The organism is Acidimicrobiales bacterium (assembly GCA_022452145.1).
Lineage (GTDB): Bacteria > Actinomycetota > Acidimicrobiia > Acidimicrobiales > MedAcidi-G1 > UBA9410.
The window spans coordinates 1-54,518 of the sequence record JAKURY010000015.1 but is presented as its reverse complement, the minus strand read 5'-3'; the positions used below and the strand labels follow the sequence as shown (position 1 = coordinate 54,518).

General features: G+C 71.2%; 48 protein-coding genes and 1 pseudogene. 11 read left to right on the top strand and 38 right to left on the bottom strand.

Annotated features, from left to right (window positions below):
• A partial coding sequence (locus tag MK177_07175; protein MCH2427100.1) for a hypothetical protein occupies positions 1–294 on the top strand: 294 nt, incomplete at its 5' end.
• Positions 295–300: 6 nt separating this feature from the next.
• Here MK177_07175 and MK177_07170 read toward each other — a convergent pair.
• From MK177_07170 to MK177_07155, 4 genes are all read right to left on the bottom strand, one after another.
• Positions 301–1,539 carry a hypothetical protein gene (locus tag MK177_07170; protein MCH2427099.1) on the bottom strand — a complete coding sequence of 413 codons (1,239 nt, stop codon included), beginning with the start codon at positions 1,537–1,539 and terminating at the stop codon, positions 301–303.
• An 88-nt stretch (positions 1,540–1,627) separates the two neighbouring features.
• Positions 1,628–2,842, bottom strand: coding sequence for a magnesium transporter (locus MK177_07165; GenBank protein MCH2427098.1), 1,215 nt, complete (start codon positions 2,840–2,842; stop codon positions 1,628–1,630).
• A 75-nt stretch (positions 2,843–2,917) separates the two neighbouring features.
• Positions 2,918–6,292, bottom strand: a complete 3,375-nt coding sequence (locus MK177_07160) for an error-prone DNA polymerase (GenBank protein ID MCH2427097.1) — start codon at positions 6,290–6,292, stop codon at positions 2,918–2,920.
• 75 nt (positions 6,293–6,367) lie between these two features.
• Complete coding sequence (locus MK177_07155) at positions 6,368–7,102, bottom strand: hypothetical protein (GenBank protein MCH2427096.1); 735 nt, start codon at positions 7,100–7,102, stop codon at positions 6,368–6,370.
• A 166-nt stretch (positions 7,103–7,268) separates the two neighbouring features.
• On the opposite strand from MK177_07155, the gene MK177_07150 reads away from it, so the two are divergent.
• A complete protein-coding gene (locus MK177_07150) occupies positions 7,269–8,831 on the top strand; it encodes a pyridoxal-phosphate dependent enzyme (GenBank protein ID MCH2427095.1) in 1,563 nt (520 codons plus the stop codon).
• A gap of 15 nt (positions 8,832–8,846) precedes the next feature.
• Positions 8,847–10,097, top strand: a complete 1,251-nt coding sequence (locus tag MK177_07145; GenBank protein ID MCH2427094.1) for a pyridoxal-phosphate dependent enzyme — start codon at positions 8,847–8,849, stop codon at positions 10,095–10,097.
• A 73-nt stretch (positions 10,098–10,170) separates the two neighbouring features.
• Here MK177_07145 and MK177_07140 read toward each other — a convergent pair whose 3' ends face one another.
• The 14 genes from MK177_07140 to MK177_07075 form a co-directional block, all read right to left on the bottom strand.
• Positions 10,171–11,103 (bottom strand): ABC transporter permease, encoded by a 933-nt coding sequence (locus MK177_07140; protein ID MCH2427093.1) that lies wholly within the window; start codon positions 11,101–11,103, stop codon positions 10,171–10,173.
• Complete coding sequence (locus MK177_07135; protein MCH2427092.1) at positions 11,100–12,191, bottom strand: ABC transporter permease; 1,092 nt, start codon at positions 12,189–12,191, stop codon at positions 11,100–11,102. Before MK177_07135 ends, MK177_07140 begins: the two co-directional genes overlap by 4 nt.
• Positions 12,188–13,735 carry an ABC transporter ATP-binding protein gene (locus MK177_07130; protein ID MCH2427091.1) on the bottom strand — a complete coding sequence of 516 codons (1,548 nt, stop codon included), beginning with the start codon at positions 13,733–13,735 and terminating at the stop codon, positions 12,188–12,190. The genes MK177_07135 and MK177_07130 overlap by 4 nt, the downstream gene beginning before the upstream one ends.
• 95 nt (positions 13,736–13,830) lie before the next feature.
• Entirely contained in the window at positions 13,831–14,910 is a 1,080-nt protein-coding gene (locus tag MK177_07125; GenBank protein ID MCH2427090.1) for a BMP family ABC transporter substrate-binding protein, read from the bottom strand.
• A 130-nt stretch (positions 14,911–15,040) separates the two neighbouring features.
• Entirely contained in the window at positions 15,041–15,292 is a 252-nt protein-coding gene (locus MK177_07120) for a thiamine-binding protein (protein MCH2427089.1), read from the bottom strand.
• A gap of 24 nt (positions 15,293–15,316) precedes the next feature.
• A complete protein-coding gene (locus MK177_07115) occupies positions 15,317–16,615 on the bottom strand; it encodes an 8-oxoguanine deaminase (GenBank protein ID MCH2427088.1) in 1,299 nt (432 codons plus the stop codon).
• Between the two features lie 63 nt (positions 16,616–16,678).
• Positions 16,679–17,680, bottom strand: coding sequence for an LLM class flavin-dependent oxidoreductase (locus MK177_07110; GenBank protein MCH2427087.1), 1,002 nt, complete (start codon positions 17,678–17,680; stop codon positions 16,679–16,681).
• A 25-nt stretch (positions 17,681–17,705) separates the two neighbouring features.
• Positions 17,706–18,773, bottom strand: a complete 1,068-nt coding sequence (locus MK177_07105; protein MCH2427086.1) for an amidohydrolase family protein — start codon at positions 18,771–18,773, stop codon at positions 17,706–17,708.
• Entirely contained in the window at positions 18,770–21,352 is a 2,583-nt protein-coding gene (locus MK177_07100; protein MCH2427085.1) for a molybdopterin-dependent oxidoreductase, read from the bottom strand. The genes MK177_07105 and MK177_07100 overlap by 4 nt, the downstream gene beginning before the upstream one ends.
• The gene (locus tag MK177_07095; GenBank protein MCH2427084.1) at positions 21,349–22,323 is read right to left on the bottom strand and encodes an N-carbamoyl-D-amino-acid hydrolase; all 975 of its coding nucleotides are present in this window, start codon (positions 22,321–22,323) and stop codon (positions 21,349–21,351) included. Before MK177_07095 ends, MK177_07100 begins: the two co-directional genes overlap by 4 nt.
• A complete protein-coding gene (locus MK177_07090) occupies positions 22,320–23,624 on the bottom strand; it encodes a Zn-dependent hydrolase (GenBank protein ID MCH2427083.1) in 1,305 nt (434 codons plus the stop codon). Before MK177_07090 ends, MK177_07095 begins: the two co-directional genes overlap by 4 nt.
• Entirely contained in the window at positions 23,621–25,927 is a 2,307-nt protein-coding gene (gene pucD, locus MK177_07085) for a xanthine dehydrogenase subunit D (GenBank protein ID MCH2427082.1), read from the bottom strand. Before pucD ends, MK177_07090 begins: the two co-directional genes overlap by 4 nt.
• Entirely contained in the window at positions 25,924–26,421 is a 498-nt protein-coding gene (locus MK177_07080) for a (2Fe-2S)-binding protein (GenBank protein ID MCH2427081.1), read from the bottom strand. The genes pucD and MK177_07080 overlap by 4 nt, the downstream gene beginning before the upstream one ends.
• Positions 26,418–27,281, bottom strand: a complete 864-nt coding sequence (locus MK177_07075) for a xanthine dehydrogenase family protein subunit M (GenBank protein MCH2427080.1) — start codon at positions 27,279–27,281, stop codon at positions 26,418–26,420. Before MK177_07075 ends, MK177_07080 begins: the two co-directional genes overlap by 4 nt.
• A gap of 73 nt (positions 27,282–27,354) precedes the next feature.
• On the opposite strand from MK177_07075, the gene MK177_07070 reads away from it, so the two are divergent.
• Positions 27,355–27,723: a helix-turn-helix domain-containing protein gene (locus tag MK177_07070; GenBank protein ID MCH2427079.1), complete on the top strand. Its 369-nt coding sequence runs from the start codon at positions 27,355–27,357 to the stop codon at positions 27,721–27,723.
• A gap of 76 nt (positions 27,724–27,799) precedes the next feature.
• Complete coding sequence (locus tag MK177_07065; GenBank protein MCH2427078.1) at positions 27,800–29,254, top strand: amidase; 1,455 nt, start codon at positions 27,800–27,802, stop codon at positions 29,252–29,254.
• 42 nt (positions 29,255–29,296) lie between these two features.
• Here the strand turns inward: MK177_07065 and MK177_07060 are convergent, their stop codons facing one another.
• The 10 genes and pseudogenes from MK177_07060 to MK177_07015 form a co-directional block, all read right to left on the bottom strand.
• Entirely contained in the window at positions 29,297–29,812 is a 516-nt protein-coding gene (locus MK177_07060; protein MCH2427077.1) for a phosphoribosyltransferase, read from the bottom strand.
• A gap of 1,479 nt (positions 29,813–31,291) precedes the next feature.
• Positions 31,292–31,504: pseudogene (locus MK177_07055) on the bottom strand (hypothetical protein).
• A 119-nt stretch (positions 31,505–31,623) separates the two neighbouring features.
• Positions 31,624–32,376, bottom strand: a complete 753-nt coding sequence (locus MK177_07050) for a hypothetical protein (GenBank protein ID MCH2427076.1) — start codon at positions 32,374–32,376, stop codon at positions 31,624–31,626.
• Positions 32,377–32,424: 48 nt separating this feature from the next.
• Entirely contained in the window at positions 32,425–33,039 is a 615-nt protein-coding gene (locus MK177_07045; protein MCH2427075.1) for an RNA methyltransferase, read from the bottom strand.
• 2 nt (positions 33,040–33,041) lie between these two features.
• The gene (locus MK177_07040; GenBank protein MCH2427074.1) at positions 33,042–34,274 is read right to left on the bottom strand and encodes a beta-lactamase family protein; all 1,233 of its coding nucleotides are present in this window, start codon (positions 34,272–34,274) and stop codon (positions 33,042–33,044) included.
• Positions 34,275–34,320: 46 nt separating this feature from the next.
• Positions 34,321–34,656 (bottom strand): hypothetical protein, encoded by a 336-nt coding sequence (locus MK177_07035; GenBank protein MCH2427073.1) that lies wholly within the window; start codon positions 34,654–34,656, stop codon positions 34,321–34,323.
• 12 nt (positions 34,657–34,668) lie between these two features.
• Complete coding sequence (locus tag MK177_07030) at positions 34,669–35,088, bottom strand: hypothetical protein (GenBank protein ID MCH2427072.1); 420 nt, start codon at positions 35,086–35,088, stop codon at positions 34,669–34,671.
• 65 nt (positions 35,089–35,153) lie between these two features.
• Positions 35,154–35,849: a ribonuclease HII gene (locus MK177_07025; protein ID MCH2427071.1), complete on the bottom strand. Its 696-nt coding sequence runs from the start codon at positions 35,847–35,849 to the stop codon at positions 35,154–35,156.
• A gap of 9 nt (positions 35,850–35,858) precedes the next feature.
• Positions 35,859–37,304, bottom strand: coding sequence for a hypothetical protein (locus MK177_07020; GenBank protein ID MCH2427070.1), 1,446 nt, complete (start codon positions 37,302–37,304; stop codon positions 35,859–35,861).
• 35 nt (positions 37,305–37,339) lie between these two features.
• A complete protein-coding gene (locus MK177_07015) occupies positions 37,340–38,356 on the bottom strand; it encodes an NAD(P)-dependent glycerol-3-phosphate dehydrogenase (GenBank protein ID MCH2427069.1) in 1,017 nt (338 codons plus the stop codon).
• A gap of 144 nt (positions 38,357–38,500) precedes the next feature.
• Between MK177_07015 and cofC the strand changes: the two genes are divergently transcribed.
• Complete coding sequence (cofC, locus tag MK177_07010; GenBank protein MCH2427068.1) at positions 38,501–39,064, top strand: 2-phospho-L-lactate guanylyltransferase; 564 nt, start codon at positions 38,501–38,503, stop codon at positions 39,062–39,064.
• Positions 39,065–39,111: 47 nt separating this feature from the next.
• On the opposite strand, the gene MK177_07005 is transcribed toward cofC, so the two are convergent.
• Both MK177_07005 and MK177_07000 read right to left on the bottom strand, forming a co-directional pair.
• Positions 39,112–39,939 (bottom strand): ABC transporter permease, encoded by an 828-nt coding sequence (locus MK177_07005; protein ID MCH2427067.1) that lies wholly within the window; start codon positions 39,937–39,939, stop codon positions 39,112–39,114.
• Positions 39,932–40,882: an ABC transporter ATP-binding protein gene (locus MK177_07000; GenBank protein ID MCH2427066.1), complete on the bottom strand. Its 951-nt coding sequence runs from the start codon at positions 40,880–40,882 to the stop codon at positions 39,932–39,934. The genes MK177_07005 and MK177_07000 overlap by 8 nt, the downstream gene beginning before the upstream one ends.
• 83 nt (positions 40,883–40,965) lie before the next feature.
• On the opposite strand from MK177_07000, the gene MK177_06995 reads away from it, so the two are divergent.
• Positions 40,966–41,535: an HD domain-containing protein gene (locus MK177_06995; GenBank protein ID MCH2427065.1), complete on the top strand. Its 570-nt coding sequence runs from the start codon at positions 40,966–40,968 to the stop codon at positions 41,533–41,535.
• A gap of 44 nt (positions 41,536–41,579) precedes the next feature.
• Here the strand turns inward: MK177_06995 and MK177_06990 are convergent, their stop codons facing one another.
• Positions 41,580–42,521: an alcohol dehydrogenase catalytic domain-containing protein gene (locus MK177_06990; protein MCH2427064.1), complete on the bottom strand. Its 942-nt coding sequence runs from the start codon at positions 42,519–42,521 to the stop codon at positions 41,580–41,582.
• A gap of 79 nt (positions 42,522–42,600) precedes the next feature.
• On the opposite strand from MK177_06990, the gene MK177_06985 reads away from it, so the two are divergent.
• A complete protein-coding gene (locus MK177_06985) occupies positions 42,601–43,812 on the top strand; it encodes a cytochrome P450 (GenBank protein MCH2427063.1) in 1,212 nt (403 codons plus the stop codon).
• 14 nt (positions 43,813–43,826) lie between these two features.
• Here the strand turns inward: MK177_06985 and MK177_06980 are convergent, their stop codons facing one another.
• From MK177_06980 to MK177_06965, 4 genes are read right to left on the bottom strand one after another with little or no spacing between them, the layout of a single operon-like run.
• Positions 43,827–44,726 (bottom strand): SDR family oxidoreductase, encoded by a 900-nt coding sequence (locus MK177_06980; protein ID MCH2427062.1) that lies wholly within the window; start codon positions 44,724–44,726, stop codon positions 43,827–43,829.
• A 34-nt stretch (positions 44,727–44,760) separates the two neighbouring features.
• The gene (locus tag MK177_06975) at positions 44,761–45,402 is read right to left on the bottom strand and encodes a DUF3159 domain-containing protein (protein MCH2427061.1); all 642 of its coding nucleotides are present in this window, start codon (positions 45,400–45,402) and stop codon (positions 44,761–44,763) included.
• A gap of 28 nt (positions 45,403–45,430) precedes the next feature.
• A complete protein-coding gene (locus tag MK177_06970; protein MCH2427060.1) occupies positions 45,431–45,955 on the bottom strand; it encodes a hypothetical protein in 525 nt (174 codons plus the stop codon).
• 28 nt (positions 45,956–45,983) lie between these two features.
• Positions 45,984–46,865: a hypothetical protein gene (locus MK177_06965; GenBank protein MCH2427059.1), complete on the bottom strand. Its 882-nt coding sequence runs from the start codon at positions 46,863–46,865 to the stop codon at positions 45,984–45,986.
• 76 nt (positions 46,866–46,941) lie between these two features.
• Between MK177_06965 and MK177_06960 the strand changes: the two genes are divergently transcribed.
• Positions 46,942–48,183 (top strand): SulP family inorganic anion transporter, encoded by a 1,242-nt coding sequence (locus MK177_06960; GenBank protein MCH2427058.1) that lies wholly within the window; start codon positions 46,942–46,944, stop codon positions 48,181–48,183.
• A gap of 31 nt (positions 48,184–48,214) precedes the next feature.
• On the opposite strand, the gene MK177_06955 is transcribed toward MK177_06960, so the two are convergent.
• The 3 genes from MK177_06955 to MK177_06945 all read right to left on the bottom strand — a co-directional run bounded on the left by MK177_06955 (position 48,215) and on the right by MK177_06945 (position 52,506).
• On the bottom strand, positions 48,215–48,838 hold the full coding sequence (locus tag MK177_06955; protein ID MCH2427057.1) for a cysteine hydrolase: 624 nt from the start codon (positions 48,836–48,838) through the stop codon (positions 48,215–48,217).
• Positions 48,839–48,881: 43 nt separating this feature from the next.
• Complete coding sequence (locus tag MK177_06950) at positions 48,882–51,212, bottom strand: arylsulfatase (protein ID MCH2427056.1); 2,331 nt, start codon at positions 51,210–51,212, stop codon at positions 48,882–48,884.
• 73 nt (positions 51,213–51,285) lie between these two features.
• Positions 51,286–52,506: an MFS transporter gene (locus tag MK177_06945; GenBank protein MCH2427055.1), complete on the bottom strand. Its 1,221-nt coding sequence runs from the start codon at positions 52,504–52,506 to the stop codon at positions 51,286–51,288.
• Between the two features lie 135 nt (positions 52,507–52,641).
• Here MK177_06945 and MK177_06940 point away from each other — a divergent pair, with 135 nt between their 5' ends.
• Together MK177_06940 and MK177_06935 are read left to right on the top strand one after the other, a co-directional pair.
• Entirely contained in the window at positions 52,642–53,514 is an 873-nt protein-coding gene (locus tag MK177_06940; GenBank protein MCH2427054.1) for a PAC2 family protein, read from the top strand.
• An 87-nt stretch (positions 53,515–53,601) separates the two neighbouring features.
• Positions 53,602–54,309 carry a maleylpyruvate isomerase family mycothiol-dependent enzyme gene (locus MK177_06935; protein ID MCH2427053.1) on the top strand — a complete coding sequence of 236 codons (708 nt, stop codon included), beginning with the start codon at positions 53,602–53,604 and terminating at the stop codon, positions 54,307–54,309.
• Positions 54,310–54,518: the final 209 nt, after the last annotated feature.

The following is a 54,518-nucleotide window of genomic DNA, read 5'->3' as shown; positions in this document are numbered from 1 at the left end:
GACGCTGAGCGGTACCGCCAGCTGACGGTGGCCGAGGGCGAGGCCGCCGCCGTACGCAGCGTCTACGGCGCCATCCACGACGGCGACCCGACGCCCGACCTGCTGGCCATCAAGTACCTCGAGGCACTGGGCGTGGTCGCCGACGGCAACGCCACCAAGATCTTCCTGCCGACCGACCTCTCGGCGACGCTGGGCTCGCTCGGCGCCATCGCCGAGTTGTTCCGCGGCGGGGACGATGACGGGGCGACGGTCGTGACCGTCCCGCCGGCACCCCAGGAGGAGTCCGCCGACTAGTCGGAGTCAGGCACTCGCAGAACCGGTTCCGGCGGGGACCAGTTCGTCGTCGCCCTCCTCGTCCTCGACGAGGTCCCAGCCGCACATGCGGGCGAGCAGCGACCGGCCCTCGTCGGGGCCGCTAGCGATGAGTTCGTCGCCGGCAGCCAGACGCACGCCGCCCCGCGGCCGGTACACGTAGCGGCCACCCCGCCGGATGGCGAGCACCGTGAAGCCGGGCTCGATGTTCATGCCCAACTCGGAGAGCGACGAGCCGTCGATCGGCGAGCCCTCGGCCACCGGGTAGCGCACCACGACCTCGTCGGCCTCGCCGAGTGCGATGCCGAGGATCGGGTGCAGTTCCTCGTCCTTCTCGATGATCCAGACCATCATCTGGGCCTGGTCGCCGATGTCCTCGGCGGCCTCGGCGAGGTGCAGTAGCCCACGCAGCGCCGACGGCTCCAGGTCAGCGCCGGCCGACCGCAGCACCCACAGTTCGAGGTGGTCCTTCATCTCGTCCAGCCGGTCCTCGAGGTGGCGCACCTCGGCGGCGCGGCCGCGGTCGCCGAAGACGAGGGCACGGTAGGCGAGGCCCACGGCGGGCTCGGAGAGGTGCTTCATCTCGACCAGGACGTCGACCGCCCGATCGAGGTCGGTGACCGCGGCGGTGTCGTCGGCGCGTGGCGGCTCCCAGACCGGTGCGGCGGCGAGCTCGCGCAGCCGGGTGATGCCCTCGGGCGACCCTCGCAGGAACAGCACGTCGTCGGGGACGAGGACGGTGTCCCCACCGATGTCTGTGTCCCATTCACGACCACGACGGATCGACATGACCCGCATGCCGGCCTGCACCGGGAGTTCGAGGGCCGAGAGAGGACGGTGCGCCATGTGCGAGCCCTCGCTCACGAGCACCCGGTGCGACACCTCTTCGGCGTCGGAGAGGTCGGCCACCAGTTGGCGGGGTATGCCCAGGCGGTGGGTGACGATCCGGGCGATGTCCACGGCGTCGTTGGCCATGCGCTCGATCGCAGACACCACCTGGAGCACCGACGACATGCCCTCGGCCTCCCGGGGACTGCGGGCCGCCAGCACGCACACCGCGCGCATGTCATGGACCAGCTCGCTCATCTGCTCCTCGAGCTCGTCGACCTCTTCAGCCATGTCCGGGTCGCCGAAGTAGACCGACGCGTAGGCCAGGTCGACCATCAGCTCCGATGTGTCCTTGGCCTCGGCCAACATGGCCCGCAGGTTGCGGGGTCTTTCGTCCATCAGATCCTCGCTCGATGTAGTGGGTCAATGGTATTCCCGACCGTCGACCGGTCGGAAAGGGTTCCGGGATCAGCACACCTTGGCGTGGTCATGCCACCCCCACGGCCACCATGGCCAGGATCAGGGTGGACGCCCCGACCAGGTCGAGGCTCGACATCACCACCGGGATGCCGTAGGTGTCCGGGTCCAGACCGAACCTGTAGGCGGCCATCGTCGTGTAGTACGCCACGACGACGACCAGCACGGTGGCCACCAGGCCGGCGATCATGACCACGGCCAGCAGGTCTCCGAGCCCGGGCGTGGTCTGGCCGGTGGCCACCGACGCCCACTGGGCGATCACGGCACAACAGGCGAACACCGGTAGGGCTAGCAGGGCAAGTGACCGGAACTCGCGGAGGCTGGATCGGGTCGGCAACGGAGTGGCGTCGTCCAGGCCGAGGTGGAACTGGGTGGAGAGGCGGCTTGAGAGGATCCCGCCGAGGGCTCCCGCGGTACCCAGGAAGGCAGGCAGCAGGACGAGCATCGCCTCGGCGGCCAGCAGGTCGTCGAGGCGCCTCTCGACGGTCACCCCGGCGATCAGGTCGAGCAACCCGGCGGCGACCAGCACCGGGAGCGACTGGCGGACGATTCGCCTGACGTCGACCAGCGGAGAACGCCACGCCACCACCAGGACCACGACCGCCACCAGCCCGAGGCTTCCGCCCAGTGCATCGGTCAGCCCCGATCGTTCGGCCAGCCCGGCGGCCACCACGAGTGCCGGCACGGTGGCCAGGTCCCCGAGGGTGGAGACGAGCGGCGCCAGCACGTTGTCGAGGTCCCAGTCGAAGCGGATGGACCCGGCCGCCAGCCCGAGGGTCACCGCACCGACGAATACCGAGGCCAGCAACCCTCCCAGGGTCGACACCACCACGAAGTCGGCCAGGGTCATCGTCGGGGTGACCCCGAACGCGATAGCGGTCCCGCGGGCCATCAGGCCGAGGACTGCGCTGAGGACCAGGCTCAGGGCAGCGGCTCCCAGCAGGTTCTGCCCGACCACGCCATCGGGTCGGGCCGAGAGTCGGAAGGTGCCGGCATGCACGGCGGTTCCCAGGCGGCTCCCCATGGCGCCGAACACGTTGCCCCGCAGTGCAATGGCACCCGGTACCAGGAGGAGGAGGCCCGGCAGGTCGGCCAGCGTCCCCTCTGCGGTGGCCAGCACCAGGCCACCTGCAGACGCCGCCACCACCCCTATGGCGAGCGCGACGATCCGCTGGCGGACGTCGGCCGATGGGACGGCCGGGATGACGCGCGGGGCGGAACGCATTGCACCAGTGTGCTGGACCGTCAGCCGGACAGCCGGGTTATTCCCGGCCGCGGCCCGGGCCGGTGCCGTGCGGGGTCAGCGGAAGTCCCGGGAACTGGCCGGTGGTCGGACCCCGAGGGGGGCCAGGTGTTCGGCCACCACGTTGACGACCCCCTCGGAGGCCTCCACCCGACCCCGTACCAGCAGTGCCGGGGCCCCAACCGCCACGTCCCGGTAGCGGGCCCAGCAACCCTTCGACACCACCACGTTGACCAGCCCGGTCTCGTCCTCCAGATTCAGGAACGTGACCCCACCGGCGGTGTGGGGACGCTGCCGGTGGGTGACCACGCCAGCCACCCTGACCCGGGCCCCGTCGCCCACCGACCGCAGGTCGACCGCCGTGACCACGCCGTCGGCGGCCAGGCGTCGACGGAGGAACCGGGTGGGATGCCCGTCGGGAGACACCCCGGTGGCCCACAGGTCGGCCCGGGCCACCTCCGAAGCACCCATGGCTGGCAGTGGCGGGGGCTCGGTCCCGGTGACCATCCCGGCGAGACGGTCGGGTCCGGTGGCAGCCAGCGCTCCCGCCGCCCACAGGGCCTCCCTCCGATCCACGTCAAAGGCGGCGAACGCCCCGGCGGTGGCCAGCGCCTCCATGGCCGGACGGCCGGGATCCACCCGCCGCTGGAGGTCCTCGATCGACGTGTACGGTCGGCCGGCGGCGATGGCGTCGGCGAGGTCCCCGCCGATGCTCCGGACCGACCCGATGCCCATCCGGATGGCCGGCCCGCCCCGGCCCGCGGGCCACGGCACTCCCGGTCCCCCGGATCCCCGCTCCCCCGGCGCTCCCGAGACGGCAGATCCCCGCTCCCCCGGCTCAAGGGTGGCGTCGGCCGCGGACCTGTTCAGGTCCGGGGTGCGGACCTCCACGCCGTGGCGTCGGACGTCCTGGACCAGGGTGTGCGGCGAGTAGAAGCCCATGGGCTGGGCATTCAGCAGGCCGGCACAGAACGCCGCCGGGTGGTGGAACTTGAGCCAGCAACTGGCGTACACAAGGTGGGCGAACGACACGGCATGGCTCTCCGGGAAGCCGTAGTCGGCGAAGGCGGCCAACTTCTGCCAGACCTGTTCGGCGACGTCGGACGGGACCCCGCGCTCCCCCGCCCCGTCCAGGAACCGCTGGTGGAGGGCCTCCATGCGGGCGTGGCTGCGCTTGGAGCCCATGGCCTGGCGGAGCCGGTCGGCCTCAGTGGCGGTGAACCCGGCGACGTCGATGGCGAGGCGCATGAGCTGTTCCTGGAACAGCGGGATGCCGAGGGTCCCTGCCAGGGCGTTCTCGCACGACGGGTGGAGGTAGGTGACCTCCTCCTGCCCGTTACGACGCCGGATGTAGGGGTGGACCGATCCGCCCTGGATCGGACCGGGCCGGATGAGGGCGATCTCGACCACCAGGTCGTGGAAGCAGCGGGGCCGCAACCGGGGCAGGGTGGCCATCTGGGCCCGGCTCTCGATCTGGAACACCCCGATGGTGTCGGCAGCGCAGATCATGTCGTAGACGGCCTCGTCCTGGTCCAGGCGTGCCAGGTCGACCTGGGTTCCCTCGTGGGCGGCCACCAGGTCCAGGGTGTGGTGCAGGGCGCTGAGCATGCCCAGGCCCAGCAGATCGAACTTGACCAGCCCAACCGCGGCACAGTCCTCCTTGTCCCACTGCAGGACGCTGCGGTCAGCCATGCGCCCCCACTCCACCGGGCACACCTCGGCCATCGGCCGGTCGCAGATGACCATGCCACCGGAGTGGATGCCGAGGTGCCGGGGGGCGTCGCACAACTCGTCGGCCAGGGTGGCCACGTCGGCCGGGATCCCGGCCGGAACCGCTCCACCGCCGGAGGCCGACCCGCCGTCGGTCGTCGACCCGTCAGGCGACAGCCGACGCTCCAGGCCCTTGGCAAAGGCGTCCTGCTGACCCGGGTCGTACCCCAGTGCCCGGGCCGCGTCGCGCACCGCCGAGCGGGCCCGGTAGGTGATGACGTTGGCCACCTGGGCGGTGTGCCGACGGCCGTAGCGGCCATACACGTACTGGATGACCTCCTCCCGGCGACCGCTCTCGATGTCCAGGTCGATGTCGGGCGGCCCGTCCCGCTCCGGGGAGAGGAACCGCTCGAACAGCAGGCCCAGGCCCACAGCGTCGGCGTTGGTGATGCCCAGCGCGTAGCAGACCGCCGAGTTGGCCGCCGATCCCCGTCCCTGGCAGAGGATCCCCTCCCGCCGGCAGAACTCCACGATGTCCCACACCACGAGGAAGTACCCGGGGAATCCGAGTGTGGCGATGATGTCCAGCTCCCGGTCGACCTGGGCCCATGCCCCCACGACGCGTTCGGAGGTGCGCCCTCCGTAGCGGTCGGTGGCCCCGTCGGCGGCCAGCCGACGCAGGAGGGCCATCTCGTCCAGCCCGTCGGGACACGGGTAGGGCGGCAGGCCGGGGGCCACCAGGCGGAGGTCGAATGCACACCGCCCACCCAGCTCGGCCGCTGCGGACACGGCCGACGGCCATCGGGCGAACCGTCGGGCCTGCTCCACCCCGGAGCGCAGGTGGGCCGTCCCGGCGGCCGGAAGCCAGCCATCCAGTTCGTCCATCGACCGGCGGGCCCGCACCGCGGCCATGGCGGTGGCCAGGCGGCGACGGGCCGGGCGGTGGTAGTGGACGTTGTTGGTGGCCACCACGCCCAGGCCGGCGCCCACGGCGAGGCGGGCCAGGGCGTCGTTGCGCTCGGCGTCCAGCGGGTACCCGTGGTCCCAGAGCTCCACCACCACCCGTTGGCGGCCGAACCGTTCCACCAGGTCGTCCAGGGCCCGTCCTGCCGCCGCCGGACCATCGCGCTGGAGGGCTGCCGGAACGGCGCCCTTCCGGCACCCGGTGAGGACCGTCCAGTGGGGATCCGCTCCGGCCAGGTCGGTGAGCCGATCCAGGGAGAGTCGGGGGTGTCCCTTGCTTCCGGCCAGTTGGGCCTCTGATATGGCGGTGCCCAGCCGGGCATAGCCGGTCGGGTCCTCGGCCAGCACCAGCAGGTGGGTGGCCGATGGGTCACCGACGGCGGTACGGGCAGTTGATGCGTCCAGCGACAGCTCGCTGCCGAACACGGTCGGCAGGCCGTGTTCCCGGGCCGCCTCGGCGAACCGCACCACCCCGTAGAAGCCGTCGTGGTCGGTGAGTGCCAGGGCGGTGAGCCCCAGGCGGACGGCCTCGGCCACCAACTCGTCTGGCGACGAGGCCCCGTCCAGGAAGCTGAAGTGGGAGTGGCAGTGCAGCTCGGCGTAGGGCACCCGGCCTCCCGGCGCTGCGCCGGCCGACGGCCCCACGGGCCGGGGCCTCGCGGCGGCCGCCGGTGCCGGACGGGGCACCGGATCGAACGAACGGTCGGAGAGGCGGCCCTCCAGCTCACGCCACGGCATCCGGGAACTGGACCAGCCCATCTCCGGACCATATCGAACAGGTGTTCGATCCTCAACCGGGGCGGCCTGCTTCCGGTCGGGGACCCGAAGGCAGGCTCAGCCCACGAGCCCCCTCACGAGGGCGTCGACCTCGGGGCCGCAGTCACTCAGGTCACCGTCGGCGATGCACGGCTGGCCCAGCAGTTGGGCCATCAGCTGGGCCCCCAGGTTCCCGAACATCCCCGCAGTGGTGCTGGGCGGCGGCACCGTGGTCGTCGGGACGGCCGTGGTGGTCGACGGAACCGTGGTGGCGGGCGCCGTCGTCGTGGTCGTCGCCACGGTCGTCGTGGCGGTGGGCGCCGTCGTCGTGGTCGTGGTGGGCGCCGTCGCCACGGCGTCGACCGGGAGGCCACGTGCCTCGTTCTCGGCCAGGTGCGCCGCCCGGGTCGCAGGCCCGTACCAGCCATCGGCCTCGACCCCCAGCACCTGCTGGAGCTCAACGGCCTCCGAACTCCGCCCCCAGGAATAGGAGGCTGTCAGCACGGCCACCTCGTCCACAGGAGCCACGGTCGTCGTGGTAGGTGGAACCGTGGTGGCGGGAGCAGGCACCGTGGCAGTCGGTGCAACCGTCGTGGCCACTGGCACGGTCGTCGCACCGGATGCCGGCTCGGCGGCTGGTGCTGAGCCGACGTTCGAATCGGACGAAGCCGAGACCGGAGCGGTAGTCGCCGGCGACGCCGAAACCGGGTACAGGACCGGCCGCACCGACGGTTCGGCCACGCGCGCGGCGAGCACGACCACCACGCCGATCACGCCGATCGTCAACAGGGCACCGAGGGTCCGTCGAATCACGGGGGACAGCCTTGCATCGCGGCAACCGAATTCCGCGGCACCCCGACGTGGCGGGTGACACCCGTCATGACCGGCGCACGACACCAACCTCCCACCCGGTCCGCCTCAGGCCTCCCATGTCAACATTTTGTCAACGCGGATGCAGGCCAGTGGTTAGCCTGCGGGCATGAGCACCCCCCGCGATGCCGGGATTGGCGCGTTCGCTGCTCCCACCTTCGACCCCGCCACCTTCGACACCTCCCGCTTCGGGTTGTCCACCGACCTGGTCGACGAAGATCGCTACCAGCGCAGCGTCGACCGGTTCCGCGAGCAGGGCATCGTGCTCCCCACCTTCGCCCAGTTGGCCGACCCGTCCAGGATCCCCGACGGCGTCCGAACCGCCCTGTCCAGCGTCGACCGCAATGCCGCCGACGCCCGGAACCTGTTCCGGGTCCACTGGTACAACGACCTGCACGGTGGGTTCACCGACCTGCCGGAGCACGTGGTGCTCCCGTCGGAACTGACCGGTGTGGCGTCGCCGATCATCGTGGCGTTCGGCAACCGGTTCCCAATGATCGGAGCCCACAAGGTGCTGGCCGCCTACTCCTGCCTGGTCCCCCGGGTGGTCACCGGCCAGTACGACCCGACGCTGCACCGGGCGATCTGGCCGTCGACCGGCAACTACGCCCGGGGTGGCGTCGCCATCTCGCGCCTCATGGGCTGCCGGGGCGTCGCCGTGCTCCCGGAGAACATGAGCCGAGAACGCTTCGAGTGGCTGGAGGAGTGGATCGCGGAGCCCGACGACGTGATCCGTACCACCGGCTCGGAGAGCAACGTCAAGGAGATCTACGACGCCTGCAACGAGTTGGAGAAGGATCCCGTCAACTTCATCCTCAACCAGTTCACCGAGTTCGCCAACCACGTCGGCCACCACGAGGTGACCGGTCGGGCCCTGGAGCACCTGTACCTGCACCACGCAGCGCTACGCCCCGGCCTGCGTCTGGCCGCCTTCGTGGCCGCCTCCGGCTCGGCGGGCACCCTTGCCGCCGGCGAACGACTCAAGGCCGACCACGGCGCCAGGATCGCAGCGGTCGAGGCCCTGGAGTGTCCGACGATGCTCTACAACGGCTTCGGCGAGCACAACATCCAGGGCATAGGCGACAAGCACATCCCCCTGATCCACAACGTCACCAACACCGACATCGTCGTCGGCGTCTCGGACACGGCATGCGATGAGCTGGGGATGGCCTTCGGCACCGCCGAGGGGCTGGCGCAGCTGGCATCGATGGGAGTGGACACCGCGGTCCTGGACACCCTCTGCCACTTCGGCCTGTCCAGCATCTGCAACGTGGTGGCGTCGATCAAGACGGCCAAGGAGCTGGACCTCGGACCCGACGACGCCATCGTCACGGTGGCCACGGACGGGTCCGAGATGTACGGCAGCGAACGCGAGGCCATGACCGTCGGCCGCTACGCCGCCGGGTTCGGACCCGCCGAGGCCACCGCCGCGGTCGCCACACACCTGCTGGACGCCGACACCTCCCACGTCGAGGTCTTGGACGACACGGGCAGGAACCGCATCTTCAACCTCGCCTACTACACGTGGGTGGAGCAGCAGGGCGTCGAGTTCGCCGACTTCGAGGTCCGCCGGGGACAGGACTTCTGGCGCCACATCCAGACCATGGCCCCGATCTGGGACGCCATGATCGACGAGTTCAACGCCCGCACCGGGGTGCTGGCCGCCGACTGACCGGTCGGCCGACCCATGGACGGCGCCACGACAGGCGGGCCCGACCGCAGGATCGGATGGCTGGGCAGCCCGCCCGGCGCCACCTGGCCCGGGCCCGACGACGGGCCGGCCGAGGGAGCAAACCCGTTCGTCGCATTCCGGACCCTGCTCTGGTCCCACCACGCCGCCCTGGCCGCCGGCTGGTCCGACGACCGGTTCGTGGACCTGGTCCGTCGACTGGACGACGCCGTTGCCGACGTGGACGGTCATGGGTTCGCCACCACCCCGTACCGCCACCTGACAGCCCTGGGCGATGCCATCGGCCAGACGGGCGGGATATGGGCCAAGGACGAGACCGGCAACGTGTCGGGAAGCCACAAGGCCCGGCACCTCTTCGGCCTGGCCCTCCACCTGGCGGTGGACGAGGTCCCGTCGACCACCCCGCTTGCCATCGCCTCGTGTGGAAACGCCGCCATGGGAGCGGCCGTCATCGCCGGGGCAGTCGGACGCCCACTGGTCGTCCACGTCCCGACCTGGGCCGACGACGCCGTGCTGGACCGTCTGGCCGACCTCGGGGCCGACGTCCGGGTCTGTCGACGACGCGACGGCGAGGCCGGTGACCCCTGCATCCTCCGGTTCAGGGAGATGGTGGCCGACGGTGCCGTCCCATTCGGCTGTCAGGGCACCGACAACCTGCTCACCCTCGACGGTGGTCGGACCCTGGGCTTCGAGTTGGCCGCCGAGTGGGCCTCCCACGACCGCTCGCCCACCAGCCTCCTGGTTCAGGTGGGAGGCGGGGCACTGGCCAGCAGCACCGTGCAGGCCCTGACCGACGCCGTAGACCTCGGCGGTCCCACGGCACGACCGGGACTCGTCGCCGTCCAGGCCGAGGGGTGCGCTCCCCTGACCCGGGCGTTCGACCGGGTGGCCGGCGCCGATGACCGCGAGGCTGCACTGGCCGACCCGGATGGAACGGAAGATGACGGCAGCGCCATGTGGCCCTGGGAGGATCCCACCTCTGCGGCCACCGGGCTCCTGGACGACGTCACCTACGACTGGCGGGTGCTGGTCCACGACATGCTCCTGGGGTCGGCCCCGGGCGGGCCGGTGGTGGCCACCGAGGCCGACGTGGTCGAGGCCCACCGGCTGGTGCGGGCCAATACGGACGTGGCCGCCGACCCGACCGGCACCGCCGGCCTGGCTGGCCTGCTGGCCGCCCGGCGGGACGGCTGCATCGACCCCGCCGAGGAGGTCGTGGTCCTCCTGACCGGCGTCGAACGGTCCTGACCCACCGACGGCGGACACGTCCGCCCATGATTCTCCGCTCTGTCGGACCGTGCGGAGAGGCAAGCCCCTCAGGTCAACGCTCTTCGCGCCGGTAGGCAATGCCCAGGGCCGCCGGAGCCGGCGACGGCCGGTTGCGGGCCCGGATCGAGATGGCCACCAGCACGCCCACGGTCAACAGGTAGGGCAGCATCGAAAGCAGGATGGGTGAGAAGTCCACCCCGAAGGTCTGGAGGCGGGTCTTGAGCGCCAGCGTCAAGCCGAACAGCAGCGCCCCCAGGGCCACCCGGCCGGGCCGCCATGCCCCGAAGATGACGAGGGCCACGGCGATCCAGCCCCTACCGGCTATGACGCCCTCGACCCACTGCGGTGTGATGGACAGCGTCAGGTAGGCACCCGACGCACCGGCCAGAGCTCCGCCCGTAGCGACGGCTCCCAGCCGCAGCCCGACCACCGAGTGGCCGGCCGCATCGGCGGTCGAAGCCGACTCTCCGGCAGCCCGCACCGCCAGGCCCAGACGGGTCCGACCCAGCACGAACCAGGCCGCCAGGCCGGCCAGCACGGCCATGTAGACCAGCGGCGACTGCTGGAACAGCACCGGGCCGGCCCACGGGATGTCCGTCAACGGCCCCCAGTCCACCGGCACCAGCTCGGCACCGGCAGGCCTGCCGACAAAACCCTTGCCGATGTAGGCGGCGAGGCCGATCCCCAGGATGGTCAGGGAGAGGCCGGAGACCACCTGCTCGGCCCCCAGCACGACTGTGAACAGGCCGTGGAGCAGGCCGGCGAGGGCCCCGGCGCCGATGGCGGCCACCAGGGCCACCCACGGATTCCCGGTCTGGAGCGCCACCACGAACCCGGTGACCGCTCCAATGGCCATCATCCCCTCGACGCCGAGGTTCAGGATGCCGGCCTTCTCGGTGATCATCTCGCCCAGGGCGGCCAGGTAGAGGAGGGCGCCGAACGACACCGTGGCCTCCAGCAGGCCGATGAGCGACGCCTCGTTCACGAGCCGTCCCCCGAGGCTGCCGCCCCTACCGTGTCACCGGCAACCATCTCGATCCGGTAGCGGCTGAGCACCCCGGCGGCTATGGCGCCGAAGAGGATAAGGGCCTGCAGGATGGTCGAGACCGAGGACGACACCCCCATGGTCTGGATGCTCTGGCCTCCTATCTGCACTGCACCGAAAAGCAGGGCCACGGCGGCGACGCCCGACGGTCGCATGAGGGCCAGGGCGGCCACGATGATCCCGGCGAAGCCGAACCCGTTGGAGAGGCCCTCGGTGATCCGGTCGGCGGTTCCCGCCAACTCCACGCCGCCGGCGAAGCCGGCGACGCCGCCGGACAGCACCAGGACGGTCAGGATCTTTCGCTTCAGGGAGATCCCGGCGTAGCGGGCCGTAGCCCCCGAGGAGCCTGCCACCCTGAGCTCGTACCCCCAGGCCGTACGGCTGGCGGCCAGGCCGAAGAGGGCGATGACGATTCCGGCAAGCACGACGCCCACGTGTGCCCGCTCGAAGAGCGTGGGCAGGCGGCCGTTGGCGGGAAGCATCGGAGCCAACGGAAAGTTGTGCGAACCGGGATCCTTCCAGCGACCGTGGATAAGCCACTGGACGAGGCGGATGGCCACCTCGTTGAGCATGAGCGTGGTGATGATCTCGTTGACGCCGATCCGGGCACGGGCGATCGCCGGACCGAGGGCCAGCAGGCCGCCACCGACCACAGCGGCGGCCAGCATGGCCGTCACCAGTACGGGTCCCGGCCATCCGGCGCCGATCCGGGCGACCCAGGCGGCACCGATCGCCCCGGCCATGATCTGGCCCTCGGCTCCGATGTTCCAGAGCCCCATGGACCCCGCCACGGCCACGGCCAGCCCCGCCAGCCCCAGGGGCACGGCCCGGTTGAGGGTCACCGACCAGGCCCGGGGATCGCCCAGCGAGGCATCGAACATGCGCCCGTAGACCCGCAGCGGGTCGTGGCCGGAGCCCATCAGCAGTAACACCCCCACCACCAGGGCCACGGCGAGGCCCACCGCGAAGGCCAACGGCTGGCCACCCCGGAGCACCTGGTCGCGACGGGCGAGTACCGGACGCCTCACGTGGCTGCCACGCCTGTCGAGGCGTTGCCGACCATGGCCTCGCCGATGTCATGTCGCCCGGCAGCCTCGGGATCGAACTCGGCGACCACCCGACCTCCGTGCATCACCAGCAGGCGATCGGCGAGCGTCAGCAGCTCGTCGAGGTCCTCGGAGATCAGCAGGATGGCGACGCCGACCCCGCGCTCGGCCACCAGCAGGTCCTGAATGGCCTTGACCCCCTGGACGTCCAGGCCGCGGGTCGGCTGGGCGGCCACCACCACCCGGGGCCGGTCGCTCAACTCCCGTCCTACCAGAAGGCGCTGCAGGTTGCCGCCCGACAGCCCGGCGATCGGCTGGTCCAGCGGTCCGGTACGCACGGCAAAGCGGTCCACGATGTCCCGGCAGTGGGCCGTGGCCGCCTCGGCATCCAGGAACGGGCCACGCCGGTGGCTGGAGTAGGTCCGGAGGATGGCGTTGTCGGTGACGCTCAACCGGGGAGCCAGTCCCACCCCCATGCGGTCCTCCGGGATGTAGCCCAACCCGGCTCCGAACCGCTGGCGCGGCGTGGCCGCCGTGAGGTCGATCCCGTCGATGTGCACGGAGCCACCGGTGGTCGGGCGCAGCCCGGCCACGGCCTGGGCCAACTCGCGTTGGCCGTTGCCCGCCACCCCTGCGATGCCGACGATCTCGCCAGCGCGGACCGTCAGGTCGACCCCGTGCAGGGCCGGCAGGCCCCGGTCGTCCAGGCACGCCAGGCCGACGACGGTGAGCATCGGCCCACCGGCGGCCACCGGCGTTGGGCGCTCGCTGATGGCCGGAGAGGAGCCCACCATTAGCCCCGCCAGTGCCGAGGAGTCGGTCTCCGCCACCGGCAGCGAGGCGGCTACCGTCTCGCCGCCCCGGAGCACCGTGGCCTCGTCGCAGAAGCCAGTCACCTCGTGCAGCTTGTGGCTGATGAAGATCACCGTGCGGTCATCCTCGGCCATGTGGCGGAGGATGCGGCCCAGCTCATCGGCCTCTCCCGGGGTGAGCACGGCCGTCGGCTCGTCCAGGATCAGGATGCGGGCGTCGCGCCAGAGCGCCTTGAGGATCTCGACGCGTTGGCGCTCCCCCATCGAGAGCTGCCACACCGGTCGGTCCGGTTCGGTGGCCAGCCCGAACCGTTCTGCCAGCTCGGCGACCGCCGACTCGACGGCCTGGCGACGGACGATCCGTTCGGCGGCGCCCAGCACCACGTTCTCGGCAACGGTGAACGACGGCACCAGGCGGAACTCCTGGTGCACCATCCCCACGCCGGCTGCCAGCGCATCGGCCGGCGAGCGGAAGTGGCGGGCCACGCCGTCGATCCGGACCTCGCCCTCGTCGGGCCTGTAGACGCCCGACAGCACGTTCATGAGCGTGGACTTGCCGGCCCCGTTCTCGCCGAGCACGGCGTGCACGGTGCCGGCCCAGACCGTCAGGTGCGCACCGGCGTTGGCCACCACTCCTGGAAAGCGCTTCCAGACCCCACGCAGTTCGACCGCCGGCGCCGCGGTCGCCGGAGCATCGCCGGGGGCGGGGCTCATCGGATCATCCGGTGTCCGGGGGCACGACAGGCTGCCGGACGTGACGGCGCCGGCGGGTCGTCCCCGCCGGCGCCGCGTACATCAGGAAGCTGGAATCAGCCGAGGGAGCCGATCACCCCTTCGACGAAGAAGTCCATGCCGAGCATGGTGCCGTCGTCCAGTACGTCACCGGCCGCCACCAGGACGCTGCCGTCCTGTGCGTTGATCGGACCCTGGAACGGGTGGAAGGAACCGTCGATGATCTGCTGCTTCCGCTCGGCGACCGCCGCCTTCACGGCTGCGTCCACGTCATCGGCGATGGGTGCCAGGTCGACGACGCCGTCGGCCATCGAACCCCAGTAGTAGCCACCTTCGTAGGTGCCGGCTGCGGTCTGCTCAATGAGGTCCGTGAAGCGGGGGCCCCAGTTCCAGACCGGAGCCGTCAGGTGTGCCGCCGGGGCATGTGCGCTCATGTCCGAGTTGTAGGCCACCCAGCGAGCACCCGCCGCCTCGGCCTTTTCGCCGGCTGCCGTGGAGTCCTGGTGCATGGCGATCACATCAGCACCCTTGTCCAGGATCGCCTGGGCGGAGTCGCCCTCGACCACCGGATCAAACCAGGTGCTGGTCCAGACCACCTCTACCTCAGCGTCCGGGTTGGTCTCCCTAACGCCGAGGGTGAAGGCATTGATTCCGCGGATGACCTCCGGGATGGGGAAGGCTGCCACGTAGCCGATGAGGTTCGACGACGTTGCCGAGCCAGCCACCATTCCGGACAGGTAGCGGGGCTCATACATGCGGCCGAAACTGTTGCCGAAGTTGGACCCGTTGGCCTTGTAGCCAGAGATGTGGTCGAACACGACGTCCGGGAACTCGGCGGCCAGTGCCTCCATGTCGTCCATGTAGCCGAACGACCCCCCGACGATCAGGTCGAAGTCTTGGTCGATGAAATCGCGGACGTAGTTTCCGAAGTCCGCTGTGCCCTCGGGTACGGACTCGACGTACGCCGTCTCAGCCCCGGTCGCCTCAGCAGCGGCTTTGCGACCCTGATCCTGGGCCCAGGTCCAGCCGGCGTCCCCCGGCGGCCCGAGATAGATGAAGGCTGCCTTGGTGGAACTGTCATCATCGGATCCACATGAGGCCCCGATGAGCGAAAGGCCCAGGACAACGGCCAGCAGGCCGACAAGACTGCGTCGCACTTGATTCTCCCTCCGGCCGAGCCGGTCCGGACCCCAGTGGCCCTCGACACCCCGGGACGGCACGCCGGGCATCCTTGCACACAAATCCGCAGGATGCTCCACTCCGATGGACCAGCTCTGAAACCGTCGGTCAGGCCACCGTCAACTGGAGAGAAACGCGAGTGGCGCCGTTGGCGATCGCTGCTCTGACCACGGCGTCCACGGTGTCCAGCACGGTTTCGGACGTCCCGCTGACCGCTGTCCCGAACGGCCCCACCTCGACGGTAAGGCCGGCCGATTCGGCCACGTCTATGGCCGCCCGGACGTGGGGTCCCGGCGCTCCCTCGACGAAGGGCTCGATGGTGAATTCGGCGGCGATCTGCACGGCTGCATCATGGCCCATGGGGCCCGCCTGTGCGTATGCCGCTCAGGCCTCCCAGAGGCGGCGGGAACGCTCGGCCAGGTCGCGGTGGGCGGCCGACAGGTCAGTGCCCGTCAGCCGGCCGTCGGCCACCACCCTCCGACCCTCCACGAAGAGGTACCGGACCCTGCGGTCCGGACCCAGCACGAGGGCGGTGAGCGCATCGGCGATGTCACCCAGGTCGTCTCCGGGCCAGACGGCCAGATCGGCCCGCATTCCGACCTGTATCGACCCCACGTCGTCCATGCCGAGGCAGCGGGCGCCCCCCCGGGTGCCCATCTCCACGACGTCGTCCGGCATCAGCGCGTCCGGGCGCATTTCACGGAGCCGGGCCGTGTAGAGGGCCTGCCGCAACTCCGGAAAGAGGCCACCCACCTCGTTGGAGGCAACGCCGTCCACCCCCAGGCCCACGGGGCACCCGGCGGCGCGCAGATCGGTGGCCCGACACATTCCCGCCGCGATGCGGGCATTGGACGAGGGGCAGTGGGCCACCCCCGTGCCGGCGGCCCCCAGTCGGGCCATCTCGCCATCGTCTATGTGGATTCCGTGGGCCAGCCACACGTCGTCGCCCACCCAGCCCCACTCGTCCAGCATCTCGACCGGTCGGCGACCGAACCGCTCCAGGCAGTGCTGCTGTTCCTCGACCGTCTCGCAGAGGTGGGTGTGGAGGCGCAGCCCGTGGCGTCGGGCCAGCTCGGCCGACTCCACCATCAGCTCGGGGGTGACCGAGAAGGGGCTGCACGGCGCCACCGTGACGTGGACCATCTCGCCGTCGTGGTGGCGGGCGATCACCGACTCGGTGGAGGCCAGGATGGCGTCGCGGTCCTCCACGACGTGGTCGGGTGGCAACCCGCCCCGGCTCTCCCCGAGGTCCATCGACCCGCGGGAGAGGTGCAGCCGTATCCCCACCTCACTTGCGGCATCCACTATGGCGTCGAACACCGTGTCGTCGCCACGGGGCACCAGGTAGTGGTGGTCCGAGGCCGTGGTACAGCCGGTGGCGGCCAGCTCTCCCAGCCCCACGAGGGCCGCAGCCCGCACGTCGGCGACCGAGAGCCGACCCCAGACCGGGTACAGCTCGACAAGCCACCCGAACAGGCCGCACCCGACGGCCCGACCCCGGGTCATCCACTGGTACAGGTGGTGGTGCGTGTTGACGAGGCCGGCGGTGATGATGTCGCCGTCGCAGTTGACCACCACGTCGTCCGGCTCGGGCGGGATCGTCCCGACGGCCACGATCCGGCCGTCGGCGACCGCTATGTCGCCCGGGTGGCGGGCTCCGCGCAGCACCAGGCGGGGGCTCATGCAGACCAGCCGGTTAGGAAAGGTCGGGGGCTCATGCAGACCAGCCTCGCAGCGTCGACAGGGTCACGGGGTCCAGTCGGCGAACGTGTCGACCATCAGGCTGACGTCGGGCCCCAGCGGGTACAGGATCGGGCAGGTGCAGCCGTCGGCCATGTACTGGGCCACCTTCTCACGCACCTCGTCGGCGGTGCCCGCCGCGCAGATCATCTGCACGATGTCGTCGGGTACCAGCTTGGAGGCAGCCTCGACCTGTTCGTGGGTGGCCGGCCAGGTCAGCACCCGGCCGATCTCGTCGAGCAGCGACTCGGGCACGCCGGAGGCCTTCATGATGTGGGGCTGCTGGCCCAGGTACTGCGTGACCATGAGCCTGGCTCCGTCCAGGGCCTCGGCGCGGGTCTCGGCCACCGAGCACACCACCAGCTGCGGGCGGTCCAGGTCGTCCAGGGACCGACCGGCCCGGGCTGCGCCGTCGGCCAGGCGGTCCATGGCCCGCCGGTTGTACTCGGGCGACACCAGGTAGTTCAGCACGACGCCGTCTGCGATCTCGCCGGTCAGCTCCAGCATCCTGTCGCCGGTGGCCCCGATGTAGATCGGGACCTCCTTGGGTCGGCGCTCCTGGTACACGTAGTCCAGCTCCACGCCGTCGAGGTGCACGAACTCGCCGTCGTAGGTCACCGTCTCGTCGGCCAGCAGGGCCCGACACACCTCGACGGTCTCCCGCATGGCCGTGAGGGGCTTCCGGCGGGACACCCCGACCTTGGAGGCCAGCGGCTCCCACCAGGCGCCTATGCCAAGGATGACCCTTCCCGGTGCCAGGTCGTCCAGCGTCGAGAAGGTCGACGCCAGGCGGGCCGGGTTGCGGGTCCAGCAGTCCACGACACCGGATCCGATCCTGATGGTCTCGGTGCACGCGGCGAAGGCGGCCATGGGCACGACGGCGTCGCGCACCAGGCGCGAGTCGGCCTGCCAGACGGCCTCGAAGCCGCGCTCCTCGGCGTAGCGCGCGTACTGGATCGCCTCGGGGATCGGATGGGCGTCCTGCAGGTAGAGGGCAAGGCGTGTCATTGGTTCCTCATCTTCCGGTCATCTCTCAGATCTCCGAGATGCGACGGTGCAGGCGCACCGCCTCCTCGGCGGCCCGGGCGCGGACCTCGGCGGGGTCGACCCGCGTGGGGCGCCCGTCGGCCAGCACGACCTTGCCGTCCACCTCGATGGTGCTCGGCCCCACCCCGGTCGTGAAGGCCAGGCGCCACGGGTCCATGTCCGCGTACGACCAGGTCACGCGGTCGGAGCGAGCCTCCGGGAACAGGTCCCAGCCGGTGGCCAGCCATCCCCATGCCGCCTCCGGCGAGGCCGTCACGTCATCCTCCCTGTGCCGCGCGTAGGCGACCCGGAACTCGTCCAGCATGTCGGCGCCGATGCCGTCCGACCCGAGGGCCACCGGGCTGGCGAACCGGGCGGGGCGGGCGTAGCCGACGGCGTTGTTCATGTTGGACCGCGGGTTGTGGACCATCGTCCCGGCCAGGCCGTGGTCGTCGGGAAGGTGGACCCCGTGGATGAGCAACCAGTCGTCGGCGGCCAGGTGCCGGAGCCGGGCGGCCGCAGCCTCGTCAGCACGCCCCTCGGCCACGTGCACGTGGACGCCCACGCCCATCTCCCCGGCCAGGCCTGCGGCAGCCTCGAGGGTCCCGTCGGTACAGGTGAAGGCCGCGTGCACGCCGACCATGCCCCGACCCCCGTCGCGCAGGAACCGCTCGTTCTCGGCCAGGCCGCGGCGCGCCCCCGCGGCACCGTGCCGGTCGGTGACCCCGTAGGCACAGCTCACCCTGACGCCCACCTCGGCGCAGGCCTCGGCTATGACCGTGAGCGAGCCGTCGATGGCCTCGGGCGACTCATGGTGGTCGATGACCGCCGTACAGCCGCGCTCCAGGGCCTCCAGCGCACCGAGCATCGCCGACCAGCGGATCGACTCGAGGTCGAGTGCCCTATCGAGGCGCCACCACACCAACTCCAGGATCTCCGCGAAGCCGGTGGGGGTGCGGGGCGGGGCCGGCATGCCCCTGGCCAGCGCCGAGTAGAGGTGGTGGTGCGCGCAGACCAGGCCCGGAGTCTGGTCGGGGGCCAGTACCGGTTCGCCGTCGGGCGCCGTCGGGCTCAACGACCGTCCCAGTCAGCCCAGTGCTCCTGCTGGCCGGGAGCGGCCATCGGCAGACTGTGGCGCCACCCACCATCGTGGGCATGCAGGGCGGCGGCCACAGCACCGGCCGTCGGCACGAGGCCGATCTCGCCGACGCCCTTGATGCCATAGGGCGCGCCGGGCTGCGGCGACTCCACCAGGCGCACGTCGACCTCGGGCATGTCCTTGGGGCGGATGATGCCCAGGCTGCGAAGGGTGTCGTTGCGGGGTCGGGCGTCGGCGTCGGCCGGGAATCCCTCGGTGAGGGCGTAGCCGAGCCCCATGTGGACCGCCCCCTCCACCTGGCCCTCGCAGAGCATCGGGTTGACGGCCCGACCCACGTCGTGGGCGGCCACAACCCTGTCCACATCGCCGGTCTCCGGATCCAGCACCACCATCTGGGCCGCATAGCCGAAGGTCGAGTGGATGATCGGGTTCTCGAGCCCCTCGTTCATCGAGTTGGTCCAGTCCACCCGGTACTCGCCCTCGTAGTCGACGCCGGTCCGGCACCCGTCGGCGATGGCGTTTCGACAGGCGTCTGCCACCGAACCGGCACCCATGAGCGTCCCCCGGCTGCCGGTGGTCTGGCCGGCACCCAATTCCCTGGTGGTGTCGACTATGACGTCGACCAGGTCGGGATCCACACCTAGTTCTTCGACGGCCACCTGCACGACCACCGTGTGGATGCCCTGGCCCATCTCGGTCCAGCAGTGCCGGACCTGGATCCGCCCGTCGTCTCCGAAGCGCACCACGGCCCTGGCGACCTCCTTGAAGCCGTTGCCGAGGCCGGAGTTCTTGAGGCCCAGGCCCAGGCCGACCGGCAGGCCGACGGCCACCGCGTCGTCATATGCCTGCTTCACGTCGTCGAGGCAGGCCCGGGCACCCAGGCACCCGTCGTCCATGACCTGGCCGGGACCCCACACCGCCCCGGGCGATATGACGTTGCGGCTCCGGATCTCCCACCCGGAGATCCCCACCTTCTCGGCGAGGCGGTCCATCACGCCCTCCATGGCGAACTGGGCCTGGTTGGCCCCGAAGCCTCGGAAGGCCCCGCCCACCGGGCTGTTGGTCCTCACCGCGGTGGCTTCCACGTCGATGGTGGGAAGCATGTAGGGGCCGCTGGCGTGTCCGGCAGCCCGCTCCAGGACCTTCATCCCCACCGAGGCGTACGGCCCCGAATCGCCGATCATCCGCGCCCACAGGCCGGTCAGCATCCCATCGGCGTCGCAACCAGCCCGGTAGGCCATCCGGATCGGATGGCGCTTGGGGTGCATGAGGAGGGACTCCTCCCGTGACAGCGTGCACTTCACCGGCTGGTCCAGCAGCCAGGCGGCCAGCGCCGTGTGGGCCTGGTTGGACATGTCCTCCTTGCCGCCGAAGGCCCCGCCGTTCGATACCAGCTCCACGGTCACCCGGTTGGTGTCTATGCCGAGCACCGAGGCGATCTGGTTGCGGTCGTCCCACACACCCTGTCCCCCGGAGTAGACGTACAGCCCGCCGTCGGCCGTCGGCGCGGCCAGGGTGGACTCGGGCTCCACGAAGGCGTGCTCGATGCGCTGGGTCTGGAAGACCTCGTCGACCACATGGGCCGAACTGGCCAGCGCGGCCTCCACGTCGCCACGGGCGTAGGTCGACACCGACAGCACGTTGCCGTCAAGCTCCCAGACCGCGTCCTCGTCGGCGTCCACGGCCACGACAGGGTCGCTGTAGACGGTCAGCGGCACCAGCTCGACGTCGACCAGCGTCGCGGCCCGGCGGGCCGTCTCCCGGTCGTCGGCCACCACCACGGCCAGCACGTCGCCCAGGTAGGAGGTGCGGCCACCCTCGGGGATCATCACCGGCCAGTCGGTGTGGATGATCCCGACCCGGTGCTCACCGGGGATGTCGGCCGCGGTCAGCACACGGTGGACGCCGTCGACGGCCTCGGCGGCCGTGGCGTCGATTCGGACCACGTCGGCCCGGGCGTGGTCGGCCAGGCGGAGGGCGGCGTGCAGCAAGCCGTCGGGCGACATGTCGTCGATGAACGGGCGGTCGCCGAGGCTCAGCTCGGCGGCCTCGACCTTCACCCCGCTGGTCCCGATGCCACCCAGGGGCAGGGGCACCGGTATCTCGCCCGAGGCCAGCGACCCCACGGCATCCAGGATCTTCACGTAGCCGGTACACCGGCAGAGGTGGGCGCCCAGGTGCCGGGCCGCATCGTCGCGGGTCAAGGCCTCGCCCTTCCTGTCCACCAGCGCCTTGGCGCGCAGGAGGATGCCCGGCGTGCAGAATCCGCACTGCAGGGCGCCATGGGCCGCGAACGCCGTGGCGTAGCGTTCCCGCTCCCCGTCCGGCAGGCCCTCCAGGGTCGTGATCGACGCCCCCTCGGTCCTCTCCATCGACGTCTGGCACGAGATCCGGGCCTTCCCGTCGACCAGCACGGTGCAGCACCCGCACTGCCCTGACGGCGCACAGCCGTCCTTTGGCGAGGTGACGCCCAACTCGTCGCGCAGGGCGGCCAGCAGGTGGGCGTGGTCACCCGACGCCTCGACCTGCACCCCGTTCAACTCGAAGCTGGTCATGGCCGCTCCTCCCCTGACTCCACGCTGGCATCCAGGGCCGATCGGACCTCGGCGGGAACCTCCGGCCCCCGCTGGGCGGTGATACGACCGTAGACCTCGGGCCGGCGGTACCGGTCGAAGTCGAACAGCGTCTCCTTGTAGTTCGCGCACAGGTCCAGGTCGGCCTCGGCCACCACCAGCTCGTCGCCGTCGGTGGAGCACTGCGCCATGACCTCGCCCGACGGGGCGACGATGGCGCTCTCGCCCAGCAGGGCACAGCCCTCCTCCTCACCGGACTTGGCCACGCCGACCACCCACATGCCGTTCTGGTAGGCGCCGGACTGGAGTACCAGCCGGTTGTGGAACCCCTGCAGGCGATCCTGGTCGGGATCAGGCGCGTAGTGGATCGGCGTGTTGTATCCGATGAGAGCCAGCTCGCAGCCCTGGAGGCCTAGCACCCGGTAGGTCTCGGGCCAGCGGCGGTCGTTGCAGATGGCCATGCCGACTACCCCACCGAACGCCCCGTGCACGGCGAAGCCGTCGCCCGGCTCGAAGTAGTAGCGCTCGAGGTGCTGGAAGGCCCGCCACGGCTCGTGTTCGGAGTGGCCGGGCAGGTGCACCTTGCGGTACTTCCCGACGATCGAACCGTCCCGCTCGACAAGGATCGCTGTGTTGTAGCGGTGGCCGTCCGGGGTCAGCTCGGCATAGCCGAGGTGGAACCCCACGCCGAGGCGTCGGGCCTCGTCGAAGAGGGGGCGGGTCTCCGGGCCGGGCATCTCGGTCTCGTAGAAGCGGTCGGCCTCGGCCAGGTCGTCCACCCACCACCGCGGGAAGAAGGTGGTGAGCGTCAACTCCGGGAAGACCACGAGGTGGCAACCGGCAGCGCTTCCGGAGCGGAGCAGGGCGATGAGCCGCTCGACGACCTGCGTACGCGTGTCGGCCTGCTGGATGGGTCCCATCTGCGCTGCGCCTACCGTCAGGACCCGGCTCATGCGGAGGCTCCGGCATCTCGGGTCGCAGCGTCGTGGCCCACATCCGGCCCCCCTGACCCGGGCTCGGCCAGGTCCTTTGAGTCCAGGGTCAGCATGGTCCGCAGCAGCACGTCGCCGCCGGCCACCAGGTCCTCGGGCTCGGTGAACTCGGCCGGGTTGTGGCTGATGCCGTCCCGGCTGGGCACGAAGACCATGCCGGTCGGACAGAGGCGGGCCATCATCTGGGCGTCGTGTCCGGCACCAGACGGGAGCCGCCTCACCGAGTGGCCCAGGTCGGCGGCCACGGCGGCCACGGTGTCGACCACCCGGTCGTCGAACACGACCGGTTGGAACCGGGCCAGCGTGCGCTCGGCGACGTTCACCCCCTCGGCGGTGGCGGCGGCGGCCACGAACCCGGCCAGGTCGGCCTCGGCCTCGCAGAGGAGCGCCTCGTCTGTGTTGCGCAGATCCACGGTCAGCGTGGCGGTGGCTGCGACCACGTTGACGAGGTTGGGATGGAGCTCCAGGCGACCGACGGTGGCCACCTGGCGGCCACCCATCCGGACCGCCAGTTGGCGAACGTGGGTGGCGATGGCAGCAGCCACGTATCCGGGGTCGTGCCTGAGATCCATAGGCGTGGTGCCGGCGTGGTTGGACTGGCCGGTGATGGCCAGCTCGGTCCACGAGATTCCCTGGACCCCGGTGACGGCTCCGATGGTGACGCCCTCGGCCTCCAGCACCGGTCCCTGCTCCACGTGGAGTTCCACGAAGGCCCGGGGAGCGACGCCGGGGCACGGCGAGGTCCCCCGGTAGCCGATGCGGTCCAGCTCCTCGCCGACCACCGCGCCGTCGATGCCCACGATGTCCAGAGCCTCCTCGAGGCCCATGCCGCCCACGTAGACGAGGCTGCCCAGCATGTCCGGCGGGAAGCGGGAGCCCTCCTCGTCGGTGAAGAAGGCCACGGCGAACGGGTGCTCGGTCCTGATCCCGTGCTGCTCGAGGGTCTCGATCACCTCGAGGCCGGCCAGGACCCCCAGGTTGCCGTCGAAGCGGCCCCCCGTCCGGACCGTGTCGATGTGGCTCCCGGTCATTACAGGGGGGCCGTCGGTACGGCCGGCCCGCACCCCCACCACGTTGCCGATGCCGTCCATGCTGATGTCCAGGCCCAGGTCCGTCATCCATGCCACGACGAGGTCGCGGCCACCCTTGTCCTCGTCGGTCAGGGCTAGGCGGCAGGAACCACCACCGTCGATCGGACCGATGGTGGCCAGGTCGTCGATCCTCCCCAGCAGCCGGTCTCCGTCGATGTGGAGGCCGCTCATCGGTCCATCCCCGGGGCGTCGCCGCCCAGGGCTATGTCGACCGGGCGCACCGGCACCCGGGCCAGCTCCAGGCCCGTGGCGTCGCGCAGGGCGGCGACGACCGCTGCGGTCGACGAGATGCACGGCGGCTCGCCGATCCCCTTGGCGCCGAAGGGCGCCCCGGGCTCCGGCTGCTCTATCAGAAGCGCTATCTCGACCGGTGGCATGTCCAGGGCTGTGGGCACCAGGTAGTCGGTGAACGAGGCGTTGCGGATTCGACCGTCAGAAACCAGGACCTCCTCCATGACGGCCAGCCCGACGCCCTGGGCGGCACCGCCCTCCAACTGTCCGACCGCCTGGAGCGGGTTGAGCACCCTCCCCACGTCCTGGGAGGTGGTGAGCTCGACTACCCGCACGAGCCCGAGGTCCGGGTCTACGTCGACGATGGCTCGGTGGGCCGAGACGGCGAACGAGACGTGGGCATCGCCCTGCCCGTCGGCGTCCAACGGCGAGGTCGGGGCGTGCCGGTGGACCACGTCGGCCGACAGAGGCTGGACGCTGGCCTCGGCCAGGTCCACGCTCAGGCTCCCCGAGAGCGAGGCCACCCGGCCGTCGACCAGGACCAGGTCGTCGACTGGCACGTCGTGGGAATCCGCCACCCGGGCCAGGAGGGCGGCTCGTACCTCCTCGCAGGCCTTCTGTACGGCGCCACCCGACATCCAGGTCTGGCGACTGGCCGAGGTCGAGCCGGCCGACCCGATGGTCGTCGTCTCCGCCGGGGCCAGGAGCACATCGTCCACGCCCAGCACCTCACGGGCGATCTGGACGGCCAGGGTCACGAAGCCCTGGCCGACCTCGGCACACGCACTGGTGATGGTCACCACCCCGTCGCGCAGCTCGCACCGGGCGGCCGACGAGTCGTCGAAGCCCTCCGAGAACATGAGGTTCTTGAACCCCACGGCCAGCGCCTCGCCGCGCACCACGTGGCCGGCGTCGGCGGTCCGGCCGGCACCGCCCGGCCGGGTCATGGGCTCGTCGGACCACACGGCGGCCGACGGATGCTCTGCGCAGGTCCGGATTACCTCCGCCACCGGGAGCGTGCCGGTGAGCACCTGTCCGGTGATCAGGCGGTCGCCGGGGGCCAGGGCGTTTTTGAGCCGTAGGTCGATCGGGTCCATTCCCAGGGCGGCCGCCAGGCGGTCCATCTGGGCCTCGTGGGCCATGCAGGTCTGGACCGCCCCGAATCCCCGCATCGCCCCACAGGGCGGGTTGTTGGTGCGCACCACCACCCCGTCGATGTCGGCCGACGGGACCCGGTAGGGCCCGGCGGCGAAGCAGGTGGCGTTTGCGATCACCGCGCCGCTGGACGAGGCGTAGGCCCCGCCGTCGAGGAGCAGCCGGGCCTCGACCCGGACCAGCGTGCCGTCGGGCTCGGCGTGGTGCCGGTACCACATGCGGGCCGGATGCCGGTGCACGTGCCCGTGGAAGCTCTCCTGGCGTGAATAGACCATCTTCACCGGCCGACCGGTGTACAGGGCGAGCATGCAGAGGTGGACGTGAAGGCTGAGGTCCTCCCGGGCGCCGAACGCCCCGCCCACGCCGGCCAGGGTCACCCTGACCCTGTCGGGGTCCAGCCCGAGGCAGTCGGCCACCTGGTCGCGGTCCGCGTGGAGCCACTGGGTGGCGACGAACAGGTCCACCCCGCCGTCATCGGCCGGAACTGCCAGCCCCGACTCCGGGCCGAGGAAGGCCTGGTCCTGCATGCCCACCTCATAGGTGCCCTCCACGGTGACCAGGCCGTCGCGCCGGGCGGCCGACGGGTCGCCGTGGCGCAGGTGGATCCGACGGATGAGGTTGCCGTCCGGATGAATGGGTGTTGCCGCCTCGGCCGACGACGGGTCGACGAGCGACTCGGTGACCTCGTATTCCACGACGATGGCGTCCAACGCCCGACGGACTGTCTCGGGATGGTCGGCAGCCACTATGGCCACCGGTTCACCCTCGTACCGCACCTCGTCGCCGGCCAGCACCGGCTGGTCGCGGTGCTCGAGGCCGAAGGTGGCCATTCCGGGCACGTCGGCGTGCGTCAGCACGGCGTGGACCCCGGTGGTGGCCACCGCCCGAGCGACGTCGATCGACGAGATCCGGGCCGATGGATGGGGAGACCGCAGGGTGCCACCCCAGAGCATCCGGTCGTGCCAGAGGTCGCTGGAGAACGCGAAGTCACCAGTCACCTTGGGGACCCCGTCAGGACGGGGGGCGCTCTCGCCGATGCCGGGAGCCCGGGTCCGCTCGCCGACCGTCGTGGTCGTCACCGCGCTCATGGGTGGGCCTCCCGTCGGATGGCCGCGGCCCGGTCCACGGCGTCCAGGATCCGGCCGTAGCCGGTGCACCGACAGAGGTTGCCGCTGATGGCCTCGCGCACGGTGAGCTCGTCGGGATCCGGGTCGCCGGCCAACAGGGCGTCCACGGCCATGAGGAGCCCCGGGGTGCAGAAGCCGCACTGGACGGCACCGGCATCGACGAACGCCCGTTGCACGTCGGCCAGTGGGCCTGCGTCGGCGTGGGTGGCCGACAGGCCCTCCACCGTGGTGACGGCACGGTCGGCGGCAGCCGCGGACAGCACCAGGCAACTGCAGACCAACTCACCGTCCAGGCGGACCGAACACGATCCGCACTCTCCCTCCTCGCAGGCGTTCTTGGACCCCGGCAGGCCGAGGCGTTCCCGGAGCACGAACAGCAGGCTTTCACCGGCCCAGCCGTCGACCACCTCGTGGAGATGGCCGTTGACGGTCAGGACGTAGGGATCGGTCCTCACGCGGCTTCCCCTTCGGCCGCCCCGAAGGCCCGGACCAGGGCCCGACGTGCCATGACGCCGATGGCATGCCGGCGGTAGGCGGCCGTGCCCCGGTGGTCGTCGATGGGTCGGGCGGCGTCGGCCACCAGGTCGCCGAACCTGTCCACGTCGACCGCCGCCAGCGGTCCGCCGCCCTCCCAGTCGATGCGGGCCGCTATGAGCACCTCGGCCTCGGTGGCCCGCAGCGGCACCGGCCCCACCGAACCCAGGCCCACCCGGATCGTTCGTCCGGACGGGTCGACCACGAGGGCCACCGACGCCACCGAGATGACCATGGCATTGCGGGGTCCGACCTTCAGGAACTCCTGGGGTCCGTCCAGCACCGGAACCCTCACAGCGGTGATCAGCTCGCCGGGGTCCAGGGCGTTGGCCTTGACGCCGACCACGAACTCGTCGAGCGGGAGGTGGCGCCCGCCGTCGGAGGACCGGAGCTCGACGACGGCGTCTAGGGCGACGAGAACGGGCAGCATGTCGCCGGCCGGCGACGCCGTGGCCACGTTGCCCCCGATGGTGCCGGTGGCTCGGATCTGCGGTGAACCGATCGTGCGCGCGGCCTGGGCCAGCGCCGGCACGAGGGCGGCGAACTCCGGATCGGCCATCTCCGCGTAGGTCATTCCGGCACCGATGCGCAGGACGTCCCCCTCGCGGGTCCAACCCCGCAACTCCTTTACGCGGTCGATGGCCACCACGTTGCCGATACTGCGGTCTCCCCGGTTGACCTCGACCATGAGGTCGGTACCGCCAGCCAGGACAAGCGCCTCCGGATCCGCGGCCAGAGCCGCGCAGGCGTCGTCGAGGGTGCGCGCGATCGTGACCGTCACCCTGTAATGCTGCCGTCTCGCGGCGCTCGCGTCAACATTTTGTCAACTTAGCGGACCTGACTAGGGTTCGGCCATGACCCGGCAGGTGCACCCACTGGTGGAGGCGATCCAGCCGATCGCCGACGCCCTCGGCGGCACGGTCCTGTCCATCGACGAGTTGACGGAGTCCGACCTTCCGCTGGTCTGGGAGGGCAAGGTGGTCGGTGGCCTCAGGCGACCCGACCTGCACCGTGCCCTGGACACCCTCCTGGCTGCTGCGGAGCACGAGATCGGGCTCCCGTGCGCTGAGATGGACCGTTCCCAGAAGCAGGACGCGGTGTCGCTGCTGAACGACTGGGGGGCCTTCACGCTCCGCAAGTCGGTGGAGGACGTCGCCGAGGCCCTCGGGGTGAGCAGGTTCACCGTCTACAACTACCTGGAGCGGGCCGAGGCCGACGGGTAGCCGGACCACCACCGGACCGGTTGTTGAGCCGCCCCGATCCGGACCGCCGCCGTATCCACCGGTACGGTCCAGCGCCATGGACTACACCTCCCGCCCCGCCGACGAGCTGGCCCGGGTCGACGCCGTCGGCCTGGCCGCCATGATCCGCGCCGGCAACCTGTCGGCGGTCGAGGCGGTTCAGGCCACGATCGACCGCATCGAGCGCCTCAACGGCAACCTGAACGCCGTCATCCACCGTCAGTTCGACCGTGCCCTGGAGCTGGCCGCCTCCGACGACCTACCCGACGGACCGTTCCGCGGCGTACCGATGCTCATCAAGGACCTCTGGGCCGAGGAGGCCGGCCAGCCCCAGCACGGCGGCATGCAGGCCCTGAAGGACGCCGGCTTCACCGCCGACGCCGACTCCAACCTGGTCACCCGCTACAAGCAGGCCGGCTTCATCAACGTGGGGCGCACCAACACGCCCGAATTGGGCCTGGTCGCCACCACCGAGCCTCGCTCCTACGGCCCCACCCGTAACCCCTGGAACCCCGGGCACGGACCCGGTGGATCCTCCGGCGGCGCGGCCGCCGCGGTGGCCTCCGGCATGGTCCCGGCGGCCAACGCCAGCGACGGGGGCGGCTCCATCCGCATCCCAGCAGCCATGTGCGGCCTGGTCGGCCTCAAGCCGTCCAGGGGACGGATCTCCCAGGGCCCGAAGGAGGAGTGGAGTTTCTCCTGCCAGCACGTCGTCACCCATACCATGCGCGACACCGCGGCCATCCTGGACGCCTGCGCCATCCCCTTCCCCGGCGACGGCGTGGTCGCCCCCGACCACGGGCGCCCGTACGCGGAACGGGTCGGCGCCGATCCGGGCAGCCTGCGCATCGGCCTAATGCCCGACAACCACCGGGTCCCGACCCATGCGGACTGCGAGGCCGCCACCCGCCGGACAGCCGACCTGCTGGCCGACATGGGCCACGAGGTGGTCGAATCGCGTCCCGAGGCCTTCGGGCAGATCGGCGAGCTGAAGGAGCTCGCCTGGGCCTTCATCCTGAACTGGAGCGTGGGCGCCGTCGTGAGCCTCGAGACCCTCGGCGCCAGGCTGGGCCGTACGGTCACCGCCGACGACGTGGAGCCCGGCACCTGGTTCCTGGCCGAACGGGGTCGCGGATTCACCGCACCGGACTACGCCAGGGCTCAGGCGGTTATGGGCACCTGGCGCAGGGCCCTGGCGACCTGGTGGGAGGACTTCGACCTGCTGCTCACCCCGACGACGGCCGCTCCACCTCCCCCTCTCGGCGAGCTCACCCCCACCGACGAAGACCCGGTCCGCGGTTCGAAGGGCTCCGTCCCCTACTCGGTGTACACCTCGCCGTTCAACACCTCGGGCCAGCCGGCCATCTCCCTGCCGCTCGGCTCCTCGGACGGCCTGCCGGTAGGCGTCCAGCTGGTCGCCGCCTACGGTCGCGAGGACCTGCTCATCGCGGTCGGGGCGCAACTCGAGGCCGAGGTTCGCTGGTCGGAACACAGGGCGCCGATCCACGCCTGAGCGGCCGGCCAGAGGGCGACCCCTCGAATCAGCCGAGGTAGGTCAGGCGTCCAGCACGGCCGTACCGGCCGACGAGAGGTCCACCACGGGTGGCTCGGTGGACCACGGGAAGTTGATCCACCTGTCGGTGTGGCGCCAGACGTACTCGCAGTCGACCATCGACTGCGGCTTCTGGTACAGCACCGCGGATCGCACCTCGGCCACCTGGGCCAGGGAGGTGTCGCGCACGAGGGCCAGGGTGTGTCCGGTGTCGGCCACGTCGTCGACGATGAGGATCCGCTTGTCGCCGAGGTCCACCCAGTCCACGTAGGGCGGCAGGATCACCGGTAGGTCCAGCCGCGCCTCCACGCCGGTGTAGTACTCCACGTTCATCACGTAGAGGTTCTTGACGGCTAGGGCGTAGCCCAGCGAGCCGGCCACGAAGAGCCCACCACGGGCGATGCACAGGATCATGTCGGGTCGGTAGTCGTCGTCGGCCACCATCCGGGCCAGGTCGCGGACCGCCGTCCCGTAGAGGGTCCAGTCCATCTCCTCCCGCTCGACCACCGCTGCTCCCATCCTGTGTCGTGGCGCCGTCCGGGTCCGGGCGTCGCCGTGGCCGGGAAACCTACCCCGTGGACCGGGCCCGGTCACCGGTCGGCCGGGACTCAGTCGTAGGTCGCGGCAATGCTCCACAGGCCGCCCTCCAGCACGACCAGGCGGGCCGTCCGGAGCTCAGTCGTAGGTCGCGGCAATGCTCCACAGGCCGCCCTCCAGCACGACCAGGCGGGCCGTCCCGTCGGCGGTCACCACCTGGAGGCGGACACGGCGCCGCCGGCGTCCCGGATCCCACCACCGCTCGTGCAGCGGCCACGGCCCAGCCCAGGCCACCACCCGGTCCCCGGCCGCTGTGGCCTCCGATCCGACCGGACCGGAGGCCGGCACCAACAGGTGCGGTGGTGCCGACAACACCCCCCGCCCGTCGACCGTCACCGGTCGACCGGCGACGTCGCACACCTCGACGGCGGCCGGCTCGGCGTGGATGGCGGCCGGCAGGGGGCCGGGTAGTGCCCCGGGCCACGGTGGTCCGTCGGCCGCTGCGGCCACCACCCGGGACGGATCGTCGGACCCGTCGCCCTCCCAGCCGTCGAACGGCACCAGGGCAAGGCACTCCCCCGGGTCCCGGCCGCCCCGCCACTCCGGCACCCGCACCGACCCGGGACCTAACAGGCCCTCCACCCTGCTGCAGGCCCGGGCCGCCCGCTCATCGGCCGCCGACGCTCCACCCCAGAACCCCACCTGGCGACCGGTGGCCGGCACCACCTCGTCAGGGATGAGGATCAGCCTGGTGATCCCCGAGGTGGGTCGGACGGTTGGCGGTCCGTGGAGCCACCCCTCCAACTGCCATCGCACCCGGTCGGCCACCGCCCCCGGGCCCAGCACACCCTCGTCCCGCCAGCGCCGGTCCAGCCGTTCCCCGTGCTCCGTCTCGACCTCGACCACCACCCGGGTGCAGGCCAGGCCACGACCCGACAGCCGACCATGGAGGGCCTCGGCCAGGGACCGGGCGGCGAACGCCGCCCGGTCGATCCGCTCCACCGGTGGGTCGAAGGCCACGGACACAGCCAGGTCCGGCGGTATCGGCCTCCTCTCCGGTGACCGCTCGTCGATTCCCGAGGCCAGGCGGTGGGCGTCGCGCCCCTCGGCCCCGAAGCGGGCCAGGACGTCGGTGGCGGGCAGGGCAGCGAACGCCCCCAGGGTGTCCAACCCCAGGCGGACCAGCACGTCCGCCAGCGCCGGGCGCCCCAGCACCGCGGGTGGCAGCGGGGCCAGGAAGGCCGGCGTCCCACCCGGGGGGACCACCACCGCCCCGCCCCCGTCGACCACCGAGGCGTCGGCCGTTCCGGCAGCCAGGCCGGCGGCGAACCCCCCGTCTGCCACCCCGATCCCGCAACCCGGATGGTCGGCAGCCGATCCCACCAGGTCGTCGAGCGCCACGGCCACCACCCGGGCGGTTCGGCGGACCAGGTTCGCCTCGCCGCCGGACAGGCGGACCGGACCCCGGACCCCGAAGGCGCACAACCCGGGACGCCACACCTCGAGCCACGGGGTGACATCTCCCAGGGCCGCTGCCACGGCCTCGAACCTGCGAGCCTCCCGGGCGTCGTCGCGCTCCAGCACCCGGACCTCGGGGCACCTGAACCGGGCCTCACGGCGCCGCTGTCCCCGGGCCACCCCGGCCTTCCGGGCAGCGACCGTGGTGGCCAACACCCGCCCGGCGGCCAGGACCACCACAGGCTCGGAGGGCTCGACCCCCAGGGCCGTCAACGGCCAGTCGGGACACCGGACCACCAGGGTCCGGACCCCGCCCGGAGCATCGGCCGCGCCGCTCACGCCCCGGTCGTGACCCCGGCCGTGACCCCGTCCGGACCGGGCAGCAGCAGCTCCGTACGGCGACCTGTGTATTCCATCCCCCGACCCGAGGCCGTCACCCCTGCCCGTCTGGAGCACAACCGTCCGTGCCCACCGTCAGGCCCGACCCACGCGGCCCCACCCACGACCAGGCGCAGGTCGAGGCGACCGGGCCACGGGCCATCGCCGAGGCGCAGCAGCACCGAACCCCGTTCCCGGCACCGGGCTGCCAGGCGGCGGACGTCGGCCGCCCCGACACGGTGCCGAGGCGCCACCATGACGAGGTCGAAAGCCCCGACAAGGGTGGCCACCACCGGTCCCCACGCCGTCGGATCCGGGACGTCCACCATCACCAGACGCTCCAGGGCCAGGCCCTGCCCGGCCGCCGCCGCCAGGCCCAGGTCGGGGTCCCCGACGACGGCCACCCACGATCCGGTGGTCGTGGCCCGGACCATCAGGGCGATGGCCAGGGAGCGAGCTCCCACCCCCGATACGCCGATCGTGGTGCCCCGGCGGAGTCCCCCCGGGAACAGCCCGCCGAGGGCCGGCAGCACCGGCAGGGTCCGGTCGACGGCCAGCATGGTGGGCCGGACCCGACGGGCGGCCGCCGGGGGCACCGGCCGCAGTCGGGTCGGTTCAGCGTCCGGCCCGATCCGCTCCCCGTCCCCCACGTCGTCGAAGGGGTCGGGCTCGGCGAACAGGGAGGAGGGAAACCGAAGGGGTGTGGCCACATCCCAGTATCGAACATATGTTCGATACTGGCAAGGGGGCCCGTGGCCTCACGACGGTGGCGGGCCGGCGTGCTGGCGGATCCAGGCGTGCATGGCAATGCCCGATGCCACCCCGGCGTTGATCGACCGGGTGGACCCGTACTGGGCAATCGAGCAGACCATCGTCGCCACCTCCCGCACCGCGTCGGAGAGGCCGGGACCCTCCTGTCCGAACACCAGCACGCACCGTTCGGGCAGCACCGTCGACTCCAGCGGCACCGAACCGGGCAGGTTGTCGATCCCGACCACGTCCAGGCCAGCAGTATCCGCCCAAGCCACCAGGTCGGCCACGTCCGGGTGGTGGGTCACGTGCTGGTAGCGGTCGGTGACCATGGCGCCCCGACGGTTCCACCGGCGGCGACCCACTATGTGCACCCCGGCGGCCATGAAGGCGTTGGCGTTGCGCACCACCGTGCCGATGTTGAGGTCGTGCTCCCAGTTCTCCACCGCCACGTGGAACGGGTGGCGACGGCTGTCCAGCTCAGCCACGATGGCCTCCCGAGACCAGTACCGGTAGCCGTCCACGACGTTGCGCCTGTCACCACCAGCCAACAGCTCCGGGTCCAGCCGCGGGTCGTCCGGCCAGGGTTCCGGGTGTGGCCCGACGCCGACCTCGTCAGCCACGTTCAGTCCAGGATCGCCTGGTTGACGAGCGTGCGCAGGTCCCAGCGCAGCGACACGTGGGTACCAGACGGCACCAGCTGGGTCATGAACACCGCGTGGATCCCCTCCACCGGGTCGACCCAGAAGGCGGTGCTGGCCATGCCACCCCACGACGCCTCTCCACGCGAGGCGAGGATCCTCCCGGCCGCCGGATCCTCCACGGTGGCGAACCCCAGCCCGAAGCCACAACCGGCGAAGAAGCCCGGCGTGTACAGCGGATCGCCGACCTGGTCCAGGTGGGCGCCTCCCGGCAGGTGGTTGGCCATCATGGAGCGCAGCGTCCGCGGCCCCAGGATGCGTGCTCCGTCCAGCATGCCGCCGCCCACCAGGGCGCTGCAGAACCGGTGGTAGTCGCCGGTCGTCGAAACCAGCCCGCCGCCGCCGCTGTGCCACGACGGCTCCCGGAAGGCGCTCGTCGGGCCGGAATCCACCAGGGCCGGTGCGGCACCCGGAGCGAAGCCGTAGCAGGAGGACAGGCGGTCCACCCGCTCGTCGGGCACCCGGAACGACGTGTCGTGCATGCCCAGGGGTTGCAGCACCCTCTCGGCGAGGCAGTCGGCGAACGGTCGGTCGTCCAGCACCTCGACGACGCGGCCCAACACGTCGGTGGCCATGGAGTACGACCACCGGGTCCCCGGCTGGTGGCGGAGCGGGAGGGCGGCCAGCCGGGTGATCGTGTCGGCCAGGGTTCCCCCACGCTCCAGCGTCGCCAGTCCGGCGCGCCGGTACATCTCATCCACCGGGTGCTGGTCCAGGATGGAGTAGCTGAGGCCCGAGGTGTGGCTGAGCAGGTCGGCAATGGCGATGGGGCGATCGGCTGGCACCACCTCCGGGACATCAGCGGTCCCGCCCACAAACACCCGCGGGTCGGCGAACTCGGGCAGGACGCCGGAGACCGGGTCGCGCAACCTGAGGCGCCCCTCCTCCACCAGCTGCATCACGGCCACCGAGGTAATCGGCTTGGTCATCGAGAAGATCCGCCACAGGGTGTCGTCGGCCACGGGAACCGAGTTCTCCCGGTCGGCCAGGCCGGACGTGGAACGGAGCACCACGCGGCCGTGGCGGGCAACCAGCACGTCGGTGCCCACCATGTGGCCGTCGTCCACGAAGGCCCGGGCGAAGTCGGCCACCCTCCCAAGGCGGGTGGCATCCAGGCCTACCTCGGAGGGATGGACGTCGACCGGCAGCACTCCCATGGCCACCGAGTCTGGTGCGGGATCGCCGATGGCGCCCCAGTGGGCGTCAGCCCGCTACGTCGGTCAACTCGTCGTCGCCGGGAACCTCGACGCCCTCCACCCAGTAGAGGTAGAGGCTGGCGATGACCTCATCGATCCCGTCGGCATCGGCTTCGACGTCGGCCAGCTGGATGGTCACGATGTTGCCGTTCACATGCACCCGGGCGATCCCGCCGCGGGCGAACAGCCGTCGGGCCAGCTCGTCGGCCGGCGTGGTCCCCGCAACCTCGTCTCCGGCGCTGTAGCGCTCGTGGCCCATGCCGGTTAGGGCACGGTTGGTCTCGTACCGGACGATCCCGGCACGCGACGACGGCTTGCTGACGACGGTGACCGGCTGACCCATAGGGCGGTCAGGCTAGCGGTCGTCGGCGGCGGCTCGGTGCGCCGCGGCGTCGACGGCCAGCCTCCGGTCGGCGCGCTGCAGGAGCACCGCCAGCGCGATGGAAACGCCGGCCAGCACCGTGTGGACCACCTTGAAGCCGGCCTCATGGTCACCTAGCAGGAGGCCGGCACCCCGGACGGACCAGAAGGCGATCGTCCAGAGGCAGAAGATGGCGACCAGCCGTGTCGAGCCCAGGGGGCGACGGTGCCAGAGCCCGAGGGGCACCGTGGCGACCACGGCGGCCAAGCCCAGGAAGAGTACGGCGACCACGATCCGCCAGGCCCTGGCCCCGCCGGTGATGTCGGCGTCGCCGACGAGGTTGCGGATGCGGCCGACCCACACGATGGCCGTCCAACCGACCAGGAGCCACAGGAGTCGAACGGTGCGCTGCACGTACGAAACGGTAGCGACGCCGCGTCCGTATCGGCGAAGGCGGGGCCTGTACGGGCGAAGCCGGGTCAGAACAGGCGGGGCGGGGCGCCGGCCCGATCCCGGGGTGGTTCGCCGATCGCCGGGAGCCCGTGCATGAACGACCAGGAGCGCCGGTGGTAGGTGGTGGCACCCCGTTGTGCCAGCGCGGCCCTGTGGACCGGACTGGGATAGCCCTTGGACTCGGCGAACCCGAAGCCCGGGTGGAGGCGGTCGGCGTCACGCAGGATCCGGTCGCGGGTCACCTTGGCCACCACGGAGGCCGCCGCTATCGAGAGGCTGGTGGAGTCACCCCGCACGATGGTACGGGCCCGTCCCCCACCCACGAAGTCCCACCTGCCGTCCAGGACCACCCGGTCCACGGTGATGCCGAGGCCTTCCAGTGCCCGGCGGGCCGCCAGCCGCTGGGCATCGGACATGCCCAGGTCATCGCACTCGTCGTTGCTGGCATGCCCTACAGACCACGCCTCGGCCCATGCGGTTATGCGGCCGAAGAGGGCCTCCCTCTCGGGCTCGGTGAGCATCTTGGAGTCCCTGACCCCTGTGATGCGCCGGATCCGGTCGGGGACCACCACCCCGACGGTGAGCGGGCCGGCCCATGCACCCCTGCCGACCTCGTCGAGACCTGCGACCACCCGGTGGCCGGCATCCCACAACTCGCGTTCCGCGACCAGCCCCGGGGCCCTGCCCCTCAGGGCTGCCCGCATGCGGGGTCGACCGGCCATGGGTCGACCCTAGGAGAACGATCCCCCATCGGGCGACGACCCGGACGACCGGCGGGGCGACGGCACCCGACCCGCCGGGGCGGCCAGCAGGACCTCTCCCGAAGCCTCGACTGTGGAGAAGGCGGTGTCTAGGCCCGGGACCCGCAGGACCACCGGACGGTCGTCGTGGCGCTCCAGTTCCCAGAGCAGGGCCGGTCGCTCACCGTGCCACCGGATGGCGAAGCCGAGGCGCCCGTGTGGGGTGGCCAGCCCGTGTACCTCGACGCCGCCTCCCAACCAGGCATCCGGAACGTCACCGAGCAGGTCCAACCCATCCGTCGACGTGTTGGCCAGCCGGTCGGCCAGTGCGCGCACCGATGCCGTGGGGGCGTCGGCCGCCACGAGGTCCGGCGGTCCGGCCACGTCAGCCAGAAGTCCGGCATCGGCGGCCGCCTGGGCGTCGCCGAGAGCCGCGAAGAGTCCGGACATGCGGCCCAGGGCCCATCGGGCGGCCTGGGCATCTACCGCCGACCGGACCAGGTCATCCAACGGAATCCCGGCGGGTCCGGTAAACCACGACGGCTCACGCCCGAGGCGCCAGAGCCGGGCTGCGGCCACCAACCGGTCGCCGGGAGGACCGGAGGCGTGTACCAGGCGCTCCACGGCGGCGCGGGCCAGCCCCCAGCGGCAGAGCTCGACGGACCCGGCCGGGGTCGGATCGGCCAGCAGGAGGTCGACGAGGTCCCGGTGCGCTCCTGACGCCATCAGTGGGTCCGGCAGGTCCACGGTGGCCGCATCGGCCAGTCGACCCGCCCATCCCGCGGCGACCCGTTCCGCCGTGGGGAACACCGCCGACGGGTTGTCCAGGAGGTCGCCTGCCGGCACCGCGAACCGGAGGGCGGTCCGGTGGGGCAACGGGACGACCAGCGCACCGGCCGCAGCGCCGATCCGACACCTGACGGGATCCGGGGGGACGGTCACGGCCCGACCGCCGGTCACCGTTTCCCATAGGTCTGCCGCCGCGTCGACCACGGCGTAGCGGCCGGGCTCCCGGTCCACGACCACCGCCGTCTTCCCGTCGACCAGCAGGCGCCGCCCGTCCACGGCCAGGCGGCGTATCGCTCCGCCGGTGGCGGCCTGCACCGTCACCGCCACGGCAACCGGAACCGGCGTCTCGTTGACCAGCTCCACCATCACCGCAGGACCGCTCGACCCGCTAGCCACCGCGGCCCAGGTCGTGGCCACCACGTCGCCGCCGGCAACGCGCATGCGGGTCTCCAGCACGGGCGCCGGACCGGGTCTGTCCTGGCGCACCGCCGCCTCCACGGCCGGCGCGTACCACCGGTCGTCGCCCCCGATCCACCACTCGACTCGATGGCCGGCACCCGCCTGCTGGACGGCCGAGCGGGCGTCTACCACGGCCCGGAAGCCGTCGTCGGTACCCAACCGTGTGCCCACCGCTTCCGGAACCGGCACGCGACGCCTCCGGAGTCGGTCCGCCAACCGCGCCATCAGGTGGTCGCCACCTCGGGGCCGGTCCGCCGTGCCATGAGCGCCGACCAGACCTCGGTGGGTGACCGGCCATCGTCGAACACCGACCGCACGCCCTCGGCGACCGGCACCTCCATGGCGACGCTCGCAGCCAGCTCGCAGGCAACGGTGGCCGTGCGTACGCCCTCGGCCACCTGGTCCATGCCGGCCAGCACACGGTCTGGCTCAGCACCGCGCCCCACCTGTTCACCCACCCACCGGTTCCGGCTCTGGGAGCTCATGCAGGTGGCCATGACGTCGCCCATGCCGGCTAGGCCGGCGAAGGTCATGGGGTCGCCCCCCAGGGCGACGCCCAGCCGGGTCATCTCCGCCAGGCCACGGGTGATGAGCGCGGCCCGGGCGTTGTCGCCGGTGTCGAGCCCCTCGGCCATACCGGCGGCCAGGGCGATCACGTTCTTCAGCGCACCACCCAGCTCGCAGCCGACCAGGTCTTCGTTGGTGTAGACCCGAAACCGGTCCGACGCAAGCAACCCCTGGAGGGCCGACGCCGCGGCCGGATCCGTGGCTGCGATGACGGTGGCCGCCGATCGCCCCTCCAGGATCTCCCTGGCCAGGTTCGGCCCGGTCAGTACGCCGACCGGCCGACCGGGCAGCACCTCGGCCGCCACCTGGCTCATCCGCAACCCGGTCGAACGCTCGAAGCCCTTTGCCAGACTGATCACGGGCGTCCGGGACCCGACGGCGGCGGCCGCCAACTCCAGCGTGTGGCGGAAGCCGTGGGTGGGCACGCCGACCACCAGCAGATCGGCGCCGCCCACCGCCACGGCCAGGTCGTCGGTGGCCTCCAGCTCGCTGGGCAGCGGGTAGCCGTCCAGATAGCGCCGGTTGCCGCGACCGGCAGACACGTCGGCGGCCACGTCGGCCCGCCGGGACCACAGCACGGTCGGCACCACGGGAGCCAGCAGGGCGGCCACCGTCGTACCCCAGGAGCCGGCACCGATGACTGCCACCCTCGACACCGCTTCGACGGTCGACATGGCGCAACCCTACGGGCCCGCGCCCACTCCCCCCGGGCCCACGACCCGCGCTCAGCCCGGGACGAGGACCCCGGACTCCGGGCTCCGGGCTCCGGTGGACAGCCAACAACGAGCGGTCCGGACATCGACCCGTACAGTGGTCCGGTGTCCGGAGCCGTGGCGGTGCTGATCCCAGTGAAGGCCTTCGGATCGGCCAAGGGCCGACTGGCCGAGGTCCTGGACGGCCTGGCCCGGGCCGACCTGGCCCGACGCATGGCCGAGACCGTGGTGACCGCGGCGGCTCCCCTCCCCGTGACCGTGGTCTGCGACGACGATGACGTCGATGCCTGGGCCCGATCGCAGGGCGCCGACGTGGTCAGGGTGGACGGACCCGGCCTCAACCGGGCCGTGGAGGCCGGCATGGAGGCTCTGGCCAATAACGGGGTGGCCACCGTGGTGGTGGCCCACGCCGACCTGCCACGGGCCACCCGCCTGGACCACTGTGCCGCGTTCGACGGGATCACCCTGGTGCCGGACCGGCACCACGACGGCACGCCGGTGGCCGTGGTGCCTACCGGCGTGGGCTTCCGGTTCGCCTACGGTCCCGGCTCGTTCGCCGCCCACGTGGCCGAGGCCGAGCGCCTGGGCGTGGCGTGGCGCAGCCTGCTGGACCCGGACCTGGCCTGGGACGTCGACGACCCCGAGGACCTGGTGGCGCTGGAAGGCTGACGTGGGCTCCGGGCCAGCCCGGCTGCGTAGGACCGGCCAGCTGCGGGTCAGCCCCGGGTACGACGGCCCCGGGTGCCCCCCAGTCCGGCACCGGTCGACGGCTCCCACTTGAATCGACGGACTGCGACGAGGGCGCCGAGCAGGCCCCAGGCGGCGATCCGGGCCAGCAGGCCCGGCTCCCACGCCGAACCGGTCCGGAACGGATCGAAGGCGGCGTAGAAAGCCTCCACGAAGGGCTTGAGCGGGAAGACGTCGCCGGCCACGTCCAGCCAGCGTGCCGGGTCGGGCACCACGATGAACACGTTGGATATGAACGCCAGCGGCAGGATGGTGGCGTTGGCCAACGCCGGCGCCGACTGCCCGGAGGGCGTGACCGATGCAAGGGCCAGGCCCAGCAGGGAGAACGAGGCCACCCCCACGACGAAGGTGACCACGGCCACCGGAATCCTGTCTGCCTCCATCTCGAGGCCGTACAACCCGAAGCCCACGGCGAGCATTATCAGCGAGCCGAGCACGGCGATGAAGACACCGGAGCCGACCACCCCGCCCATGTAGACCCATCGGGGCAGGGGCGTGCTGCGGATCCGCATGAGGACCCCCTCGTCCCGGTAGATCGCCGTGACGATCCCGATGTTGGTGTAGGTGGCCGACACGGCGGTGAACACCGCCAGGACCGGGGCGTAGAACTGCGCAGCGGCGACCACCTGACCTGGAGCCACGTCGATGTCGCCGAACATCGCCCCGACGAGGAGCAGGAAGATGAGCGGAAAGGCCAGCGTGAAGAACGCCGAGATCGCCGTCCGCCGAAACAGGCGGTTCTGGTAGCCGATCTGTCGGGCCAGCAGCCCCAGCGACGAGGGGAAGCGGTCAGCCATCGGGGGCCGCCCGGCTGTCCGGGCCGTCGGCATCGCCGGCGTGGCCGATGAGGTCCAGGTACACGTCCTCAAGGGTGGGACGGTTGACCTCCAGGCCGTCAAGCTCCAGCCCGCGGTCGACGGCCCACGTGGTGAGGTGGTGGAGATCCGCGGTCGGTGCTGGTGTCCGGACCTCCAGCACCCCGTTGCGCACAGAGGCCCTGCCCACCAGCGCGGCCAGCAGGCCGTCCACCGTTCCGCTCACCTCCACGGGGAACCGGACCCGTATCAGCGTCTCCCTACCGGCGCTGCCCCGTAGTTCGTCGGGGGTACCGGTGGCTACCGCCCGACCCCCGACGATGACCAAGGCGCGGTCGGCCAACGCCTCGACCTCGTCCATATAGTGGCTGGTCAGCAGGATCGTCTTTCCCAACAACCGCAGGCCGTCGACCACCTCCCAGGCCTGGCGCCGTGCCGACGGGTCGAAGCCGGTGGTCGGCTCGTCCAGGAACAGCAGGTCCGGATCACCGATCAGGCCGGTCGCCAGGTCGATGCGCCGCTTCTGCCCGCCGGACATGCGATGGGTCCGCCGGTCACCGAGGCCATCCAGGCCGACGAGGGCCAGCACCTCGTCCACCGGACGGCGCCGCGTGTAGCAGGCGCCGTAGTGCTCCAGCACCTCGCGTACGGTCAGCTCACGCTCGATCCCGACCTCCTGGAGGACGATTCCGATGCGATCCCGCAACTCCCGATCACCGTCTCCGGGATCCCGCCCGAGCACGTCCACCGAGCCGCCGTCCCGACTCCTGTGGCCCTCCAGGATCTCGAGCGTGGTCGACTTGCCAGCTCCGTTAGGCCCCAGCAGGGCAAACACCTCGCCGGGCTCCACGGTGAAGGACAGGTCGTCGACTGCCAGCACGTCGCCGTACGACCTGGTGAGGTTGGATACGGCGACCGCTGGCACGGCGGCGACCTTACCGGTCGACCTCGCAGCACCGAGCTCCCGTCCCGTGCGTCGGCCTGCCAGACTTCGCTCCCATGGAGACCGTGAGCTTCGAACACATGGTGGACGGCACCCCGGAGGACTACGAGCTGATCTGCCGCGAGCTGGTCGCCCACAAGGCCGCCCACCTCGCCGACCACCTCCTGGCGACTCTCAAGGCCATGGAGGGCCCGCTGCTGGGCTACCCGGTGGACCGGTTCCACCACAGCCTGCAGAGCGCCACCCGGGCGCTGCGCAACGGCGAGGACGACGAGATGGTGGTGGCCGCCCTACTGCACGACGTTGGCGATCCCATCGCCCCGGAGAACCACAGCGCGGTGGCCGCCGACATCCTTCGGCCCTACGTGGACGAACGCACCCACTGGATCATCCGGCACCACGGCGTGTTCCAGGGGTACTACTACTTCCACCACCTCGGAGCGGACCCTGACGCCCGTGAGCAGTTCCGGGAACACCGGTGGTTCGACGACTGCGCGGCGTTCTGCGCCGAGTACGACCAGAACTGCTTCGAGCGGAACTACGACGAGATGGCACTCGAGGAGTTCGAGCCGCTGGTGCGCGAGGTGTTCTCGCGCGACAGCCGGTACCCGCTCCCGTCGGTGACCCTGGCCTGAGGCGCCGTCACCGGGACTACGGGATCCGCGCGTACGGCACCGTCCTAGGGCTCCAACACCACCTTGATGGCCCCGGCCGGACGATCGGCGGCCACCCGGAAGGCCTCGGGGGCGTCGTCCAGGGTGAACCGGTGGGTGATGACCGCGTCGGAGAGCTCGGGAACCGCCGCCAGCAGGGTCGCCGCCTCGTCGATCTCCCGTACGTCCGGCCCGTGGCGTCCCGAACAGCCGTACATGGACGACGGCCTGAGGCTGACCTCCTTCAGGAACATGGACATGATGTTCGGGATGGTGATCCCCTCCCAGTAGACGGCCGGTATCGAGACCGTCCCACCCGGGCGGGCGTGGTCGATGGCCGACACCAGGGCGCTCTCGGTGCCTGCGGCCTCTATGACCACGTCGTACTCGCCTGACGCAGCCGTTCCGGCGCCCAAGCGTTCCCCGGACTCGACCTGGTGGGGATGGCGGGCCGACAGGTCCACGTCGGCGCCGGCCCGTCGGGCTGCCGCCACCGCGGTCAGGCCAATGGTCCCCCCGCCCACGACGAGCACCCGGTGGCCGGGCTGCACCTCGGCGACGTTCACGGCGTGCACCGACACGGCAATCGGCTCGACCAGGCAGGCATCTCCGACGGGGACGCCGGCGGCCAGCGGGACCAGACAGGACTCATGGACCACCATGCGGTCGGCCATTCCACCATCCATGGCCAGGCCGTAGAGGGCCATGGAGCGGCACTGCTGGGCGCTACCGGCCGCGCAACGGTCGCAGGTACCACAGGTCAGCGTGGGCTGGACGGCGACCGCCGTGCCGTCGGCGAGGTGGCCGGCCACCTCGTGGCCGAAGGTGTTGGTCAGCCCGAACCCCGCCATGTGCAGGTCGGAGCCGCAGATTCCGGCGGACGCCACCTCGACGAGCACGCCGTCGCCCCCGGGCTCGTCCACCTCCACCACCCGGAACGCAGCGTCGATCGTCCGTACGGCTCGCATGGCGCCCCCTCCCCGATGTCGACCGCCGCGGGCCGCGCCCACTTGCCGTCGGTCGACGACCCGACCGTACGATCCCACCATGGGCAACAGCGAGCCGCGCTCCATCGACCTGCTGGACGGCGACTTCTACGTCACCGACCCGTACCCCACCTACGCCTGGCTCCGCGAGCACGATCCCGTCCACCGTGACACCGTCAACGACCTCTGGGGGATCTCCCGCTACGACGACATCGTCTCCATCGAGAGGGACAAGGCCACCTTCATCTCCTCGGGAACCGAGCGCGGCTACCGACCGAACATCCCAGCCGACCGGTCCATCATCGGCCTGGACGACCCCCACCACACTGTCCGACGCAACCTGGTGTCCCGTCGGTTCACCCCGCGGGCGGCCGGTCGGTGGGAGGACCACGTGCGCGGCGTGGTCACAGGCCTGCTGGACGCCGTGCTCCCGGCCGGCGAAGCCGAGGTCATTAGTCAGCTGGCAGCACCGCTACCAGCCCAGATGATCGGCCTGCTGCTCGGGTTCCCCCACGACATGTGGCCGCAACTCCAGGATTGGTCGGAGAGGACCATCGCCCTCGGAGGCGGACCCCGCTACCACGACCACGACGGGGTCGCCGCGGCAATGGAATTCGCCGGGGCGGCCGCAGAGCTCTACGAGGCCAAGAAGCTCACGGTGACCGAGGGCTGTCCGATGGACGACGTCATGACGGTATGGATCGACCGTGAACGGAAGGGCCTCGAAGGCCACGACTTCGGCCTGGACGAGATGATCTCCGACTGCCTGCTGCTCCTGGACGGTGGGGCCGAGACCACGCGGACGGTGATAGCCCGGACGCTCGTGGAGTTGGCGCAACGACCCGAACAGTGGGCCCTGCTCCGCGACGGCGCCGACCTGACGGTGGCCACCGAGGAGTTCATCCGGTGGGTGACGCCCATCCACAACATGTGCCGGACGGCCGCCACCGACACCGAGGTGGCCGGCACGTCGGTCCGGGCCGGAGACCAGCTCCTCCTCATGTACTCGTCGGCCAACAGGGACCCGCTGCACTTCGACGACCCCGAGAAGTTCGACGTCACCCGGACCCCCAACAACCACCTGGCATTCGGGTTCGGCACTCACTTCTGCCTGGGCGCAGCCCTGGCCCGCCTGGAGGTCCGGGTGTTCTTCGAGGAGTTCGTTCAGCGGGTCGTCGACCTGCGCCTGAAGCCGGGAACCGCGCCAGTGGAGATGCCGAACGCCTTCGTCTACGGCCTCCGCCGGGCCCATCTGGAGTTCGACGCGGCCTGACGGCCGCCGTGGGGTCAGCCGTCCCCGGGCCTGTTGCCGGCCATGACCTCGTCGCCGAGCGACGGGGCGATGAACGGGGAGAAGTCGGGTCCGGCCCGCAACGCCTGGCCGCCGTCGACGTTTATGGCCGTCCCGGTGATCCAGCGCGACTCCGGACCGACCAGGAACCTGGCCAACGCTCCCACGTCGGACGGTGCCCCGACGCCCGTGTCCGAGGTCGGCGCCAGGGGCGTATTGCGCACGTAGCCGGCATAGACCTCGCTGTCACGCGGCACGAACTCCATCATCTCGGTGGCGATGAAGCCGGGGCGGATGGCGTTGAACCTCACGTTGGACCGGCCGAACTCGTCGGCGGCGTTCCGCATCATCGCCTCGATCCCCGCCTTGGCCACCGGATAGGCGCCGAAGTGGACGTGATTCTGGTGGCCTGCGATCGACGACATGCCGACGAACGAGCCGCCTCCCGAAGCCACCATCTCGGGCACCGCATGCTTAACGCACAGCATCGTGCCGATCACGTTGAGGCGCAGAACCGCCTCGAACTGGGCGAGGTCCTGGAGGTGGTACGGCCCTAGGCCGCCACCGCCACCTGCGTTGGCCACAACGCCCCGGAGGTTCCCGGCGTTGGCGACCGTGGCGGCCACCGCCGCGCGTACGTCGTCTTCCGACGTCACATCGGCCACCAGGTGGTGCACGCTGCCACCGTGGCCCGGCCGGATGCGGTCGACAGCATCGGTGAGTCGGGATTCGGTCCGCCCGCAGATCGTCACCACGGCGCCGTCGGCAGCCAGCGCCTCGGCGCAAGCTCGTCCGATGCCGGTACCTCCACCTGTCACCAGCACCCCGTAGCCCCGAAGATCCCCATCGGCCATCAGGTCGCCTCCCTCGTCGTCCCCGACGGAAGATCCTCCCACCGGCGAAACCCCGGCGACCCATTCGGGCCTACGGTCAACCGTCCGCGGACCCTTCCATCAGGTCGAGGATCCCGGGGTAGTCGGGGATGGGTCGCAGGGCCCGATCGGCGTAGGCGAAGGCGACCATCGTTGCGATGGTGCCTGCGGGCCAGCCGACCGCGAACCGGATCAGCACGTAGCCGTCCGTCGACGTCCGGTTGAACAGCCAGATGTCCCACGCCGACGTCAGCAACTGGTACAGGCCCAGGAACACGGTCAGCCGGCCCATCACCCGGAGGTAGACGGGGTGGGCCTTCGTGTCGGCGCTGAACGGGACGACCATCGGGGCATAGCGGGCGAGTACCGGACGACCCGCCACGACGGTCGCGACCAGGGCCACGCCGATGGCCGCCTTTGTCCCGATGCCGATCCCGAAGTAGACGGCTTCCGAATCGGTGAGGATTCCGACGATGGCCCGTACCACCAGGTAGGCCACCAGGATCGGCAGGTACTGGCCTACGGCCTCCCCGCGACGGCGGCGGTCGACCGCAACCTTGATGCTCCACAACGTCGCACCCGCCACCCCGGCACCCAGGCCCCACACCCGGTTCAGCACCAGGAACAGGGCGATCGGGATGACCGAGTCGAGGACCCGCCCCTTCCGGGCGTCGGGCGTTCCGGTTGGCTCGGGGATCACCGTGGACCGGGTTCCGGGTCGGACCGGCTCAGTGGGCGCGGGCAGAAGCGACGCTCGCCGCGTCCGGACCCGGCTCGCCGTCCGCACCCAGCGCACTGTTCGGGACGAGGTCGACTATGCGTCGCACCTCGGCGTAGTTGTGGTGGTGGGAGGCCTCGGCGAACAGGCGCCGCCGATCGGCCAGGCGTTCGTCGGTGGGCGGCTCGTCCATGAATCCGAACAGGCTGAAGGCCACCTCCAGGTCGGCGACCATCGGAGCCCGACCGGACAGGGCCGCCCGCTTGAGGGCCACGCCGACGCAACCGGCGACCACATCGGGCACCCGCTCGCCCGCACCCAGGCGGAGGCGCGGCACGAACGACCGGGCGAGGCGGAATGCGAAGCCCTGGTCCGGTCCCTGGCTGCCAAGGCTGGTGCCGCTGGGCTGGCCACCCTGGTCGACCACCTCACCGGGGCGTCCGGCCCGCCAGGGACCCAGGCGGCGCAGTGGGCCGGAGTAGGAGCGATCGCTGGAGCGGACGACCGGCGTGGGGACGTGGGAGGGAGCGGACACGAAGCCAATTCTACGGGCGCTGGTCGGGTCAGGCCCACCCGGTCGTGGGGTCGGGGCGGTCCCCGGCAGGAAGCCACACCCAGCCCAGGCTCTCCCTGGTCCCCGGCTCGTTGAAGCCCGGATCCCCCTCGAAGCGGACCGGCGTGGTCGAGTCGTCGAGGATCCGGGCCCTCAGCACGGGTCCGCCGGCCTCTGCTGCGGACAGCACGCCGGTGGCCGAAACGTGGGAGGCCAGCCGCTGGAACATGCTGATAGTCGGGCTGATCATCGTGAGCTCGCCGGCCCGCCACCGCTCCAGGACGTCCGCCGGCCTGCACCACTCGGCGTGCACCGCCTCGCGTCCGTCCACCTCCGGCTGGACGTTCGGGTCCACGGTGGCCACGAAGAAGTACGTGTCGTACCGCTTGATGCTGGGCATCGGCGTCACCCACCGGGCCACGGCGTGGATGCCCGACAGGTCCAGGCTGGTCCCGCTCTCCCGGACCAGGTCGACCAGGCCGATCCGCCCTGCCTCCAGGTCACGGCGGCCCTCCACCAGTCGGGCGGCCAACACGGGATCCCCGGTACCGACCGCCACGCCGACCTCCTCCAGCGTCTCGCGGACCGCTGCGGTCCAGAACCCCAGGCCGTCGGCCACTCCCAGCCGCTCCGCAGCGGCGCTGGCCGACAATCCGGTAACCAGCGACGGCCAGCGTGGGTCGTGGTCACCCTCGTCCACCGCGCCACCGGGAAACAGGGTGTGCCCGGCCACGAACGTGGATGCGTCGGTCCGTCGCAGGGTCAGGACGTGCAGGTCCGGCCGGTCGGCCACCAGCAGGATCGTGGCTGCCGGCCTGATCGGCACGCCGTCCACCGGCAACTCGTGGCGAGGCGTACCTGTGGGCCGCATGCTGCCCCGTCCACCGGCCATCGCCCGACGCTACCAACAGCAGCTGACCTCGGACCGGGTCGGCAGGACCCGGCGACGGGGCACCTAGGGTGCCGAGGTGACCGACGGAGCGACCACCGAGCCCCTCACCGTTCCCCCGAGCCGGCCGGTCCCCGCCGACGTGGTGGCCGGGCTGAGCGTGGCAATGGTGCTGATCCCCCAGTCGATGGCCTACGCCGAGTTGGCCGGGCTGCCGTCCCACCTGGGGCTCTTCGCCTCGGCGCTGCCACCGATCCTGTTTGCCCTCTTCGCCTCATCGCCATACCTCCAGACGGGACCGGTGGCGCTCACCAGCCTGCTGACCTTCGGTGTGCTGGCCAGCCTGGCCGACCCCGGCAGCACCGACTACGTGGCGCTGGCCGCCCTGCTCGCCCTGGTGGTCGGCGTCACCCGTCTGCTGCTGGGGCTCTTCCGGTTGGGCGTGGTCACCCACCTGATGCGTGACCCGGTGGTCACCGGATTCACCTCTGCGGCGGCAATCCTGATCCTGGCCTCGCAGTTTCCGAAGTCAGTCGGCGCAGCGGCCCCGGGGGGTGGGGTGCTCTGGCGGGCCGGTTGGTCGCTGGGCCATCCCGGCGACTGGGAAGGAGCGTCGTTGGCCATAGCCGCCACGACCGTCCTGCTGGTGCTGGCAGGTCGCAGGGTCGTGCACAGGATGTTTCCCGGTGCCCTCATCGCCGTCGGGGGCAGCCTCGTGGTCAGCCGAATGACCGGATACGACGGACCGGTGGTCGGCAACGTGCCGACGGACCTCCCCACCCTCTCGCTGGACCTCCCCTGGGGCTCGACCGGCTCGCTGCTGGTCGGCGGCATCCTCATCGCCCTGGTGGGCTTCGCCGAGCCGGCCTCCATCGCCCGGGTGTTCGCCGAGGCGGACTGCCAGCGGTGGAGTGCCAGCCGGGAATTCGTGAGCTCGGGAGTGGCCAACGTGGCCGCCGCCGTCTCCGGGTCGTTCCCGGTGGGTGGATCCTTCAGCCGGTCGTCGCTGAACCGACTGGCCGGGGCCAGGACGCGCTGGTCCGGCCTGGTCACCGGAGCCACCGTGCTGGCCTTCCTGCCGTTCGCCGACGTTCTGGCCCCGCTCCCCCGGGCCACCCTTGGCGGGGTGGTCATCGCGGCCGTGGTCGGCCTGGTGAAACCCAGGCAGCTCCTGGGAATGGCCCGGCGTTCGCAGTCCAACGCAGTCGTGGCGTGGGTGACGTTCTGCGCCACCCTGGCCCTCAGCCCACGGGTCGAACAGGGGGTCCTGGTGGGGATCCTGGTCTCGCTGGCCGTCGGCCTGCGCCGCCGTCGGCCCTGAGGCCGGACCGAGGCCCTTCGGGCCGGTCGTATCAGGCCTGCAGCCAGGCCTCGGTGAGGGTCGTCACGTCGCTGAGGGTCGCCACGTAGGCCAGGGTGTGGGCGAGCACCTGGTCGCCGTAGGCCACGGGGGTGGCCACCGATCCGTCGGTCGGCACCACGACCTGGAAGCCGGCGTTGACGAGGTCGAAGACGGTGTTGGGGATGGCCACGTTTAGGGTCACCCCGGCGACTACCACGGTGGTGATCCCCTCGTTGTGGAGCATGGCCGACAGCCCGCTGCCTGAGTCTGCCGAGAGTCCGTGGAAGCGGGGCAGGACCACGTCGACACCCAGCTCGTAGCCAAGCTCTGGTGTCGGATCCACGGCCGGCGTCCCGACCACCTGCTGCACATCGGCCCTCCTGGCCGCAGCGAAGAGGCGGGAGTTCCGGTTGCCGCCCCACTGGTCGGCCCTCGAGTGGAACGTGGCGTGCACCACCTTCACCCCGGCGGTGCGTGCCGCTGCGGCCAGGCCACCCAGGCGGGACAGCAATCCGGCCTTGGCCACGGCATCGGCCACGGCAGCCATGCTGGACTCCGGCCCGACCACCCCGTTCTGGCACTCCACGATGCACAGCGCCGTGTGCGCCGGACCGACCAACTCCTGCAGGTCCATCCTCGACTCCGTTTCCCGTCCGCCCGGGGGATCCCCGGGTCGCCTACTCGAACCTGGTGCCCGCCTCGCGCAGGACATCCAGCCAGCGCGGCCCGGCGTCGGGGGCAGGCTCCCCCGGACGGTAGGTCACGTGGTGCAGGGTCCCGGACCACGTGAAGGTCCCGTACCTCTCCCGGATCGACCACGACACCGGCGAACGCCTGTCGATGCCCACGTCTATGCCCTGGAACGGCGCCATCGCGGTGAGAGCCGGCAGGTCGCGGGCACCGGCCACGACCGTCCCGTCCACCCTCAGCTCGACGTGCACGGCCAGGTTCCCCACAGCCTCGACCACCAGCAGGATCGACGACGTGCCTGCGACCACCGGACCCCCGTCGACCTCGGTCATGGAGCCGTAGCCGTTCCACGCCAGGAGCAGCCGGTCGTCGACCACGTAGAGGGCGTAGCCGCCGCCCTGGTCGCCGTGGGCCACCAGCGTGCCGCGGTCGCCGGCAGCCAGGTCCAGCGAGACCTCGACCTCGAACGAACGGGAGTTGACGAGTTGCAGGGACCGGTAGCGCTCGGTGGTCGGGCTGTCGGGCAGGAAGCGGGCCTCTGCCTCCATCTCGGCGTTCCACGGTGGCCTGAGCAGGTTCTTGACGTTGTTGCCCTCGTCCAGCGGGAACACCTGGTTGGCCCAGGCCGCCCGCTCCCAGGCGTCGACCAGCTCGGCGACCTTCTCCGGGTGCTCGTCGGCCAGGTTCCGACTCTCCGTCGGATCCTCTTCCAGGTCGTGCAGCTCCCAGACCTCGTCGCTGAACGGCGTGCGTGGCTTCCGGCAGACGACGGCCGACCAGCCGTCGCGGTACATACCCCGGTGCCCCATCTGCTCGTAGTACTGCTCGGGATGGGTGCTGGCCGCCGCCCCGTCGTGGATCGACGGCGTGAAGCTGGCCCCTGCCGGGGCCGGAACGGGTCGCCCGTGCACGGTGGTCGGCATGTCGACGCCGACGAGGTCCAGCAGGGTGGGCAGCAGGTCGGTGACGTGCTGGTACTGGCGACGGATGCCGCCTCCGCCTGGCAGGCCCGAACCCTTCGAGAGGATGAACGGCACCTGGTGGCCGCCCTGGTGGGTGTTGATCTTGTAGAGGCGGAAGGGCGTGCCCGACACCATCGCCCAGCCCGACGGATAGTGGGGCAGGGTCCTGGGTCCGCCCATCAGGTCCAGGCGCGAGTGGTCGAGCTCGACGGAGTCCAACGGGTTGGTGCGGGTCTGGCCGATCAGCGTGCGGAAGTAGGCCGACGTGCCGTTGTCCAGCCCCTCCCTGCTCCCGCCGTTGTCCGAGGTGAACACGACGATCGTGTTCTCCCACTCGCCCATGGCCTCCAGCCCGTCTCGGAGGCGACCCAGGTTCTGGTCGACGTTGTCGACCATGCCGGCGAAGATCTCCTGGTACCTGGCGAATAGCTCCCTCTCCATCGCCGACAGGTCGTCCCACGCCTTGACGGCGTAGCCCTCCTCGGTGTTGCGGGGTGGCAGCACGACGTCGGCCGCCATGATCCCGAGCTCCTTCTGGCGTTCGAAGCGGCGACGGCGGACCTCGTCCCAGCCCGCCTCGTAGCGACCCCGGTACTTTCCGATGTCAGCAGGCTTGGCCTGCAGCGGAGCATGGACCGCCCCGTGGGCGAAGTACAGAAACCACGGCCTGCGGGGGTGCCCGTCCCGGAGTTCGGCGACCATGCCGAGGGCCCGGTCGGTCAGGTCGTCGGTGAAGTAGTAGCCGTCGGGGAAGTCGTCGATGTCCAGGGCCCGGTTGTCCTCGTATAGGCGGTGGGGCTGGTGGAAGTTCGTGAAGCCGTCCAGGATCCCGTAGAAGCGGTCGAAGCCCTTCTGGCACGGCCAGCCGTTCCGGGGACCGGCCTCGGTGAGCTGCGAGTCCGGACAGAGGTGCCACTTGCCGACCATGAGCGTCGACCAGCCGGCATCCCTCAGGACCCCACCCATCGTGACTGCGTCCTCCCTGATGGTCGCCGCGTAGCCGGGAAAGCCCGGCTCCATGTGGCACACGGTGCCCACACCGGCCAGGTGGTGGTTCAGCCCTGTGAGCAGGGATGCCCGTGTGGGCGAGCACATGGGGTTGACGTGGAAGTTGGCGTAGCGCAGGCCTTCGGCGGCCAACCGGTCGATGTTCGGGGTGTCCACCTCGGAGCCGTAGCACCCGACGTCGCTGTACCCGAGGTCGTCCACCAGCACGACCAGCACGTTGGGCGCGCCGTCAGGAGCCGTCGGGGGCTGTGGCCAGTCAGGGGTCGAGGTGGACATGATCCGACCGACCTCGCCCCGAAAGCCCGCATAGGCCTCAGTCGGGTCGGCTCCAGTGTCGTTGGTGGTCATGGGGCTCCCGCCCGGTGCTGCCGGGATGCCTGACCTCCCGTCAGGCCACCGCCGAAACTACTCCGGGTCCGGATCACCGGCGGAGACCCGTGTCGGTGAACCGCCGGAGCCGGGCAATCGGAACGAGCATGGCGACACACACCAGGGCCACGAGGACGAGCGCTCCACCGAAGCCGGCCGAGGTGTCGGCCACGCGGCCCAGCACCAGGGGTCCGGTCACGCCACCGACCTCGGCCACCGCGAACCAGAGGCCGTAGGCGACGCCGGTGTTGGACCCGTCCACGCCCTCGGACTCCATTAGGGCCACCAGCGCCAGCGGGACCATGGCAGACCGCACCCCGGCCATGGCGACGGGAATCGGATCCAGAACCGTGGGGAGGATGACGATGGCAACCACGCCCACGGCGACCAGCAGCAGCATGGCGGCCATCGTCGTCGGGAGGCGCCGGCGTTCGGTGCTACGGGGAACGACGAGGGAGGCGACCACGCCCACGAGGCCACCCAGCGCCGCCCAGTTGGCCGCCGCCATCGGTGAGAACCCGCTGTGCTCCCTGAGTACCTCGGGCATCCAACCCCCGAGGCCGTGGCCGACGAAGAACACGCCGAGGCCCAGCACCAGGATCAGCCGGAACTCGGAGCTCGCCAACAGGCCCCGTCGGCCGACGACGACGACACCACTAGGCGGCGTGACAGCGGCAGGCGGGTCGGGTGCACGACCCGAGACCACCAGCCAGGCGAGCAGGGCGACGACCATCAGGCCCGTCTCGATGACAACGGTTGCCCGCCACGAGCCGGTCAACGGCATGAGGACGGAGTTGGAGAGTACGAGGGTCGCCATTCCCCCGATGGCCGGCATGGTGCTGTAGACGCCGATGGCCAGGCGGCGCTCCCGCTCTGCTGTGAACCATAGGCTCACGGCCTTCGGGGCTCCCGCCGAGATGAGCGGGCCACCCACCCCGAACAGGGAGATGGCCAGCCAGAAGGTGCCGAAGCCACCGGCGGCCGCACGGACGAACCCGCTCGCCATGACCACCAGCGACCCGAGCAGGATGCCGCGGTGGACGCCCAGTCGGTCGATCAGGCGGCCGCCTATCGGTGCGCTCACTATGTAGACGAGCTGCCAGGCTCCGAGGGCCAGGCCCATGGCGCCGCGGCTGAGGCCCAGGTCGGCCCGGACCTCGCCCACCAGCGGGGGAACCGACATGGCCACCACCCCGAAGGCGAAGTAGACGCCGCAGATCCCGACGAACAGGACCCACCGGTACGGGTGGCGGTGGTCCCCGGCGGTCGTCACAGTCGGATGCTCGCACGGCGTCGTCCAGCGGGCCTGACCCGGCACGGGCCCCTGCGGCCGGTCCCCGATCCGGCAACAGGCCCCGACCCTGCGGCCGGTCCCCGATCCGGTGGTTCCATCTGCGAACCTGTCGGAATGGAGGAGCTCCGGTGGACTGCCGACGACCAGCTGGCCGCAGGGTTGGACCGTCCGATCCTGGTCGTGGCCTTCCGCGGGCTGTTCGACGCCGCCGGATCGGCCACCTCAGCGGTTGAGTGGCTGGCCGAACGCCTCGGCAGCGTGCAGGTCGGCGACGTCGACCCTGAGACGTTCTTCGACTTCACCCAGGAACGACCGGTCGTGGAGTTCGACGACCACGACGTGCGCTGGATCCGCTGGGCCACCAACCGGGTGCTGGCCGTCCGGACCGCTGAGGGCCAACGCGACCTGGTGCTGGTGTCCGGCGTCGAACCCCACCTCAGGTGGCGGACGTTCACCGAGGCCCTGCTGGAGGCGGCTATCCGGTCCGAGTCACGGATGGTGGTGACGCTCGGGTCCATGAGCGGCATGTCGCCCCACACCCGGCCTCCGGCGGTCACCGGAAGCTCCACGAACCGCGACCTGGCCGACCGACTGGGCCTGGACCGGCCGTCGTACCAGGGGCCGACCGGGGTGGTGGGCGTCCTCCACGACACCCTCGACAGGGCCGGCGTGCCGGTCATCTCGTTGCGGGTTTCGGTCCCCTACTACCTGCCCGACTCCCCCAATCCCAAGGCCACCCGCGCCCTGCTCCGTCGGTTCGAGCAGGTCAGCGGCATCGACACCGCACATGCCGACCTGGACGGCCCCGCCGCCGAGTGGCAGTCGCGGGTGGACCAGGCGGTGGCCGGCGACGACGAGGTGAGTACCCACGTGCGCCGGCTGGAGTCCCAAGTCGACCAGAGCGAGGACCTCATGCCCAGGGGCGACGACCTGGCCGCCGAGTTGGAGGCCTTCCTCCGCGAACAGGACGGGCCGCCGGGTTCCTGAGTCGCCGACCCACCCCGATGGCCGGCGGCCCATGAAACGGCGGCCGACGACTGGCCGTTCCGGGCCGAGCCGGGCCAGACTCCGGCCATGGAACGTGCCGGGTACCTGACCGCAATCGAACGAGAAGGGAGGGCCCTGCTGGCCGCCGTGGACCGGGCCCCGGATGCCCGGGTGGAGCACTGCCCCGACTGGGACAACACCGGCCTCGCCGATCACATGCGGAGCGTGTGGGGGTTCATGGCCACCCAGGTGGCGGCCGCCTCGCCCGACCGGCCCACCAGGCCCGATCCCGACGACACCTCGACAACCGTCGAGGCCCTGGACGCGCTGCTGGCGCTGCTGGCCGACGCGGACCCGGAGGCCCCGGCCTGGAACTGGTGCCCCGCCGAGGGTCGTGACGTCGGTTGGATCGGTCGCCGGGTCGCCCATGAGACCGCCATCCACCGCTGGGATGCCGAGAACGCCGCCGGCGACGCCGATCCCATCGACGCGGACCTGGCAGCCGACGGGATCGCCGAGGCCCTCGACGTCGCCTGGAGGTACCAGATGCGGGGACCCACGACCGGCTACCCGGAAGGATCACTCCACCTCCACCGGACCGACGGGGACGGCGAGTGGCTGCTGACCGCCGTGGACGACGTGCTAAACGTCGTACACGAGCACGGCCGGGGCGATGCGGCAGTGCGGGGCACGGCGTCCGACCTGGCCCTCTTCATGTGGAACCGCCGGCTGCCGTCCCTGGAGTCGTTCGGCGATGGTGCCGTGGTCGACGCCTGGGTGGCGATGGCTCCCTGACGCGAACCGGGACGGCGCTCCTGCGCCGGCGGGCGCCCTCCTCAACCCAGCTCGGTGCCGACGATCCCCACGAAGGACACCATCTCGCCCGGATAGCCCCCGAGGTTGTGGACGAGGGCCCGGCTGCGATCGGCGAGAGTGCCAATCCGCCGATCCGCCGGTGCCTCTCCCCGGAGCTGCAGCCACGCCTCGTAGTGCATGCGCAGGCC

Coding starts and splice junctions, on each gene's coding strand:
- MK177_07130 (MCH2427091.1), bottom strand. CDS start 13,735: ATGAGCCCCGCCCCCGGCGATGCTCCGGCGACCGCGGCGCCGGCGGTC.
- MK177_06955 (MCH2427057.1), bottom strand. CDS start 48,838: ATGGACCTGCAGGAGTTGGTCGGTCCGGCGCACACGGCGCTGTGCATC.
- MK177_07150 (MCH2427095.1), top strand. CDS start 7,269: ATGAGCACCCCCCGCGATGCCGGGATTGGCGCGTTCGCTGCTCCCACC.
- MK177_07165 (MCH2427098.1), bottom strand. CDS start 2,842: ATGCGTTCCGCCCCGCGCGTCATCCCGGCCGTCCCATCGGCCGACGTC.
- MK177_07070 (MCH2427079.1), top strand. CDS start 27,355: ATGACCCGGCAGGTGCACCCACTGGTGGAGGCGATCCAGCCGATCGCC.
- MK177_07095 (MCH2427084.1), bottom strand. CDS start 22,323: ATGAGCCGGGTCCTGACGGTAGGCGCAGCGCAGATGGGACCCATCCAG.
- MK177_07015 (MCH2427069.1), bottom strand. CDS start 38,356: ATGTCGACCGTCGAAGCGGTGTCGAGGGTGGCAGTCATCGGTGCCGGC.
- MK177_06965 (MCH2427059.1), bottom strand. CDS start 46,865: ATGGCCGGTGGACGGGGCAGCATGCGGCCCACAGGTACGCCTCGCCAC.
- MK177_06990 (MCH2427064.1), bottom strand. CDS start 42,521: ATGCGAGCCGTACGGACGATCGACGCTGCGTTCCGGGTGGTGGAGGTG.
- MK177_06985 (MCH2427063.1), top strand. CDS start 42,601: ATGGGCAACAGCGAGCCGCGCTCCATCGACCTGCTGGACGGCGACTTC.
- MK177_07110 (MCH2427087.1), bottom strand. CDS start 17,680: ATGACACGCCTTGCCCTCTACCTGCAGGACGCCCATCCGATCCCCGAG.
- MK177_06950 (MCH2427056.1), bottom strand. CDS start 51,212: ATGACCACCAACGACACTGGAGCCGACCCGACTGAGGCCTATGCGGGC.
- MK177_07005 (MCH2427067.1), bottom strand. CDS start 39,939: ATGGCTGACCGCTTCCCCTCGTCGCTGGGGCTGCTGGCCCGACAGATC.
- MK177_07025 (MCH2427071.1), bottom strand. CDS start 35,849: ATGGCCGGTCGACCCCGCATGCGGGCAGCCCTGAGGGGCAGGGCCCCG.
- MK177_07100 (MCH2427085.1), bottom strand. CDS start 21,352: ATGACCAGCTTCGAGTTGAACGGGGTGCAGGTCGAGGCGTCGGGTGAC.
- MK177_07090 (MCH2427083.1), bottom strand. CDS start 23,624: ATGAGCGGCCTCCACATCGACGGAGACCGGCTGCTGGGGAGGATCGAC.
- MK177_07115 (MCH2427088.1), bottom strand. CDS start 16,615: ATGAGCCCCCGCCTGGTGCTGCGCGGAGCCCGCCACCCGGGCGACATA.
- MK177_07170 (MCH2427099.1), bottom strand. CDS start 1,539: ATGGACGAAAGACCCCGCAACCTGCGGGCCATGTTGGCCGAGGCCAAG.
- MK177_07145 (MCH2427094.1), top strand. CDS start 8,847: ATGGACGGCGCCACGACAGGCGGGCCCGACCGCAGGATCGGATGGCTG.
- MK177_06935 (MCH2427053.1), top strand. CDS start 53,602: ATGGAACGTGCCGGGTACCTGACCGCAATCGAACGAGAAGGGAGGGCC.
- pucD (MCH2427082.1), bottom strand. CDS start 25,927: ATGAGCGCGGTGACGACCACGACGGTCGGCGAGCGGACCCGGGCTCCC.
- MK177_07120 (MCH2427089.1), bottom strand. CDS start 15,292: ATGGGCCATGATGCAGCCGTGCAGATCGCCGCCGAATTCACCATCGAG.
- MK177_06940 (MCH2427054.1), top strand. CDS start 52,642: ATGGAGGAGCTCCGGTGGACTGCCGACGACCAGCTGGCCGCAGGGTTG.
- MK177_07060 (MCH2427077.1), bottom strand. CDS start 29,812: ATGGGAGCAGCGGTGGTCGAGCGGGAGGAGATGGACTGGACCCTCTAC.
- MK177_07040 (MCH2427074.1), bottom strand. CDS start 34,274: ATGGGAGTGCTGCCGGTCGACGTCCATCCCTCCGAGGTAGGCCTGGAT.
- MK177_07035 (MCH2427073.1), bottom strand. CDS start 34,656: ATGGGTCAGCCGGTCACCGTCGTCAGCAAGCCGTCGTCGCGTGCCGGG.
- MK177_07065 (MCH2427078.1), top strand. CDS start 27,800: ATGGACTACACCTCCCGCCCCGCCGACGAGCTGGCCCGGGTCGACGCC.
- MK177_07160 (MCH2427097.1), bottom strand. CDS start 6,292: ATGGGCTGGTCCAGTTCCCGGATGCCGTGGCGTGAGCTGGAGGGCCGC.